Origin of the sequence: Veillonella sp. 20925_1_51, from assembly GCF_041431445.1 — a bacterium.
Taxonomy (GTDB): domain Bacteria; phylum Bacillota; class Negativicutes; order Veillonellales; family Veillonellaceae; genus Veillonella; species Veillonella nakazawae.
In genome coordinates this window covers 1-57,671 of the sequence record NZ_JAPVXT010000009.1, presented here as the reverse complement: position 1 = coordinate 57,671, position 57,671 = coordinate 1, and the positions used below count along the sequence as shown (strand labels likewise).

Annotated in this window: 47 protein-coding genes (1 of these 47 running past the window's edge); 21 read left to right on the top strand and 26 right to left on the bottom strand. The window is 38.2% G+C overall.

The genetic code is table 11. The annotated features are described in order from the left end of the window. The 14 genes from O3607_RS09030 to O3607_RS08965 all read right to left on the bottom strand — a co-directional run. Positions 1 to 446, bottom strand: the start of a protein-coding gene (locus tag O3607_RS09030; protein ID WP_371443734.1) for a glycosyltransferase family 9 protein. It extends 625 nt beyond the left edge of the window; only the first 446 of its 1,071 coding nucleotides appear in the window; its start codon is at positions 444 to 446; the stop codon falls past the left edge of the window. Beyond that, the gene (locus tag O3607_RS09025; RefSeq protein ID WP_371443733.1) at positions 427 to 1,563 is read right to left on the bottom strand and encodes a glycosyltransferase family 1 protein; all 1,137 of its coding nucleotides are present in this window, start codon (positions 1,561 to 1,563) and stop codon (positions 427 to 429) included. The genes O3607_RS09030 and O3607_RS09025 overlap by 20 nt, the downstream gene beginning before the upstream one ends. A gap of 3 nt (positions 1,564 to 1,566) precedes the next feature. After that, on the bottom strand, positions 1,567 to 2,967 hold the full coding sequence (wzx, locus tag O3607_RS09020) for an O-unit flippase-like protein (protein WP_371443732.1): 1,401 nt from the start codon (positions 2,965 to 2,967) through the stop codon (positions 1,567 to 1,569). Positions 2,968 to 2,970: 3 nt separating this feature from the next. Continuing rightward, complete coding sequence (locus O3607_RS09015) at positions 2,971 to 4,299, bottom strand: O-antigen polymerase (protein WP_371443731.1); 1,329 nt, start codon at positions 4,297 to 4,299, stop codon at positions 2,971 to 2,973. 10 nt (positions 4,300 to 4,309) lie between these two features. Continuing rightward, positions 4,310 to 5,359 (bottom strand): glycosyltransferase family 9 protein, encoded by a 1,050-nt coding sequence (locus O3607_RS09010; protein WP_371443730.1) that lies wholly within the window; start codon positions 5,357 to 5,359, stop codon positions 4,310 to 4,312. Positions 5,360 to 5,399: 40 nt separating this feature from the next. Beyond that, positions 5,400 to 6,836 (bottom strand): undecaprenyl-phosphate galactose phosphotransferase WbaP, encoded by a 1,437-nt coding sequence (wbaP, locus tag O3607_RS09005; RefSeq protein WP_371443729.1) that lies wholly within the window; start codon positions 6,834 to 6,836, stop codon positions 5,400 to 5,402. A 231-nt stretch (positions 6,837 to 7,067) separates the two neighbouring features. Then, positions 7,068 to 8,279, bottom strand: a complete 1,212-nt coding sequence (locus O3607_RS09000) for an O-antigen ligase family protein (protein ID WP_371443728.1) — start codon at positions 8,277 to 8,279, stop codon at positions 7,068 to 7,070. 71 nt (positions 8,280 to 8,350) lie between these two features. Then, entirely contained in the window at positions 8,351 to 9,295 is a 945-nt protein-coding gene (locus O3607_RS08995; RefSeq protein WP_371443727.1) for a VirK/YbjX family protein, read from the bottom strand. Positions 9,296 to 9,334: 39 nt separating this feature from the next. Beyond that, on the bottom strand, positions 9,335 to 10,420 hold the full coding sequence (locus O3607_RS08990; RefSeq protein WP_295201071.1) for a glycosyltransferase family 4 protein: 1,086 nt from the start codon (positions 10,418 to 10,420) through the stop codon (positions 9,335 to 9,337). 106 nt (positions 10,421 to 10,526) lie between these two features. Next, positions 10,527 to 12,548: an LTA synthase family protein gene (locus tag O3607_RS08985; RefSeq protein ID WP_371443726.1), complete on the bottom strand. Its 2,022-nt coding sequence runs from the start codon at positions 12,546 to 12,548 to the stop codon at positions 10,527 to 10,529. A gap of 66 nt (positions 12,549 to 12,614) precedes the next feature. Then, entirely contained in the window at positions 12,615 to 13,370 is a 756-nt protein-coding gene (locus O3607_RS08980) for a glycosyltransferase family 2 protein (protein WP_371443725.1), read from the bottom strand. Positions 13,371 to 13,465: 95 nt separating this feature from the next. Next, positions 13,466 to 15,445 (bottom strand): LTA synthase family protein, encoded by a 1,980-nt coding sequence (locus tag O3607_RS08975; protein ID WP_371443724.1) that lies wholly within the window; start codon positions 15,443 to 15,445, stop codon positions 13,466 to 13,468. A 195-nt stretch (positions 15,446 to 15,640) separates the two neighbouring features. After that, positions 15,641 to 16,876, bottom strand: a complete 1,236-nt coding sequence (locus O3607_RS08970) for a transcriptional regulator (RefSeq protein WP_371443723.1) — start codon at positions 16,874 to 16,876, stop codon at positions 15,641 to 15,643. Between the two features lie 159 nt (positions 16,877 to 17,035). Then, positions 17,036 to 17,638, bottom strand: coding sequence for a bifunctional 2-polyprenyl-6-hydroxyphenol methylase/3-demethylubiquinol 3-O-methyltransferase UbiG (locus O3607_RS08965; RefSeq protein ID WP_024065875.1), 603 nt, complete (start codon positions 17,636 to 17,638; stop codon positions 17,036 to 17,038). Between the two features lie 483 nt (positions 17,639 to 18,121). Here O3607_RS08965 and O3607_RS08960 point away from each other — a divergent pair, with 483 nt between their 5' ends. From O3607_RS08960 to O3607_RS08950, 3 genes are all read left to right on the top strand, one after another. Beyond that, entirely contained in the window at positions 18,122 to 19,486 is a 1,365-nt protein-coding gene (locus O3607_RS08960) for a hemolysin family protein (protein WP_371443722.1), read from the top strand. A gap of 273 nt (positions 19,487 to 19,759) precedes the next feature. Further along, complete coding sequence (locus tag O3607_RS08955) at positions 19,760 to 20,824, top strand: efflux RND transporter periplasmic adaptor subunit (protein WP_119209020.1); 1,065 nt, start codon at positions 19,760 to 19,762, stop codon at positions 20,822 to 20,824. Beyond that, entirely contained in the window at positions 20,821 to 23,883 is a 3,063-nt protein-coding gene (locus O3607_RS08950) for an efflux RND transporter permease subunit (RefSeq protein WP_371443721.1), read from the top strand. The genes O3607_RS08955 and O3607_RS08950 overlap by 4 nt, the downstream gene beginning before the upstream one ends. Positions 23,884 to 24,123: 240 nt before the next feature. Here the strand turns inward: O3607_RS08950 and O3607_RS08945 are convergent, their stop codons facing one another. The 9 genes from O3607_RS08945 to dnaA all read right to left on the bottom strand — a co-directional run bounded on the left by O3607_RS08945 (position 24,124) and on the right by dnaA (position 33,752). Beyond that, entirely contained in the window at positions 24,124 to 24,441 is a 318-nt protein-coding gene (locus tag O3607_RS08945; protein ID WP_024066084.1) for a YbjQ family protein, read from the bottom strand. A gap of 125 nt (positions 24,442 to 24,566) precedes the next feature. Then, complete coding sequence (locus O3607_RS08940; RefSeq protein WP_314363872.1) at positions 24,567 to 26,048, bottom strand: amino acid permease; 1,482 nt, start codon at positions 26,046 to 26,048, stop codon at positions 24,567 to 24,569. A gap of 10 nt (positions 26,049 to 26,058) precedes the next feature. Then, entirely contained in the window at positions 26,059 to 27,960 is a 1,902-nt protein-coding gene (gene gyrB / locus O3607_RS08935) for a DNA topoisomerase (ATP-hydrolyzing) subunit B (protein WP_371443720.1), read from the bottom strand. A gap of 75 nt (positions 27,961 to 28,035) precedes the next feature. Beyond that, positions 28,036 to 28,284, bottom strand: a complete 249-nt coding sequence (locus O3607_RS08930; RefSeq protein ID WP_105086251.1) for a DUF370 domain-containing protein — start codon at positions 28,282 to 28,284, stop codon at positions 28,036 to 28,038. Between the two features lie 13 nt (positions 28,285 to 28,297). Further along, positions 28,298 to 29,200, bottom strand: a complete 903-nt coding sequence (locus tag O3607_RS08925) for a DUF721 domain-containing protein (protein WP_295819524.1) — start codon at positions 29,198 to 29,200, stop codon at positions 28,298 to 28,300. Continuing rightward, positions 29,187 to 30,287, bottom strand: a complete 1,101-nt coding sequence (gene recF / locus O3607_RS08920) for a DNA replication/repair protein RecF (RefSeq protein ID WP_005384817.1) — start codon at positions 30,285 to 30,287, stop codon at positions 29,187 to 29,189. The genes O3607_RS08925 and recF overlap by 14 nt, the downstream gene beginning before the upstream one ends. A 3-nt stretch (positions 30,288 to 30,290) precedes the next feature. Next, entirely contained in the window at positions 30,291 to 30,524 is a 234-nt protein-coding gene (locus O3607_RS08915) for an RNA-binding S4 domain-containing protein (RefSeq protein ID WP_119206598.1), read from the bottom strand. A gap of 130 nt (positions 30,525 to 30,654) precedes the next feature. Continuing rightward, positions 30,655 to 31,767, bottom strand: coding sequence for a DNA polymerase III subunit beta (gene dnaN, locus O3607_RS08910; RefSeq protein ID WP_054747902.1), 1,113 nt, complete (start codon positions 31,765 to 31,767; stop codon positions 30,655 to 30,657). Between the two features lie 407 nt (positions 31,768 to 32,174). Next, a complete protein-coding gene (gene dnaA / locus O3607_RS08905) occupies positions 32,175 to 33,752 on the bottom strand; it encodes a chromosomal replication initiator protein DnaA (protein WP_371443719.1) in 1,578 nt (525 codons plus the stop codon). 1,550 nt (positions 33,753 to 35,302) lie between these two features. Between dnaA and rpmH the strand changes: the two genes are divergently transcribed. The 8 genes from rpmH (at position 35,303) to rsmG (ending at position 43,411) form a co-directional block, all read left to right on the top strand. Next, a complete protein-coding gene (gene rpmH / locus O3607_RS08900) occupies positions 35,303 to 35,437 on the top strand; it encodes a 50S ribosomal protein L34 (RefSeq protein WP_004692946.1) in 135 nt (44 codons plus the stop codon). A gap of 79 nt (positions 35,438 to 35,516) precedes the next feature. Further along, on the top strand, positions 35,517 to 35,876 hold the full coding sequence (rnpA, locus tag O3607_RS08895) for a ribonuclease P protein component (protein WP_195186128.1): 360 nt from the start codon (positions 35,517 to 35,519) through the stop codon (positions 35,874 to 35,876). A gap of 48 nt (positions 35,877 to 35,924) precedes the next feature. Continuing rightward, a complete protein-coding gene (yidD, locus tag O3607_RS08890) occupies positions 35,925 to 36,146 on the top strand; it encodes a membrane protein insertion efficiency factor YidD (RefSeq protein WP_012865047.1) in 222 nt (73 codons plus the stop codon). Positions 36,147 to 36,314: 168 nt separating this feature from the next. Further along, positions 36,315 to 36,983: a YidC/Oxa1 family membrane protein insertase gene (locus O3607_RS08885; RefSeq protein ID WP_296007870.1), complete on the top strand. Its 669-nt coding sequence runs from the start codon at positions 36,315 to 36,317 to the stop codon at positions 36,981 to 36,983. Positions 36,984 to 36,991: 8 nt separating this feature from the next. Further along, positions 36,992 to 37,789, top strand: coding sequence for an RNA-binding cell elongation regulator Jag/EloR (jag, locus tag O3607_RS08880; RefSeq protein ID WP_371443718.1), 798 nt, complete (start codon positions 36,992 to 36,994; stop codon positions 37,787 to 37,789). 187 nt (positions 37,790 to 37,976) lie between these two features. Beyond that, positions 37,977 to 39,362 carry a tRNA uridine-5-carboxymethylaminomethyl(34) synthesis GTPase MnmE gene (gene mnmE, locus O3607_RS08875; protein WP_371443717.1) on the top strand — a complete coding sequence of 462 codons (1,386 nt, stop codon included), beginning with the start codon at positions 37,977 to 37,979 and terminating at the stop codon, positions 39,360 to 39,362. Between the two features lie 422 nt (positions 39,363 to 39,784). Then, positions 39,785 to 41,656, top strand: a complete 1,872-nt coding sequence (gene mnmG, locus O3607_RS08870) for a tRNA uridine-5-carboxymethylaminomethyl(34) synthesis enzyme MnmG (RefSeq protein ID WP_316119738.1) — start codon at positions 39,785 to 39,787, stop codon at positions 41,654 to 41,656. A 1,002-nt stretch (positions 41,657 to 42,658) separates the two neighbouring features. After that, positions 42,659 to 43,411 (top strand): 16S rRNA (guanine(527)-N(7))-methyltransferase RsmG, encoded by a 753-nt coding sequence (rsmG, locus tag O3607_RS08865; RefSeq protein WP_371443716.1) that lies wholly within the window; start codon positions 42,659 to 42,661, stop codon positions 43,409 to 43,411. Positions 43,412 to 43,602: 191 nt separating this feature from the next. On the opposite strand, the gene O3607_RS08860 is transcribed toward rsmG, so the two are convergent. The 3 genes from O3607_RS08860 to O3607_RS08850 form a co-directional block, all read right to left on the bottom strand. After that, the gene (locus O3607_RS08860; protein WP_227283535.1) at positions 43,603 to 44,460 is read right to left on the bottom strand and encodes a methylenetetrahydrofolate reductase; all 858 of its coding nucleotides are present in this window, start codon (positions 44,458 to 44,460) and stop codon (positions 43,603 to 43,605) included. Positions 44,461 to 44,585: 125 nt separating this feature from the next. Next, complete coding sequence (locus O3607_RS08855) at positions 44,586 to 47,021, bottom strand: homocysteine S-methyltransferase family protein (RefSeq protein WP_371443715.1); 2,436 nt, start codon at positions 47,019 to 47,021, stop codon at positions 44,586 to 44,588. A 49-nt stretch (positions 47,022 to 47,070) separates the two neighbouring features. Continuing rightward, positions 47,071 to 47,838: a methionine synthase gene (locus O3607_RS08850; protein ID WP_316119742.1), complete on the bottom strand. Its 768-nt coding sequence runs from the start codon at positions 47,836 to 47,838 to the stop codon at positions 47,071 to 47,073. A gap of 949 nt (positions 47,839 to 48,787) precedes the next feature. Between O3607_RS08850 and O3607_RS08845 the strand changes: the two genes are divergently transcribed. From O3607_RS08845 to O3607_RS08800, 10 genes are all read left to right on the top strand, one after another. Next, the gene (locus tag O3607_RS08845; RefSeq protein WP_060924859.1) at positions 48,788 to 49,558 is read left to right on the top strand and encodes a ParA family protein; all 771 of its coding nucleotides are present in this window, start codon (positions 48,788 to 48,790) and stop codon (positions 49,556 to 49,558) included. A gap of 59 nt (positions 49,559 to 49,617) precedes the next feature. Continuing rightward, entirely contained in the window at positions 49,618 to 50,547 is a 930-nt protein-coding gene (locus O3607_RS08840; RefSeq protein ID WP_371443714.1) for a ParB/RepB/Spo0J family partition protein, read from the top strand. 348 nt (positions 50,548 to 50,895) lie between these two features. Next, a complete protein-coding gene (hydF, locus tag O3607_RS08835) occupies positions 50,896 to 52,161 on the top strand; it encodes a [FeFe] hydrogenase H-cluster maturation GTPase HydF (RefSeq protein WP_371443713.1) in 1,266 nt (421 codons plus the stop codon). Between the two features lie 119 nt (positions 52,162 to 52,280). Continuing rightward, positions 52,281 to 52,802 (top strand): DUF4446 family protein, encoded by a 522-nt coding sequence (locus O3607_RS08830; protein WP_371443712.1) that lies wholly within the window; start codon positions 52,281 to 52,283, stop codon positions 52,800 to 52,802. A 12-nt stretch (positions 52,803 to 52,814) separates the two neighbouring features. Beyond that, positions 52,815 to 53,768, top strand: a complete 954-nt coding sequence (locus O3607_RS08825) for a peptidoglycan DD-metalloendopeptidase family protein (RefSeq protein WP_371443711.1) — start codon at positions 52,815 to 52,817, stop codon at positions 53,766 to 53,768. 123 nt (positions 53,769 to 53,891) lie between these two features. Then, complete coding sequence (locus tag O3607_RS08820; RefSeq protein WP_060924854.1) at positions 53,892 to 54,470, top strand: cob(I)yrinic acid a,c-diamide adenosyltransferase; 579 nt, start codon at positions 53,892 to 53,894, stop codon at positions 54,468 to 54,470. Positions 54,471 to 54,499: 29 nt separating this feature from the next. Beyond that, a complete protein-coding gene (locus O3607_RS08815; protein ID WP_371443710.1) occupies positions 54,500 to 55,639 on the top strand; it encodes a hypothetical protein in 1,140 nt (379 codons plus the stop codon). Between the two features lie 155 nt (positions 55,640 to 55,794). Beyond that, on the top strand, positions 55,795 to 56,172 hold the full coding sequence (locus O3607_RS08810) for a GerW family sporulation protein (RefSeq protein WP_005384862.1): 378 nt from the start codon (positions 55,795 to 55,797) through the stop codon (positions 56,170 to 56,172). Between the two features lie 259 nt (positions 56,173 to 56,431). Next, on the top strand, positions 56,432 to 56,890 hold the full coding sequence (locus O3607_RS08805; protein ID WP_119207078.1) for an OmpH family outer membrane protein: 459 nt from the start codon (positions 56,432 to 56,434) through the stop codon (positions 56,888 to 56,890). A gap of 196 nt (positions 56,891 to 57,086) precedes the next feature. Next, positions 57,087 to 57,608: a nitroreductase family protein gene (locus tag O3607_RS08800; RefSeq protein WP_371443709.1), complete on the top strand. Its 522-nt coding sequence runs from the start codon at positions 57,087 to 57,089 to the stop codon at positions 57,606 to 57,608. The last annotated feature ends 63 nt before the right edge of the window (positions 57,609 to 57,671 follow it).

The window sequence follows — 57,671 nt, the reverse complement described above, 5'->3', positions numbered from 1 at the left end:
AATTTATCACTAAATTCTAAACCTAAAGTTTTCACATTAGCTTCTACAAAATGTATATCATAGTCATATTTATTAGTACCTGAAGCTTGAAACCCTATATGTTTCTTTACTCCACAAAGTTTCATAAAAAGTTTTGATTTTTTTACTGGAGTAATGCCTGCACTAATTCCAATATCAAAATCATGTTTTCTAAGATTCAGTATTGTTTTATAAGTTATATATATATCTTTATATACATCTAGAACAATAATTTCATCTACTGGAATACGTGAACTTTCAATAATGTCACGGCCTGCATTCATCTTACAAAGTACAGTCAGCCTTGCATTAGGATACAAATATCGTACACCTTTTAGTAATGATAAAGCACATACTGTATCTCCTAAACCATGCATAATTTCGACTAAAATATTTAATTGTTTAGTACTAAATTTTACTGTATTCACAATAGAGTTCCTCTAAACGTTTTGCTTCTAATTGAATATTATAACCCTCAGTATTTATACAATTATTTATACCAATACGACTATTTACACCATTACAAAGATGGTTTATATTACTATAAATACGCTTAGTTTCATTAATCCAAATAGCTATATCTTCATCAGTAATGCCTATTTTTTTTGCTAATGAAGGATCAATAATAGCTTCATCTGGTACAAAATTACTCATCAATATTGGTAATTTCGCTGCTTGAGATTCAATAGCCACTACCCCTAACCCTTCATACCAAGACGGAAAATAAAATATATCAAAGAGACTATACAAATTATGAACGTCATCACGTAAACCTAAATAAGTCACTCGCTCAAGTAGTCCTAATGATTTCAGTTGATTTAATACACTTTCTCGCAATGGTCCATCTCCAACAAGCACAAGATGTGCAGATGGCAATTGTTGAGCTACTTGATGAAAGAGTCGTATTATATACGCATGATTTTTCTGATATACAAATCGTCCTATATGACCAATAATAAACTTATCCTCTAAACCTAATTCACTTCGCAATTCTTCGCGCATCTCTTCGTTATATTGAAAACATTCTACATCAATTGCATTATTTATAATTTGTGAAGCTTTATTAGAACCATATAGCCAATATGCTGCCACCTTACTACATGCAAAGTATCTATTAGCTACAAATACAGATAGAGGTCGTAAAGCCATTTTCATAATATTACGCTTAGTTTCACTTTTAACTGTTGTATTATGTCCATGCAATATACGTACTTTAGTACCTGCCATCCATGCAGGCCCTAGTGAAAAGACGCCCAATGTCGTCATATGGCAATGAACAATATTATACTTATGTTCTTTCACTATATGATAAACACCTTGCATAAAACCAAATATATTTTTAGAGTACGATGGTACTTTATAAACTTTACCACCCATAGATTCAACTGTATCTGTAATATCTACGATATTGTCATCATGTACAACAAAATCAAATTGTACCTTTGAACGATCTATATGTTTATAATAATTCATCACAACGGATTCTACTCCGCCACCAGCTACGATACCAATGACTTGCAAAACCCGTATTGGTTCTGTATTCATAATTTACCTCTTAACTTTACTAAGAGCACTTTCAATACCTTTCACAATAGATTCTATCCAACTCATCTCCATTTCCTTATGCGTCTTATAGAGCCAGTACCAACTGTTATACATCAATTGAGATAAAATTATCCCACCAAGTAACCCCAAAATACCAAAATCGAAAAATTCCATAAATACAAGAGATAGCAAAAGACCTATTGCAGAAGATAAAATGAAGCTTTTTACATATATAATACGATTAGTACAAGAGAAATAAGATGTATAGCAATTTCTATAGTAAATGACAAATTGCATAATACCTGCGCCCCAAAGAACTGTATCAGAAATAACAAAATTAGACTTAATCATATTTAATAGTGGCAATCCAACAAGCCATAATCCAAATATCCCTATCCAGTAAATCACAATAAATAGCGTCACCGAAAAAGAAAATAATTCTCTCAAACGAGGTTGATTCTTAGTTATATATGCATTTTGAAAGGCCGGTTGGTATGTATTATATAGTGTACTAGCAACAACAGATACTGCAGTAGTCAGTTGAATAGCAATGGAATACATACCAGTTTGTGCCAAACTTAAATAGAATGATGAAATAATAATAGTTGCTTGAGTTGATATATAATTAGATATAGATACAATCCCATCTCGCCACGCATTATACCAAATAGTTCGGAATATATCTGCTGTAGATGCAGCAACAAGATTTGTAGCAGCTCTCAATTTCTCACCAATATGCTCATATTTATAAAAATATCTATGCCCAAAGATTTTAAATCCAAGACCATATATAAGGTAACCTATACTCGCCCCAATAATACCAAAGCCCAATAAAAGTAAAATAATCGTAAATACCATTTGCAATAAACGAGCATAAACAATACTTTTATTAGCCAATGTAATAGCGCCTACACCTCGAAGAAATGAGATATAGTAGCTGTAATAAAGATTTAAAAAAATTCCAAATCCATATGCAGCCCATGCGATATAGGCTTCCCAGTGAGAATTCGGACCAACTAAGCTACCTATATAGTACATTCCTAAAGTGTACATTAACACTAAAGCACTACCACCTAAGATAGCATAAATCGATTGACAAGCTTTAAGGATAGCTTTTAATAATGAAAAATTAACCTCTTTTGATTCAGAAAAAACAACATGATTTGCTTTAAGTTCTTGAGCTCCACTCCAGCAATACGTGATATTACGAGCAAAGGTAATAGAAAAGCCAAAATCAAATAGTAAGGCAATAGATCCTATACTAATAAATACATACCATAGTCCCACCATATCAGGTGTAAAGAAATAGATATAAAGTGGCAATAATAAGAGATTTACTGCCATCGTAAGAGCCATACTTCCATAAGACCATAGAATATCTCTTTTTTTGATGGAAATATTCATAATCTACCTCTTTGGTTGCTTTATCTTTACTCGATAACCTACGTAAATAAATAGACCTATTAACCCAACAATAACAAATTGAGAAAATGCTAATAATGCACGGATGCGATCATCATAGCCCGCCCATACAAGCGATACTAGTTCAGTAAGAAAAATAGCTGTCCAAACATGAGTCCAAATATTGCCATTAGAGCGACGTTGTAGATATTCATAGGCTAATGAAAATAAAGCAGTCACTATAATACTCATAATAATAACACCCAAAATACCAAAATCTTCATACCAACGCCCAAATAAAGATAATGTATTGCCAAATTTATCAAATTCATGATAAGCCATTCGTGCTCTTTCTGGTAACAAGCCAAAATTAATCAATTTATCATATATATCAGCAAAGCTAGATTGTCCAAAATATATAGTACGTGCTGGCTCCCATATATGAGCATTCAATGCATAAATACCGCCTGCTAATAACTCCGCTATACGTTCTAGTGTAATATTATTTCCATCTTGCCTACCTACTAAAATGCCATAAAGAATATATACAAACGGACTAACTATAGTAATAGGAATAAGCTTAAATAAAAATCTCTTACTTTGATTAACATATCCCTCTTTTACCATAAAAAATAAATAAGTCAAAATCATAAATATAAATATCTCAATAGCTGGTTGACGTGCACCCATAGCAATCGAACTACCTATACAAAAAAGGCCCACAATTATAATAAGACCAGTTCCCTTAAAAATAGGTTTATCAAGGATAACGCCATTATAGATTGCTACATAAGCTGATATATATGTTAGTATTAAAGCAATCTTATAGAATTGTGAATTAATAAAAATCAAAGTCTTCGTATGATAATATTGTTGAGGATATAAAAGAATATTTCTATATTGAGTCATACGACTAACATCACTATCACCAGTCGTATTAATGAATACACAGAACAAAGAAAACAAAATAAAAAATATCATATACATAGATATGTATTTATATCGTACAGGAAGTTTTACTATTCCCACTAAAGGGTAGCGATTACTATCAAAATTATACTCAATAGATGTTTGGTCTCCCCAATTAAGTTTAGCCCATCTATGTACAACATAACCAGTGCCTAAAATAGCCCCTCCACCAAGAGCTATTACTATAAAAGTATAAAAGTAAAGGTCTGTTCCCATTTCATGTCTATACCAGTATCCCAAAGCAATAACAATCGTTAAAGATACCAATGTAATCATTGTAGGGGATATGATAGGCAGTTCAAATTTCTTATAGCCTAATACTACAAATATCACATAAGATATTAATAGTAATAAATAACTATCCATGAATCTACCTCTATCTCTCAAAAATTTGTAATATAGAATCTAATACAAGATCTGCTGAAATTCCTTGCATACATTTGTTATTAGTACATGTGTAGGAATGATCATAACCTAAACATGGTGAGCATTCTACAGTATTATGAATAATCTCACTATATGGACCAAATGGTTTTACAATAGTTGGGTCTGTAGGACCAAAAAGTGTTAATGTAGCTGTTCCCTGTATAGATGCCGCATGAATAAGTCCTGTATCTACACCGACAACAAGATCTGCTTCTCGTACCACTTGAAAACTCTCTTTAATAGAATGTTTTCCTATAAAACTAACAATACGTGAATCTAATTCATCGTAATAAGGTTCAATCATACCTTGTTCCATTGAGCCACCAATAAAGATAACCTCATAACCCCTTTCAACTAGTTTATTTCCAAGCTCTACCCAATTTTTAGTGGGCCATGATTTAAGACTTAATGCATAAGGATAATGTAACTTTTCATTTGCTACATGACCAGAACCTATACAGAATACAATAGAAGGATGATTAATAATGATAGGTTCTGATACAGGATTTTTATCAAGAAAATATGATTCACGCTTCATAATAGTTGGCTCAAAACCTAACTGTTTCAAGATATCATTTTCTAGGTCATATATATAATAACTATCTGGCCGATTAATGGACTTTTTATAAGTCGCACCATTATATGGATTATATGCACCTATTGTTGTTTTACAACAGAAATCAATAATTTTGCTCGGCCACGATGACATATACTTAGAATTCAAATGCTCAAGTACAATACCATAATCATAACTATGATAACCGGCTTTCAACAAAAACATTAAGGAATGTAATGGTTCTTCCTTTGTATAGTAGTAACAATGACGAATATCCCCTTGCAAGTCCACCATCTTTTTGTTTAGACCTATACGTCGTTTATCACTACACGTAAATATATCAACGGTAGCTGATGGATCTTGTGACTTAATGCTTTGAATAAGCGGCATAGCAATAACAAAATCACCAATGCCCTGCGCAATATAAATAAGATATGTACTCATATGACTTCCTATTAATTATAAGGTTATGGTAAAAAGCTATTTAATAAGCTCCTTTTGATTTCACCACAGCCAATACTGTTTTTAACAAATAAACTATATCGATCCATACGGACCAGTTATGAACGTACCAAGAGTCCATTAACACCCGTTCTTCATAGGTAGTATCGCTACGACCACTAACTTGCCATACACCAGTAATCCCTGGTGGTACAAGGTAAAAGTCGTTGATATAGTCGCCGTATTTTACGATTTCATCACGCACGATAGGACGAGGACCTACAAGGCTCATATCGCCAACGAGAACATTCCACAATTGTGGCAATTCATCAAGGCTTGTTTTGCGAAGGAATTTACCAATACGAGTAACACGAGGATCATCCTTCAATTTGAAATCTCGTTCCCATTCCTCACGGGCTGCAGGGTTTTCTTTCAAATATACCTCTAATGCCTCTTGTGCATTCGGCACCATGGAGCGGAATTTATAGCACGGGAACTCTTTACCACCTTGGCCAACGCGCTTATGACCAAATACGATAGGCCCTGGAGAATCTAGATAAATCAGTACGGCTACAATGGCTAAAATTGGCAAAATCAAGAGACCCCCACATACGGTAGCTACAATATCAAATATGCGCTTCATAATGCGGTTAGACTTGCGAGCCAAGTTATTTTGTACTCGCAATACAACGGCTTGCTCTTCCATCATGCCACGAGCTGTAATATTACTCGTGGGCAAACCAAATAATTCAGGCACAAAGGCTACTCGTTTTACCAATAATTGCAATCGATTGATCAAAGATACTAACTTTTTAGGTTCTAACCCTGGTGCACAAATAAGAACTGTTTGTACGCCTGTATCTTTGATAACATGTTCAACATCGGAAAAAGCACCTAAACATGGATATTCTTTAGCAATGGTAGAGGATTTTGGCTTATCATCTACATAACCAATAATCTTGTAAGTAGCAATAGGCATGCGATCTAACGATTTCTTTACGAGCTCTGCTGTTTTACCTGCACCAACTAATAAAACTGGTATCGTTAAATATCCGGCCTTAGAAAGAATCTTCCCTACAATAAAACGGGAACTAAAGATAAAGAGCAACATGAATAAGTAAGCAAAGACAACAAATAAACGGGATACATCGTTGATTACGTGCCCTGTATACATAAGCACAATAGATACAACTACGCCGATAGTGATGCTACGGAATAAGTTCTTCATAGTATCCCAATAAGGAGATACTACAGAGTATGCATTATTAAGAAGTAATATGGCTAAAAACACAAGAGGTATAATGCCATATACATAGATTTCATCTACCTTAAAATGTGGACTAACTGGTAAAAATGGCAAGTTTAACCGCAAATAATAAGCTGCTAATGTCCCCAAAACAATAGAAACATAATCGGCTATAAGCACTATTATTTTACTAACAAGCAACTTGTTGTGATTATTATATCCATAACTATTCATACTAATACCCCAAACTATAAAAAAAGGTTGTTTTCTCAATACAATTTTCAAGAAAACAACCTCTAAAACATACGAATACAATGTACCAATAATTACTTATATTGTATCATATTCAAAAGTTTAAAACTATGAAAAACCATAGATTTTAGCTATCTTTTATGTAGTTTTTTGGAGATTCTCAGTCTATTTAAATTGGGCATAAAAACCAATTAAATAATGCGTAAATATTTCCTAAATAATCTTGTGATTCTCATTTATTTTCAATTGAATCATGATGCCCATAACAATCCAAAATATGCGAATGCCCGAAGAATTTCCCCACGTATAATCTATAGATCCAAACAAAAACAAATAGCTAATAAAGCCTACCATTATTGATAAATCATAAGGATTTCTTGATTTAACATAATGTATCAAAGATTTACAGAATATAAAGAATGAAAATCCTAAGAATCCAATGAGCCCTAATATGCCAGATTCAGAGGCTATTTGCAATAGATTATTATGAGAATGGCCTAGATCTTGAGTTTCTTGTTTTAATTTATAGTGTTCTCGATATGTTTTTTGCCATAATCCAGGACCAACACCTGTTACAGGATGATCCATAATCATTTGCTTATCTGCTTCCCATACATAGATACGACCTAAATTGGAACCATTCGTAGTCGTATTAAAGGTACTTTCAAAACGAGCCATATAGGCAGGATTACTAGTAAATGCATATCCTATACCTACAACGGCTACAAGTAGTACCAACATATAGCGAATATTAACAAAGCTATAGCGCAATGTTATGAGTATACCGTTAATACCATTAAATAACCAGGAACCACGACTTTGGTTCCCCCACATTCCTAAAAGCATGCCAAACAAAGAAAATACAGCTGATTTTCTTACATACGAAGGAAATCTCTTATAATAGGCAGCAATTAATGCCAATGGAAAGGCCAATGTTAATAACATGGCTAGTCCCATCACAGAGCCATTAATAACACCGCCTGCACGACCTTCTAGTCCTACATTATAGCCCAGTAAATATTGTGCAAAGGCCGATACAGCATCAACGCCCATATACACAAAATATACTGATAAAATAGCATATAATTTGCGAGAACTCTTAATACATAGCAGAATGGGTACGATAACTAATACCTTCCAAACCCAAATATTGAAGAAATATTTAGTAGTCACCGCTATATCAGTGCTAATTAATGCGGAAGGCAATACACATAGTAACATGCCTACATAAGCCCATCCATATTGGCGTATGGACTGTGGTACAGAGATTTCATGTCGTCTATACCAACAAGTTACTAAGGTCATCAATATAATAAGGCTATATATTAAATTCCCTAATGCCATAGATGACCGCGTCGTACATATCATGAGTGAAATGAGTACGGTCAGGACCATTTCAGAATTCTTAATTATCCAAGATTGCATACTAACCCCTTTTTCCCAACATAGTTATAATCTACTATTTATCATAGTGGTATCTATTCCCTTTATAGATATTATTTTACTCGTAACAATGGTCGTACATGATCTTGAATCTCTTGCTCATATTGATCGAGTAATTCATAGCGTTTTCTGTATTGGCTACGTTTTTGTGATTTAATTTCTTCAATAGGTTTACGATATTCCTCTAATGGAATGTTGAAGAAACGGTCATCACTACATACAACACCACCAGATTCCTCCCACAATGGATCTAGCTCAGCTACCTTAGCACGGTGCCCCCGAACTAAGTGGGTATTCGCGTAAAAGCCTTCATCAGATACGGCATAAATGGATTCGACCTTACAAAGGACCGCAATATGGCGTAATAGGAACATAATAAAGTTTTTTGGTCGATACCCAAACATCTTTTTAGTAACTGTTTTAGCATTATCAAGGCCATCTTTATATCCTTGAATCGTGCCAATCCACATAGCCGGCTCTCCATTAAAACCTTTACCAAAGCGGAAGTTAGCATGGTATACGCCTTGTTTACCCAAGGTTAACAACAAGGTTAAAAAACCTTCTTTTCGTTGACCCGGTCCATAATATAAACGGGCCACCATATCAAGGTCTTCTGATTCCCATACGATAAAACCACGATTCATACGGCTTACATCGTCATAAATATTATCTGGATCTACAGAGTACATTTCGCGAATGGCTTCATCTGTAAACACATCTTTCAAATAATCAAAATGATTAACAATAGCCTCTAATCGTTCCTGTGGTGTTGAGCTTTTAAACAAGAAATATCGCGTCATTAACTCAAATAGACCAACTTGAAGGTCTAACAATGTTGGATCTGGCGTATAGCTTGCAAAATAGCTCTCTAGTGCCTCTATTTCTCGTTTATTGCGGATAGAGCGCATTGTATGAAGGAAAGTGCGTCGTGTTTCCCTCCAACTACGTTTGCCGTAAATCTTACGACCTCGCTGCCATTGTGTTTCTAAATATCCCATCTCAAACTCCTATCCACTAAAAACTACCAAACCTTATCATTACTTATCAGTGGAGTGTAAATTATCTATAATCGCAACTAATTCATCTGCCACACGATTAACAATGAATCGCTGTTCCACAACTTGTCGTGCCTTTGTGATGATATTTGGCAAGTCTACAGCATCACTCATCACATGTTCCATAGCTTGTTGTAAGCTGTGTTCGTTCAAAGGATCTACAATAAATCCAGATTCACCATCGTCTATGATTTCTCGTTGAGCCCCAGAGCCACTTGTAATGACTGGTACACCGCAATACATAGCCTCACAAATAACGAGACCAAAGGCTTCACGCGTTATCGTTGGCAATAGTAAGCAATCTATGGATCTATATAAACCTTCAATATCTCGTGTAAATCCTATAAATTCAACGTAAGAATGCATTTGATGAGCATGTATATAATCTTTTAATTTCTTAATTTGATCCTCTGTACCAGCCCCCGATATAATCAATCGAACATCGGGATTGTTTTGATGAATCTGTTCCAGAGCGCTTAAAATCAGATACAAACCTTTCCGTTCTGTTATACGCGCACTATATCCAAAGGTTCTAACCTTATACTTCATGGGAACAGCATCTGAAAAAGACTGGAATCGGTTCGGGTCGATACCATTATATACAACATGGTATTTGCTAGTATCCTTAATAGCAGGCGTCATAAGATCGTCATAAACAAGTTTAGACACACAAACGAAGGCATCTACTTGTGCATTGATCCATCTATGATATATATCTGTTTTACCAGGTACAAGATTATGCTTTATAAACACCAATTTAGCACCTGTTAACTGCTTAAGAGCAATACAGAATAAGATATATTTACCGGAGTGGCATACAATCGTATTAATCCCCTGTTCTTTCATCTGTTTAGCCACGGCATTAACAGATAGAAAACCCTTCAAGGTATAGAGATTGGCAGTCATCACATGGCCCACTTGGGCATACCGAGATTGCATATCTTCATTCGATTGGTCCACTAAGATATACGCAGTCCTATGTCGTTGTTGTAATTGCTTACAAATATCATATACATATTGTTCACCGCCACCCCAAATTTTGGCGCCTACAACATTGATTATAGACATAGGTTCCTCCTATCATACACATATCAATACACATATAGTAACATCTATTGATGTATACGAAATAGTGATTACATATACATCAATAGACTATTATCATTTAATTATACTACGACTTATTCATGCTGTCCTCATGATTAATAAGCCACATGGTCAACATTGTCCAATCTCGCGCATCGTCCCAATGATTATTAATAGGGCGAATTGGCTCAACCGGTTTATAGGATGGTATATTGCTTTCACCATAATCCATACGAACATCGCCCATCATATGAGGCGTAATCCATTGATACGGTGTAACTAATGTATCTGGCTGTTCATCAAACAAGGACGGTACGATGGAATAATATTCAAAACCCTTTGGTGCAATAGCTTCAATAATGGTAGGCATGAGGCTCATATGCGTGCCAATTGGCGCAGTAATCGTGTCTTTAGTGAAAGCAGGATGTTGCAACAATCCTACGGTACAGAATGTGTCGCGCAAGGTATAGTCTCGTTGAATTAAGGATGTATTATTCAAAGAGCCAAATAGATTAGAGTGGTCACCAGTGACAACGAATAAACTATCTGGAAAGGCCTCTTTCATAGCATTAATAAAGTTAAAAATAGCCTTATCACTATAGCGATACGTAGCCAATTCCTTATTGCGTTTCTTGTTGAATTTTAAATCATCTCCAAGGTTTGGCATCACCTGTTCAGGATCATAATCTAATAAGGAATCCTCCATTTTATAAGGACCATGATTGGATGTAGTGTAAATAAAATGGAATGTAGGATGTTCTAAAGATTTGATTTTCTCTTCAATATGTTCTAAAAATACATGGTCATAAACGCCTACCCAAGTCTTAGGTGCATGGGGACCACAAAAAACGGAAGCACTTTCTACGCGGTCAAATCCTTGAGCCTTGCCAAAGTGATTAAAGTTACCATACGAGGCATTACCACCATACCAATAAATCGTATCATAACCTAAACGCTTCATTTGAGATGCCAAAGAAGTCGGCAATGGTTCATGCCAGAAGGCTTCCCGTTCATTGATTTCCATGCCCGCATCATAGACACCAGATAATAGACTCACAATGGATGGACGAGATACATTACCAGCAGGCAAGAAATTAGGTACTTGCGCCGTATATGGATTATCTTTAAAATCCCATAAACCAGGACATATATTAAGTTCCTTATAAGGTTTATCAAGAGACCATTGTGGGATACTTTCACCAACAATAAAGAATATATGTTGTGGTTTATCAATACGAGGACCTGATGCAACGCGCTTGAATGCATGAAGCGGTGTATTCAAATCCTGCCAAGAATCTTTATATTCCTTAGGAATAATACGGTGAATCGCGTCATCAATGTCCTCAGCAGATGCGGTATATTCATCACGAAGGGGATGTTTTAGCACCGTTTCTAAGGCACATAGATCCGGCACTGTAGCACGAGCAAAGAATATATCCTCTTTTACCACTGTAGGAATCGTATCCCATTCTGGTTTATCATCATGAGATAAGGTTCCACCATAGCGGAACCAATAAAACCCCAAAACGGAGGCAGCTACAAGACCTATATTCCAAGCTACAGTAGGCCAAGTTCCTTCAATAGTTGGATAGGGTATAGATGGCAAGGATAAGAAGAAATCTCCCATATACCAGGATATAAACGTAATAGGAATCAATCCTAAAATGACGAGAATTCCTCGATCTTGATTAAAGAATACATCAATCAAATTACGTTTCTCTGCATGATTTCCATAATGAACCATATAGTTATACGTATCATGGAAATGCTTATAAAAAATCATTTTTCCTGCAAAAGCTGCGTAAAGTATGCAGGAATAAATGGTTAATCCCACTAACCGTACAGTATCTTCCATTTGGTGATACCCATCAAATAATAATGCAGGGAGCGTCACCAATATTAAGGGTAGTAAGAATACATAAGCATCAAAATCCATGCCCCACCAAAAGCCGTAACGAAATGAACCTAATACAGATTTCCAGCGTCCCTTCCATGTAGGGTAAGGATTATACACAATCATGAATATGATTCGAAAGATGGTGCTCAATATAGGAGCCCAAAGCATTAGTTTTATATTTTGTTGTAGGGATAGAAAAAATTGTTCACTCATTCATACTTCCATATCTACTTCAAGAACAATAATTCCCCATAGTAATCTACTATACTAAATTACTGATTATAATTGCCCATTAGATTTGTTTAAATAATATAATTTTACATATTTCGTCATGGTGTACATCATATGGTAGATAGATAATAAAAAACCTATTTTTCCATCTAATATGCCACCTTGCAAAATATATATCTTAAAAAATGCCCATGTTGGACGCAATATAATATCCCCTAAAAAACTACAAGATTTCCCTTGTTTCTTGTACTTGTTGGCCGCTGCTGTAGTGTATTTATTGAACTTTTCAAAGAACTGATGCCAGTTATCATAAGTATAATGATACAATTTGCCTTCTAATGTATCTTGTGGATACGGACTGATAAAGGCTTCATGAACAGCACCTTCTACAGTGGCTCCCTCTCGAGGCATCAATCGTAACACCTTATCAGGTCTCACCACACCATGAGTAGCTGGATTGTGATGGAACAAATTATATCTTCGTAGCCAATAAGCCTTTGGTTCACCTTGGATAGCTCGTTGAATAGACTTTGCTAACTCTGGTGATACACGCTCATCAGAGTCAACAAATAAAATCCATTCACTCTGGGCTTGTGAAATACCAAAGCGTCGTTGTTGTGACCAATCTCCATTCAGAGGATGTGGTATAACTTTAGCCCCCAAGTTAGTAGCAAGAGGTACCGTTTGATCTGTACTTCCATCATCAATAACTAATATTTCATCAGCAAATTGAATACTTTTAATACAATCTACAATATGTTTTTCTTCGTTGCGAGCTAAGATAATAGCCGTCACAGTGCTCATAGATCATCCTTTAACTTACAAATCCCTTTAATTTACTATGTAGATAATATGGTAGATACAAATATGATATCTACCATATGTATCGTATACAAAAATTATTGAATACTATCCCCATGTTTGATACGCCATGCTGCGAGTTCGCGCATGTTTTTAATCATATCCCCATAGGATTGAGGCATATTTGTGCCTTGTTCCATAACTTTTCCACTGTTATCGAGATATAGTCTATGGTTAAAGACGAATTCCTCTTGTGTAAACAAGCTTGGCACCATCGCTTCATAGGTTTGACCAGGTCGCCCCGCTAGTTCTGCCAAGGTTGGAATAATTTGAATGCTCATGCCAAACGCATTAGGAGCAAGCCAGTCTTTATGAATACCGCGACCGTAGAAGATAATCGGAATCGTAGATGCCACATTAGGCCCTACTTCACGGGCAAAGGTAAATCGTTCACTATGGTCCCCAGTGATAACAAAGAGTGCAGAAGGATCTGCTTTTTCTTCACTGGCGATGAACTCGCCCATCACATGGTCCGCATACCAAATATGACCCATTTCGTTCAATTGCTTGTCAGTTTCTGCAATTGTATCAGGCAAATGGCCTTTTACCTTGTTCACATCATACCCTTCCTTAGCTACATTGATGCTATACGGCGGGTGATTAGAGGTGGTCATGATGACATTGAGGATTTTTTCCCCTCTATGTTGATCCATATACGCAGAAATCGCTTTAAACAAGTCTTTATCGCCTACACCCCACGCATTGCCGTCTTCGCTAGGCATTTCAGACGCATCGTGGAATTCGTCAAAGCCTTGAGACAAGGTGAAGTTCTTCACGTTTTGCCATGTACTAAATCCGCCGTACCAGAATACAGTTTTATAGCCTAGCTTTTTCATAACAGAACCAATTCCTAAGCCATACGGTTGTTTGAAACTTTCACCTTCGTAATTAGGATATAGACCTGTGTCAGGCATACCTGTGAGTAAACCATTGATAGCAGGCATCGTGCCTGTACCTTGGGCAAGAGCGAGTTGCGTGCTCATCGCTTGAGGACTGGCAGCATATTTACGACCTTGTTCAACAAGGTACGCACCAGGTTCATTATATTCGCTGAGGAATGGCCACAAACCATAGGATTCACCGAGAACGATATTGATAGACTGTGGTTGCTCCGCTAAACGCTCTGTCGTAATAGTTCTTGTGAAAGAACCATCAAAATCCTTACCATTAAATGTTCCACCAATGGCACTGATTTTCTCACTCAATTCTTGAGGGGTTAAGTTGATAACCTCTAACTCCTCCGCGCGTTTTGCAATGCTTTTAACACGATAAAGAGCCTGCACATCGTCGAGGATGGTCTCGTTTAACAAATTAGAACTGAGGCGTGCCGCACTTTCCCAGTTGATAGAATTTGTATAATTAAAAGCACCACCAAATCTAAAGAATAGACCTAGTATACCGATAACAACGGTGAGCCCAATGCCCGTCATCCACTGCGTTTTCTTTGTCTTTGGATACCAAGTAGGACAAACTAATTGAGTATCAGCGTAATCACTATATTTCTTTGTACCCCACGCCAAGAATTTAACGAGGAAATAACATAGGGCTGCGCTCAATACTACTGCCCCAACGATGTACATGAGGGCGTTATATTCATTAATCGCCGTATTTACAATGGCGCTGATATCATCGTTTTTACCATTGATGAGCATCGCATTATAAGAGGAATTGAATATTTTGTAGAATGGAATGCGGCCTAAAAATAGGAATGTCAACAGTACCGTTGCAATGGAATACACAACCTGTTTAATGCGTAAGGACGGCCATTTAGGTACAAAGGTATGCACCAATGTGCCTCCTAAGAAGCCTAGTAAACACAAAGAACCGACTGTCTTGAGACTCAATCTAAAGCCTAGCCATAAGGACGTAAGGATATTCTCCATCGTCACAGATGCTAGCTGTGATTGAAATACTGCAAGAAACACGATTCTAAATGCAGTCAACAAAGCAGAGAAAAAGATAAACACCTTAATCTCTGTTCGTATGCCTTCAAATAATCGTTGCCATCGGTTCATCATTAACCCCTACTGTTCTCATATAACGTAACTACTCTATATTACCTAACTATAATTATGTTGGATATTTCTTACATTTAGGTCCCTTACATCGCTTGCATTTACCGCATCCACGGTCGATAGTTCCAGTACTTGCCGATTTCTCAGCACTAGTACTCTCCTGAGCCTTCTTATGGGCCTTACTATTCCATACGGAAACTATCGTTTTTGCTTTTTTTCGGAACCATCCTTTTCGGACTTTTTATCCTTTTTCTTGTCTTTCTTCTTATCTTTTTTCTTGAAAGTATCCGCCAAAAATACTGTTTTTAACTTGTCATTTAAGACTTTAAGCTTCTTTTCAGCCTTGTCTTTCTTTTTCTTTAACTTATCTTCGGATTTAGAATGTTTGTCTTCCTTAGACTTTTTATGTTTTTTGTCCTTTTTATCCTCTTTAGACTTTTTACCATCTTTGGACTTTTTATCCTCTTTGGATTTCTTGTCACCCTTAGATTTCTTATCTTCTTTAAATTTCTTATCTTCTTTAAATTTCTTATCTTCTTTTAATTTTTTATAATCCTTAGATTTTTTAGATGTATCGTCAGTTCCATTGATACGCGCCCATTCATCATCAACGCGTTTCAATTGTTTTTTAAGAAGCTTTTCCATCTTCTTATTGGCTTTATCTGACTCCAAACCAGCTTTTCCAAATAACAATGCATTTACCGCTGTATATGGATCAATAGAGGACATATCATTTTCATTTATATCATCTTTTTTACTAGATGCATCCTCATTTGTATGGGATGTTTCTGTATCTTTAAATTTTGAAAGTAATACCGAGTTTTCCACATCAAATGGATTTTCTTCATCTAAGTGATGGACTTCTAAGCTTTCCACACCTTCTAATGGATTTACATCCATATGCTCTACAATGTCTTCATCAAGGTCCGATATCTCATGTTGGGAGCTTTCACCAGATCCTGTAAAAAGACCGCCCATAGAATGCAATTCGTTCAATTTAATATGGTTCATGCCCACTGTAGAATCATGCTGCACAGGAATATCCGATAATTGGACCTGTTCCATAGCGTATACATCATTATTATGACTAGCACCCTTGCCAAGATAAGATCCATCAGAAATGATGATATTCTCTTTATCGTCGCCTAACACATTGCCGAACAAATCCTCCTCAAGAGAATCATAGGTATGCAACATAGACATCCGTTTTTGAACCTCTTCAATTTGATTCCACAAATCAACGAGAGAGGATGTATAGTATATGCGTTCCTTAACCTCTAAATAAGCTTGGTAAACAATAGCCAATTCAGTTTCATTGAGTCCCTCTTCGGCACCAATTTCTTCAATCATTTGTTGAATTTGTTGATCTCGATCATAACGTTTAATTAAGGCCTTGCGAATACGTTCAATCAATGCTGTATCGATGATTTCCACGGGTACCTCCAGTCTTCAATACACTCAGCCCTATCCACTCCATTAGCGCATACGAATCAATGTATAGAACCATAAAAAATAATTTGATTTTATAATCTCTAATATATTATTATATCAGAATTTATCTGCTTTTTCCTTAATAATCTAGGTGAAAGTGCCTTAAAAATAGAATAAAACCTCATATACTAAAATTCGTTCCTTTTCATCGCTTTCTTCAAATAAATCGCTACAATCGATAGGTTCTTCCTGTTCCAATCGCACATGGTTATTTAAGAAGTTTTCTACCTCTTCGTTAACATAGTAGAAAAATAGTTTAATTTCACGCGGATGATGATACAGGGAATCAAAAATATTTCCTAGAACGCGCTTAATCGTATGGAGTGCAAAGGGATTAAAGAAAAAGCAACAATCTGCTTGATCTGGCAATTCATAAAGCGCCGCATCACCTAGCACAAAACTTACACGATTGCGAGCTGCTGGGCTTTCACCATTGGTAAGAGCCTTTTCATACAATCGTTCATCGTATTCGATGCCGATAGAGTGACAGCCCGTTTGGTAAGCCATAAAAATGCTAACACGGCCCTTGCCACTGCCATAATCGATGAGAGTATGTTTCTTGCGAATATGACCGCTGTTCGCCAACCGCTCTAAGACGCAATAATCTGTCGGCTCATAAGGATGATGCTCCGTATCGGACCGACTATCATCACGACCGGCTGTTTTTATTTGTAAAACCTGTTCCCATTCCTGTTCACTTGTCATATATCTAATCCCATCATGAGTTCCCAATTGTATGACCTATTTTTAATACTAAATTGATATTTATATATACTATACCCTTATTAGAGCAATATTTACAAATTAAAGGTAATCATGTATCATAATATATGACAAAGGAAGTCAATGTGAGACACGTTTTCACGCAAACAAAAAAGGAGGGTGGCGGCCCTCCTTTTTTTGTGCTAGTTACTGACGAAAGTATCTATCTAGCCACTTGCAGATGTAGTGACAGGTTACACCTGCTACGATGGATACTATTAAGGAAATCAAAGTGTCAAACACGTTTTCACCCCCTTTCTGTTACCAGTCTGGGGCAGTAACACCTATAGTATACAATAAAAGCACCCTTTTGGGTGCTTTTATTGTGTCAAACATTTATTGATGCTAATATGGTATACTAAAGAGTAATATTTCAATATTCTCATGTGCAGAATGATATGTCATTAAAAAGGAGTGTCTACTTACATGGACAGTGATCTGACCTTAGATTTTATAATTATCGTCGTATTAATCATAGCAAACGGCTTATTTTCTATGACGGAATTGGCTATCGTCAATGCTAAAAAACGTAAACTCGAAGAAATGGCAGAGGCAGGCAATGAGCGTGCTAAAAAAGCCTTTGAATTAGCAGAGAATCCAAATAACATGTTTTCTACTATTCAAATTGGTATTACTCTCGTTGGTATTTTAACTGGTTTATATTCTGGTGCGACCTTCTCTGGTCCATTAGAAGAGATTTTAGTAGCTAATATTCCAAGTATTGAGCCTTATGCAGCATCCATTAGTTCCTTACTCATCGTTGCTATCATCACCTATTTATCCCTCGTTATTGGCGAGCTCGTGCCAAAACGATTGGCTTTAAATAGTCCTGAAAGCATTGCTGTTGTTGTATCTAAACCGATTTATTGGTTATCTGTAGCATTGAAACCTATCGTTAGCTTCCTCGGTGTTTCCACAGAATTCCTCTTAAAATTACTAGGTGTGACTGTGAAAGAAGAGGCGCCTGTTACAGAATCCGAAATTAACAAGATGCTTACCGAAGGCGTTGCTATGGGTGCGTATGAAGAAGAGGAACCTATCCTCGTGGAAAATATCTTCCACCTAGCAGATATGAACGCTGGTGACATCATGACACCTCGTACGCAGCTAAAATGGATCGACCTTAATGGCACAGAGGACGAAATTATGGAAGTCCTCAAAAATGCCAATCATTACCGCATCCCTGTAGGTACCGATTCCTTGGACGAACTAAAAGGTCTCATTACCGTATCTGATGTATTGGTACAAATCATGCAACGTCCTAGCGAACGCTCTATTCATGATATTATTGAATCTTGTTTGAAAGAACCATTACTCATTCCAGAATCCATTACGCTTATGAAATTATTGAATGTACTCCGTACAGAAGGCGTTCACGAAACGATCGTTCTCGACGAGTACGGTGGTTTCAGCGGTCTTGTAACCTTACATGACATCATGGAAGAAATCGTAGGTCTCATGCCTTCCGGTGAAGAAGAAATTAAGGAAGAAGAAAATAAAATCATCGAACGTGAAGACGGCTCCTGGCTTGTAGATGGACTTCTCGACGTAGACGAATTCAAAGAATTCTTCCACATCGATGAAGAATTACCAGGCGAGGAAAAAGACTTGTACAAAACAATGGGCGGTCTATTAAACGTTCTCTTTGGTCGCATTCCAAAAGAATTAGACAAAGCAAAATGGAATGGCTATACCTTTGAAGTAGTAGATATGGATAACACCCGTATCGACAAGATTCTTGTAACCTATGAAGAACCTATCGTAGTACAAGAAATAGAAGAAAAAGATTAATACCTACTAACTTATAGATTTATGAGCATTGTAGATATATAAAGAGTGAGTTCTCCTATGGAGGACTCACTTTTTTGTATACCCCCTAGCCGTTTACATATAAATATAGTATTATTAAATTGTATAAAATATATAATTAGACCTAATAGAGCTATTATCTAAAATAACTCTAATGGCTAAAATAGAGTTACTTTCATAAAATATATAGTCCTATGATTACTAATGTGTAGTTCTGCGTCATAGGGCTTATGTGTGGTATAAAGGAGAGATTCTATGAATCAAAAAGTCATAGCAACCATAGGAGCCCTTTTAATAGGAACTGCTATAATCAGTGGTTGCGGATCTGAAAAGCAATCTGAGGATACTAGCCTCAAGGTGCGCACCATCACCATCGGTGAAGAATCTGGTACTACTAGTGCTGGCTATGCAGGCACTATCCATAATAAAACGGAAACAAACTTAGCCTTTCAAATTGGGGGTCGCGTCATCAACAAATTTGTCAATGTCGGTGATACTGTACAAGCAGGCCAAGTAATTGCTCAAATTAATGGTTCAGATACATCAGCTCAAGTACAAAATGCTGAGGGTGCTGTGAAAGCTGCTCAATCGGCCTATGAATTAGCAGAAACCAATGCGAAACGATATCGCGAGCTCTATGCTCAACAAGCGATTAGTAAGTTGCAATTAGATCAAGCAGAAAACCAATTGAATGCCACATCTGCTCAATTACAACAAGCACAGGCCAGCCTCAACTTGAGTAGCAATCAAAATAGCTATACCAATTTGACGGCCCCTGATACAGGTATTATTACTGCTTTCAATATTGAAGCAGGCCAAGTCGTAGCTGCCGGTCAAAGCGTTGGCACCTTAGCGGCCGGTCACGACCCAGAAGCAGTCATTGCCCTTCCCGAACAAGAAATGACCAAGGTTCATGTGGGCAGCCCTGCCAATATTACATTCTGGGCTCTACCAGATGTAACTGTACAAGGTGTGGTGCGAGAAATTTCACCAGTTCCTGACCCTGTGGCCAGAACATATACTGTAAAAATTACATTACAAAATCCACCTAAAGAGGTACAGCTAGGCATGACGGTCAATGCAAATCTATCTACCACAGATAGCACCAATATTTCTATTCCATTGACGGCTCTTGTAAAAGATTCTAATGGCAATAATGCAGTGTATATTATCCGCGATAAGAAGGCTCATCTCGTTCCTATTAAGACTGGTGAGTTCGGTAAAAACTCCGTCATCGTTACATCTGGTTTAGCTAAGGGTGACATTGTCATCACCGCAGGTACCCAACAATTACAAGAAGGGACGGCGGTTAGTCAATGAAACAATTTAACTTAGCCGAATGGGCCCTCAAACATAAGTCCATTATCTACTACTTCATGGCTGTGCTCCTCACCTTTGGTATCTTCTCATACAACCACATGGGGCGTATGGAAGACCCAGACTTTACAATGCGCACTATGGTGGTCGGCGTTGCTTGGCCGGGGGCTTCCCCACAAGAAATGTCGGATCAAGTAACGGACAAATTAGAAGAAAAACTGCGCGATCTTCCGGGCGTGGATTATACAAAATCTTTCACAGATGGCAGCAAATCAGTTATTTATATTAATCTGAAAGAAAACCTACCATCTGATAAAATCCGTCCCGCTTGGGAAGAAGCGCGGAACATGATTAACGACGAATGGAAATCACTGCCGCAAGGCGTTCAAGGCCCTACCATCAACGATAGATTCGATGATGTATACGGCATTATCTACGCCATTAGCGGCGATGAATTCTCCTATGAAGAAAAGCGTCAACAAGCAGAAGACTTAAAACGTCAGCTTTTATCTGTTCCAAACGTTAAGAAAATCAGCCTTATTGGGGTTCAACAACAAACCCTTAATGTAACGATTAATAAGGATAAATTAGCATCCTATAAAATCAGTACACAACAGCTGTTAACAGCTATCAAACAGCAAAGTATGATGGTGCCAGCTGGTATGATTACGACGGATACAAATAATGTATATCTTCGAGTAAACGGTCTATTCGATAGTCCGCAAGCCGTACAAGATATGCCAATTCGCATTAATAATCAAACCTTGCGCCTCGGCGACATGGCTGATGTAACCATGTCCTACCAAGATCCTAGTGCTCCTCAATTCTACTATGAAGGCAAGCCAGCTATAGGTATTGCCATCTCCATGGATGCAGGGGCTAACAATGTAGAATTTGGTGAAGCTATCGATAAAAAGCTAGTAGAGTTGAAGAAAACCATACCTGCAGGCCTCGAACTCAATCAAGTATCTAATCAGCCTCATATTGTTAAGGAATCTATCGGCGATTTCTCTCAATCTCTATTTGAAGCCATCGCCATAGTATTGCTTGTAAGCTTTGCATCTCTTGGCTTACGTACAGGTGTAGTCGTAGCCCTCACCATTCCAGTTGTTGTGTCTACAACGTTCATTTTGATGTATGAAGCGGGTATTTACTTGCACAAGGTTAGCCTTGGGGCTCTTATCTTATCGCTAGGCCTTCTCGTAGATGATGCCATTATCGTTGTAGAAATGATGAGCGTTAAGCTCGAAGAAGGTTGGGGTCACTTTAGATCTGCTACCTTTGCTTACCAATCAACAGCATTCCCTATGCTATCTGGTACGCTCATTACCTGTGCTGGCTTCTTGCCATTAGCATTAGCACAAGGTATGGTAGCAGAGTTTACAAAATCTCTATCCATCGTTGTATTTATGGCTCTCATCCTATCTTGGTTCGCCTCTGTTCTCGTCAGCCCTGTTCTCGGCTATAAAATCATAGAAAACAAGGCTCCAAAACCTGAATCCGAATGGACCAAACGAGACCATATCATGCACAATCTCAGTGTTACATTCTATGATAAGTTTGAAAGACTGTTACATTGGGCTCTAGGTCATCATAAGGTAGTATTACTCATCACCTTAGGTGCCTTTGTGTTGTCTCTACTTTCACTACCATTAATCAAGCAGGAATTTTTCCCATCATCAACGCGTAATGAAATCATCGTATCCATGCAATTTCCTCAAAGTTCATCCATTGAATACACTGCAAATCAAGCAAAAATCATCGATGAACATTTACAAGGTAACGAACACATTTCGACCTTTACATCCTATATAGGACAAGGTTCTCCTCGTTTCGTTCTCACCTTGGAACCGGAATTGCAACGGAACAATTTCTTGCAGTACGTTATCGTTACTAAATCCTTAGAGGATCGCGATAAACTATACAATGAATTGACGCCATACTTAAATGAAGAATTCCCATCTGCCCTCGTAAATACGCAGTTCTTACAAATTGGTCCACCATCCAAATATCCAGTTATGCTCCGCGTTTCTGGACCTGATCAAAAGGTGGTAAAAGAAATTGCCAACAAGGTAAAAGATAAGATGCAAGGCGATAAGGATTTGCATAACATAGCCTTTGACTGGCCAGATACGGAACCAGTAGCCAATATTCATATCGATCCTAACAAAGCTCGCTTACTCGGTATCGATAGCTATGCCGTATCCTTACACTTGCAAAGTTTATTATCCGGTACAAAATCTGGAGAATACTACGAAGGTAACCAAACAATTCCTGTGACATTCCGCTTAGGAGATAATGAACAACACAACTTAAGTGCTCTGTCCTCCTTACCAATTCAAACAGGCAATGGTTCCTATGTACCGCTTAGCCAAATTGCAACCATCACCATGACCCAAGAGGATGGTATCATCTGGCATCGCAACATGATGCCAACCATCAGCATTCACGCTAATGTAAATGCTGGCGTCCTAGGCAATGCGAAAACAAAAGAGGTATATAAATCCTTACAAGACATTCGCGATTCCTTGCCTACAGGATATACCATTGAACTTGATGGGGCAGCTGAAAAGAGCGTAACAGCTGTACAAAATCTGTTAACACCAATGCCGATTATGCTCTTTGTGATCATGACAATCCTCATGTTCCAATTAAAGCGTATCGCCCTCATGTTTATGGCCTTGCTCACAGCGCCTCTCGGATTAATCGGCGTCGTATTAGCTCTGAATATTACGAGAACGCCATTGGGCTTTATGGCTATTCTAGGTATCATCGCCCTTTCGGGTATGATCATCCGTAACTCCATTATCTTGTTAGACCAAATTGAAATCCACAAAGCAGAAGGACAAAAACCACTTGAAGCGATTATCAACTCCGCTACACTTCGTTTCCGTTCGATCATGCTCACCGCTATCGCAGCGATTTTGGGCATGATTCCTCTTATGGGATCTGTATTCTGGAGCCCACTTGCTATCGCCTTTAGCGGCGGCTTACTAGTGGCAACAGTTCTAACACTTATCGTACTACCAGTCATGTATGCAACATGGTATAAGATAAAATAGGTACAATCGCCCAATAAAAGCTACGATTCATTAGTACCTTTATTTTCTAAATAAAAATCCCCTATTCTTTGTGAAAGCTATCTCGCTTACACATTGATTAGGGGATTTCTTTATAAATAAATAACATAAAAAAACAGCAGGACTAAAGCCTGCTGTTTTTTAGTCACAAGAATACATTGCAACTTACTTATTTCCCTTAGGATTATATTAATAATTATATCTGACATAGTCAATTAATTATTAAACTACAACAGCTGTACCATTGCATGTAATCATGAGCATGCCGTTTTGTGCACCTACAGTGCTATATTGGAAGGATACGCCAATAATAGCATTAGCACCCAATTTAGAAGCGCGTTGAGACATTTCATCAAGAGCTGCTTGACGGGCACTCATCAAAGAATCTTCATAGCTGCCGCTACGGCCACCAACGATATCTCGAATACCAGACATAAAGTCTTTCACAAAGTTACGACCTTCTACTACTTCACCAAATACAATACCTTTGTACTCTTGTACAGGTTTGTTTTCAATATGCATAGTTGTGGTAATAATCATAATTGTATCCTCTCTAATTGACTACAATACATTTTGATTAATTATAGCAAGGCTTTCACAAAAATACAATTACAAAAAAAGACCTGCTCACTACATTCATAATGAACAGGTCTAATTATATGTTTTTATCGATCAAAATCGCGGTCTAGGTTAACTTCTTTCAATGGAACAAGTTTTGTTTTCTTGATATATTTGTAACCTAAGTATACTGCGAAGAAGATTGGCAATCCGATGTACGCAACGGATACGCCGTACCAGTCGATTGTATCGCCTGTGAAAGCGGAGTAGTTTTGACCAGCAATGATGATGACGCAAAGGATGAACGCCAAGATTGGGCCAATTGGGAACAACCACGCTTTGTAAGGTAATTCTTTAAGATCTCTACCTTGTGCAATGAAGGCACGACGGAAGCGATAGTGAGATACAGCGATACCAACCCATGCGATAAAGCCGCAAAGACCGGAGATATTAACAATCCAAGTATATGCAGTACCTTCGCCGATGAAGCTTGTAAGGAATGCAAATAAACCGATTGCTGTAGTTAAAATTAACGCTGGCACTGGAACACCACGTTTATTAAGCTTACCAAAGATTTTTGGTGCTTGTCCTTCTTTAGCAAGTGCATACAGCATACGCGTAGAAGAATAGAGACCAGAGTTACCAGCACTGAGTACTGCCGTTAAGATGATAGCATTGATAAAGCTAGCAGCAAAGGCAAAACCAAAGCGGTCGAATACGAGTGTAAATGGAGAAATAGATACATTCTCTACACTAGAATTCAATAGATTTGGATCAGTATACGGAATTAAGAAACCGATAACTATGAAAGCACCGATATAGAACAATAGAATACGCCAGAAGATTGTATTAATCGCTTTTGGCACGTTCTTTTCAGGGTCTTCTGCTTCACCAGCGGCTACGCCGATAAGCTCAGTACCTTGGAAGGAGAAACCAGCCACCATGAAGATAGCGAGGATAGATTCCCAACCACCTACGAATGGTGCTTCCCCTACTGTCCAGTTCGCAAATCCTGGAGATGTGCCGCCAATGCCAAAGATAAGCATAAAACCACAGAACAGGAATACGAATACAGTAATAACCTTGATGCTAGAGAATACATATTCACTTTCACCAAAGGAACGTGTGGATAAATAGTTCAATCCGAATAAAACGAGCAAGAACAGAGCAGACCATACAATGGCAGGCACATCAGGGAACCAATATTTCATGATGAGCGCCCCTGCTAAAACTTCAGCAGCCAATGTAATAGCCCAGTTAAACCAGTAGTTCCAACCTAAAGCAAAACCAAAGGCTGGGTCTACATAGCGTTTTGCATAAGTCCCGAAGGAACCAGGAATCGGCAAGTACGTCGCCATTTCACCAAGAGATGTCATGAGGAAGTACACCATGATACCGATGAGACCGTAAGCTACAAGCGCACCACCAGGGCCTGCTGTACTTACAACTTCACCACCAGCTACGAATAAGCCGGTACCGATAGCGCCACCTAAAGCGATCATATTCATATGACGCGCCTTTAGGGAACGTTTTAAATGTTGATCTTTATTAGAGGTAAACTCTACGTTATTATTTTGATTTTCAGCCATGGGTCACCTCTTACAAATCTAGATTACGCACGTATTTTGCGTTATCTTCAATAAATTTACGACGAGGTTCTACTTTATCGCCCATGAGAACGGTAAATATTTTATCAGCTTCGATGGAATCTTCCAAACTAACTTGTAAAATCGTACGGTTTTCAGGGTTCATTGTAGTTTCCCATAATTGTTCAGGATTCATTTCACCTAAACCTTTGTAACGTTGAATTGTAATACCATCGCGGCCTACTTCATCAAGTTTAGCTGTAAGCTCTGCATCAGAGTATACATACCAGTGGGATTTACCCTTCTTGATTTGGTACAACGGTGGTTGTGCAATGTAAATATGGCCTTCCTCTACCAATGGTTTCATATAGCGGTAGAAGAATGTTAATAACAAGGTACGGATATGAGCACCATCAACGTCCGCATCTGTCATGATAATAATCTTGTTATAACGAGATTTTGTAATATCGAATTCTTCACCAATGCCAGTACCGAAAGCGGTAATCATGGAACGAATTTCGTTATTCGCTAAAATCTTATCAAGGCGCGCTTTTTCTACGTTAAGAATCTTACCACGCAATGGCAAAATCGCTTGGTAACGACGGTCACGACCTTGTTTTGCAGAACCGCCCGCAGAGTCACCTTCGACTAGATAAATTTCAGTCATAGATGTATCTTTTTCGGAGCAATCTGCCAATTTACCAGGAAGGCTAGATACTTCCAACGCATTTTTACGGCGAGTTAAATCGCGGGCTTTACGAGCGGCCTCACGAGCACGGCTTGCCATTGTTGCTTTTTCGATGATTTTCTTCGCATCTTGAGGATGTTCTTCGAAGAATGTTCTAAGACCTTCAGATACGATAACATCTGTAATACCTTTAACTTCGCTATTACCAAGTTTAGTTTTTGTTTGGCCTTCAAATTGAGGTTCCAATACTTTTACAGATACAACAGCTGTCAAACCTTCACGTACGTCTTCACCGGAAAGGTTGGACTCATTTTCCTTGATTAAGCCAGATTTACGACCATAATCATTGAGGGTACGAGTCAAGGCAGCACGGAAACCAGAAAGGTGAGTACCACCGTCAACAGTGTTGATGTTATTTACGAAGGACAACAAGTTTTCGCTGTAGCTATCGTTATATTGCAACGCTACGTCTACAACTACGTCATCTTTTGTATTTTCAATATAAATTACAGTTGGATTTACTACTTCTTTATTTTCGTTTAAGAAGGCAATGAAAGAACTCAAACCACCTTCGTAATGGAAGCTTTCAACACGAGGTTCCTCTTGGCGCAAATCGCTCAATGTAATGCGAAGACCTTTATTAAGGAATGCCAATTCTTGTAAACGAATTTTCAATGTATCAAAGTTGAATACTGTAGTTTCAAAGATTTCAGCATCTGGCTTGAAGATAACTGTAGTACCAGTACCTTCTGCCTTGCCGATTTCATGTAACTCAGAAGTCTTATGACCACGAGCGAATGTAATCTCTTGAATGATACCGTTTTGAGCTACTTGAACCTTAGTCCATTCACTCAACGCATTTACTACGGAAATACCTACGCCGTGAAGACCACCAGATACCTTGTAGCCGCCACCGCCGAATTTACCGCCAGCATGCAATTTTGTTAATACTAACTCTACCGCAGACATACCGGATTCATGCATCCCTGTAGGGATACCACGACCATCATCAACAACAGTGATGCTGTTATCTTCATTAATGGATACTTCGATATGTGTAGCGTAACCTGCAAGCGCTTCGTCTACAGAGTTATCTACTACTTCATAAACGAGGTGATGTAAACCGCGAATGGACGTACTACCAATGTACATACCAGGACGTTTACGTACCGCGTCAAGACCCTCAAGAACCTGTATATTCTGAGCGCCATAATTTTCTTCAGGCATGAAACAAACTCCTCCTAACAATCTATCACACTGTACTGGATTGAAATTTGGTACAACACATGTACAGAATAAATCTTATCTCTTTATTATACTATAAAACTCATCAATTCGTCTCATTAAAGTCTTAATGCTAATACCAGATCCATAAACGCAATCATCAGTGACTACATAAGTCTTGATTTGCTCCTCTGGTACCATGGCGATATACTCTAGCGTTTCATAGTGATGAATAGGACTTTTATGGGACTTTCCGCCCTTGGCGTGCACCATGGTAATGATGGATTCAATAGGCACGGAAACGGTATCCCCAATATGAACGTACATAGGAATGCCCCCTCTACTTTTCTAATGTCCCATTAAGGGCATCAATTTTGCGCTGTTCTTCTTCAGCAAGGAACTTAGACCGATATTTATTGCACAAATTGATAACATGTTGATCCGTTAGCTCATCAGGTTTCTTATGGGTGATGAGCATGGCCACCATATACATATGACGGCGATTGATAGATCCTTTGTAAATTTTATCTAGGTAAAAGTATATGGATTCCCGCATCGCTTCTGCAAAGTCTGGGAAGGTACATTGTATGAATTGCTGACAGTCGCTGTATTTAAAGTACGGATATTTTCGAATGACAGACTTAATGTCCTTAATATGTTTTCGATGCAATTCATATTCGCAAGTAGGACAGATGTCCCGTTTAGATTCCATATGCATGCCACATCGACCACAACGATGATAACCATGCTGCTCTAAATAGATTTCACGCTTTCGAGCCGTAATTTGCACTTTTCTGAAAGCAGCTCGTAATTCTTCGTTATCCGTTTGTTCTAACGACTTATCGATGGCATCTACGTCTTCTTTTGAAAGCACAATATCTGCGAAATTAATACGTTTTGTAATAATCTGTTCATCAGGCAATGAAATCGATGTATCAGTATTAGCTTTCACATAGCTCTGACGTTTCATAATAAAGCGAATATCTTTGATTACCTCTTGATGGTAATACTTGTTAACAGACTCAATGATACGACGTTTTTGCATCTGTAGTTCTTGCATCCACATGGAGTTATCTGCACTAATAACCATGTCTGGAGGCTTGATAGATACAATTTTCGTATGATCTGCAATGACATCGCCCACTACATCACGCCACTTGTGAACGAGGGTATTTAATTTATATTGTTCCAGTAAATTCAGTTTTGATAAGGCCTTTGGTAAACAAAGATCAAGGCTGTCCATACTGAACCTTTCCCCCTTCACAAGAAATAAATTGAACAGATTTCAAATCTTTAAAATCGTGAATATCTGTAGTAGTAATAAATGTTTGAATACGTTTATGAATAAACTGCAATAAATTCGCTCGTCTCGACTCATCAAGTTCGCTCAATACATCATCCAATAACAAAACTGGATATTCCCCAACCTCGGACTTGATAAACTCAAGCTCACTCAACTTTAAGGATAATACAGCAGTTCGTTGCTGTCCTTGGGATCCAAATTTCTTTAAATCCATCGCATCAGAGAAGAATCGTAAATCATCGCGGTGAGGACCTACGCTGGTGGTCATCCGATGACGATCCTGCGGCAATGCTGCCTTGATGCGCTCGTAAAATCCTTCCTTTGTATATTCTAATGAACCATTGTCCATATACGGCTGTTCATAACCGATGGTTAAATTCTCGAGACCACCAGTCAATTTACGGTTCATCAAGTCGATGAGAAGGTTAATTTTCTTCAAGCTCTCTAACCGTTTCTTTACGATAAAGCTCGCCATATCGGCTAATTGCAAATCCCATTCTTCAAGAGGAATATTTTGCTTTCCTCTATATTCTTTAAGAATCGCATTGCGCTGCTGTAATAACCGATTATACTGCATCAACTGATGATAATAGGTGGCGCTAGTCTGAGAGATTTCCATATCGAGAAAACGTCTACGTCCCGACGGAGTCCCCTTGATAAGTTGTAAATCTTCAGGACAGAATATAACTGTATTTAATGTACCAATCAATTCTTTTTGAGATATTTTAGTATCGTTTAATCGAATATCCTTAGGGCCTTGGCGGAATAACTTGATATTTACCTTTTGTGGCGTATCCTTTTTCTCGAATTTGACTACAATGCCAGCTTCCTCAGCATTAAACATGAGCATATCTGACGTATCGTTGGTCCGATGGCTTTTACCAATGGTACCCACATAAATGGACTCGAGGATATTCGTCTTACCAGCCCCATTAGTGCCATGCAAAACGATAATCTCAGGATTAAACTGAATCGTTACATCCTTGTAATTACGAAACTGGAATAATTGCAGTGAGTCAATTCTCACCGATTAAGCCTCCTCTTGAGTAATTACTAGATCTACATCAAGACCTTCGCAAGAAATCACATCGCCAACGCGGCATTTCTTGCGCTTTTCTGTGACAACTTGACCATTCAAAGTAAGGATACCTTCTTCGATAAAGGATTTAATTTGACCACCTGTTTCAATGATGCCTTCTAACTTCAACAACTGATCAATTTGAATGTACTCCGTATGAATGGGTACCTGCTGTTGCTCTTTCATAACGTCCTCCTATAGTGGACAATTTATAACTATATGGGAATTAGGTAACGATGACTTTTAATCATCATTACCTAATAAAAATATGTATATTAATTCAGTAAAATATACAGAATTCTGATATTTTTATCAGTTATGCATTCGTACGAACTGGTGTTACTACGTATGTATAGTTCGGATTATTGTCTTGGCGAATAACAACAGGACCGTTTTGTTTTAAGAACAAGTGGATGTTGTCGCCTGTGCTGTGTCGCAAGATGTCGGAGATGTAGCGACCATTGAAGGAGATTGTGAAAGGTGTGCCTTTAAATTCAACAGCTACGTCTTCTTTAGCCATACCAATTTCAGTATTTTGAGTAGATAATGTTACATTGCTTTCAGCCCAATCATAACGAATTACGTTATAACTGATATCTTTAGCCAATAAGGATACACGGTCAACGGCACCAGCGAATTCGCGACGGTCGATAACAGCGCTAGAGTCGAATTGGGAAGGAATTACCTTTTCATATTCAGGGTAAGTACCTTCGATCAAACGAGAAATAATATAAATAGATTCAAAGTTGAACACGATTTGTGTGCGATTCCAAATGATGTTGATCATCGCTGGATTATCTGTTGGTAACAAACGAGATACTTCAGCTAAAGTTTTTGTAGGAATGATAGCGCGCATTGGTGTAGTTGCTGGTTCATCGATAGTAATTTTTTTAACAGCCATGCGGTGTGTATCAGTAGCAACCATTGTTACTTCATTTTCTTTGATTTCAAGAAGAGCACCAGTAAATACAGGACGATCTTCGTCTGTAGCAGCTGCGTAGTTTGTTAAATCGATGAGTTCTTTCATTGCAAAGCTATCGATGTTTACATGATCTTGGTCGTGAATTTGTTCAACTAAGGAGAAATCATCTGGATGCAATGTTACCAAGTTGAATTCGGAAGAGCCAGATGTGATGGTTAAAGAATTGCCATCTTCTGGTTTGTAAAGTTCGATGGTATCGCCTGGTAATTTGCGAATTAATTCTTGGAAGTAGCGGGAACCTACAACTAATGTGCCAGGTTCTTTAATGTCGCCGTCGATGGTTAAACGAATGCCGAGTTCAAAGTCGTTACCTTGTAATTCTACTTGACCATTTTTTGTTGTCATGTAGATAGCACCTGGTAAGTTGGAACTTGTTTTATTTTGAGATACCTTTTGCAATACGTTGATTGCTTTTTGGAGATTTGCTTTTGGGAATGTAATATGCATATGTTACTCCTTTATAATTGATATGTTTGTTATTAGTATTATTAGATTTGTAGATTACTATTTTGCTCTACTAATTTATATATTGTTTGTATGTACTGTTTCCATATAATGTAGAAGCACTAATAATTACTTATTTTGTTTGTAATATTCTATATTTGCTATCGTAGATGCTCTATAGATATTCTGCGATAGATCTGTTTCTACTGGTTTTTTGATTGTTTGTTAGTTTTAGTAGTAGTAATAGTAGGGGCCTGTTCATATGTGTAAAAGTGAATTGGCGCTACTATTTGTGCGATTTCTCGGTTGTGTATAACTATGTTGATAGTTTGTAACCACTTATCCACATACTCACAGCAGAGTGCGGTTTTTAGGATATCCACAAAGTTACGCACAATATATCCACAGAGTTATCCACAGGTTGTTAATTTCTGTTTAATTTCAGAAATCATGTTCTTAGTTTCTTCGTTTCGTTCAATTTCCTTCGTAATTTTATCGTACGCATGGAGAATTGTTGTATGATCACGAGAGAAGGCTGCTGCGATTTGAGGATAACTTTCATTGATCATATCGCGGCATAGATACATGGCCACTTGGCGTGGGAATGCGAACTGTGCCTTACGCTTCTTGCCGAGCAAGTCTTGCTTTTTAATACTGAAATAAGAACTTACAAAATTCTGGATACTTTCAATAGTGACCATGTTCACCTCTTCGGTATGAACGAGGCCAGCCAAGGCTTGTTTAGTGTATTCTAGGTCGATAGATTCAAGACGTTGATCGATGGATGCGGTGCCGATTAATTTGGTGAAAGCACCTTGCAACACGCGGACATTTTCACTAAATTGTAACGCCACATAGTTGATGGAGTCATTATCGATACGGATAACGCGATTTTTCTTATATTCTCGTTCCAGCAAAGATCTAAAGATGGCAATGCGTGTTTCTAAATCTGGGTTTTCCATGGTAGCAATGTAGCCAGCTTGGAAACGAGAACGAAGACGGTCTTCGAACTGCTCCATATCGTTTGGCATCGTATCAGAAGTGAGGACGATTTGCTTGTTGTTATTTAATAACTCATTGAACGTATTAAATAGCTCAGTTTTCGTACTTTCACGACTTTCAAGGAACTGAATATCGTCAATCATGAGCACATCGATATTGCGAAACGTGTTGCGGAACAATTTACCTTGGTTACGTTGCAATGTTTCCACGAAAATGTTCATAAAGTTTTCGCTCGTAATGGACATAACCTTCATGTGTGGATGATTTTCCTTGATAGCGTTGCCGATGGCGTGCATCAAATGCGTTTTACCTAGACCTGAAGGACCATAGATAAAGAGCGGATTATAGTCGCCGCCTGGGAACTCAGCTACATTTTGAGCGGCCCCAAATGGAATGCGGTTCGCGTTGCCTGTAACGTAATTGTCAAAACGGTACGCTGGATTAAGGTTAGATAAGGATAAATCTACAGGCACATTATCAGATTGTAATGTAGGTGTTGTAGTTTCAACTGTTTTACTAGGCGCTACCATTGGCTCATCTGGAATATTCACAGGAGCTGGTGTGCGGTCGATATAGACAGGCTCTTGATAGATTGGTTTATAGAACTCATCTTGTTGAGCTTTTTCCTCTACCACAGGCGGTAATGGCATCGGTGGAGCCACTACAGGTGCATCATCGATGAGACTTTCATCAACAAAGGTAGTATCTACACTCTCTTGATTGAAATCGAATAACACCATATCCCGATGGGAACCGATAACCGTAGTAATAGCATCCTGTAAAGCCTTGCTAATCTGCGGCTGCTGATCGATTAAGTTTTTAACAAATGTTTGCATGACCCCTATATGGATCGAATGACTGTCGAGAGACATGGGAATCAACGATGACGTGACGCGCAAGTACAACGCGTCAGGCAAATGTTGCATGTTCTTTTTCGCCTCTTGCAATATATGTTCCCATATATTATTCAAATCAAATGACTGCATGACGTGCCTCTTGTGTATAACTATTGCGATAAATGTGTATAACTTTAGGAATAATGTATATAACTCTTGTGAAAGCTGTGGAAAAACCTGTTATTCCTGTGAATAACCTGTGCACAACCTGTGAATAAGTGAAAATAAAATTCTCTTCCAACCAGATAATAACTGACTTTATAGATTACACAGGTTAAAAGAGAAAAAATGTGGATAACCTCGAAAGTTATCCAACAAAAACTTATAAAAATATATACTTTTTCCTAATTTCAGTTATGATTGTACCAAAAAATCACTAGTTTGTCATTTATTCTGTGGATAACTTTTGATTATCTGAAGGAGAAATGTTAATAACTCAGTAATTATCTCATCTTTTGTTCATCAATTACTTTTGGGGGAGGAATGAATGGAATTACAATTTGTATATGAACTATTTTTAACTAAGTAACGATGATCTATAAATCTAATCTTTATCCACTTATATTTATCTTTGTTTCTAGATTACTTTTAGGAAGGAATTGATACTAATTTTCTCGCTCCATTCTGACGCAAGTCGCTTAAAAATTAGTATCAATCCCCTTTCTAACAAAGATAGATAACTTTGTTAATAAATAATAACTATGGAAAAGTAATCTAGAAACTATCTAATCATCGTTACTAAACAATAAACTTCTGTTCATAAAACAAATTGTAATTTCATATTGAGTAGAGGGAAAAGGGAGAAAACCACATCTATTTCTCCCCTCTCTATGAATAGAGATCAAAAGGTAAATTTGTCTTATATAAAAAGATTAGAATGTGAGTTCTTGTATTGCTGTAAAATGATGTTACGTTTACATCGTGTAGTGGTGTGTAAGTTGACATTAGGATTTACTTAGGGAGGGAATATAGGGTCCTTTTGAGCGACTTTACGCGTCGTATGGAGCGATGAAGGAGTCCTCTTTTGGAAACATAACATCAATTTTTCCCTTTCCCTTCAAGAGGTTAAAAGGTAAGATTTGTTAAATATTAGATTCGTATTCTGAAAGACTTTTAGATTTGCTATAAAAACTGATACTACTTTTTATACTGGTAGTAGGTGTTATAGTAGTCATTAGAATGTGTTAGGAGCAGGAATAGATGTGGATTTTTGACCGAAACATGTCGTATGGAGGGAGAAAACCAGATTTATTCCTCCCCTCTTTCTAACTAGAGATCAAAACATAAATTTGTCTTATATAAAAAGATTAGAATGTGAGTTCTTGTGTTGCTATAGATTGATGTTACGTTTACATCGTGTAGTGGTGTGTAAGTTGACATTAGGATTTACTTAGGGAGGGAATATAGAGTCCTTTTGAGCGACTTTACGGTTAGTATGGAGCGATGAAGGAGCCCTATATTCCTCCCCCTGGAAACGTAACATCAATTACAGGATGAAATGTGTGATAGAATTATTACAGAAATACAAGAACTCACAAGCAGAATGCCTTTATTATATTGACAAATTTACGTTTTAACTCTATAATTACCCTGTTATGGTATAAGTAAAACAATACAAATGACGAGGAGGTGTTTTACTAATGAAACGTACTTACCAACCAAATACTCTTTGGAGAAAACGTACCCATGGTTTCCGTGAACGCATGAAAACTATCGGTGGCCGTCTCGTTTTAAAAAGAAGACGTGCAAAAGGCAGAAAACGCTTATCTGCATAATATAATAGCTGTTAGGCAGGAGAAAAAACTTGGCGCTGCTGCCAAGTTTTTCTATTCTTAGGACTTAAGGACAATGCATATGAATTTTTGCCTCGATAAAGCAAGACGACTGACGCACAATAATGAATATCGCCTTGTGTATAAGCACGGTAAATACGAAGTAGGCCGTATGTGTGTACTGTATCGTATGCCCGTGGCGAAGCAATCTACTCGCATTGGTTTTGTAACAGGCAAAAAGGTTGGTTGTGCAGTGGAGCGCAACCGAGCTAGACGCCTTATGAAAGAGGTGTATCGCCTCAATCAACATTCCATTCGCGAAGGATATCATATCGTAATTGTTGGACGTGGCCCTCTGAAAAACGCTACCTACGAAAAAGCGGAAAAGGAGATTTTGTATCTCTTGCGAAAAAGCAAATTATTGGTACAAAATGATAAATAGGACCACAAGTTAGAGGCTTTGGTCCTTTTTGTGTATATGGAGATTTCTATGAAACGCTGTATAACAATGCTTTTACGACTTTTAATTAGGTTCTATCAGCTTGCCATATCTCCCTTAAAACCTGGATGTTGCCGTTATTATCCGACATGTTCCACATATACTCTGCAGGCCATCGAAAAATATGGTCCTTTGAAAGGTAGCTGGATGGGTTTAAAACGCATTCTTCGCTGCCATCCTTTTCACAAGGGTGGCTACGATCCAGTTCCCTAACCTATTTGGGCTTAGGCTGGATGCGTTCTGTGAAAGTAACTTTCACAAAAACCATCGAGCACAATTTTGGAAATACCTGAGCATCTGTATGGATGAAATTTAGACCATACCATAACGATATATAGATGCGCAAAGGACGGTTTCGGACTGTAAGAAAAAGGAGAAACAATGGAATTCTTAAGTAGTATATTCCACCCTATCGTTGAATTGATGACTACATTGGTAACCTATGCGTTCCAATTAACTCAAATGGTAGGCTATCCAAGCTACGGTGTGGCTATTATCCTTTTAACAATCGTTATCAAAGCGATTTTGGCACCACTTACTGTTAAACAAATCAAATCCATGAAGGCTATGCAAGAGTTACAGCCTCGCATGAAAGAATTGCAAGACAAATACAAAAACGATCCTGCAAAACTTCAAGCTGAAATGGGTGCATTGTACAAAGAAATGGGCGTTAACCCATTGGCTGGTTGTTTGCCTCTATTGGTGCAAATGCCATTCTTGATCGCTATCTTCTATGCTTTACAAGGCTATCCATACGATCAAAACTATGTACAATTCTTATGGCTCCCTAGCCTTGGCGAACCAGATCCAATGTACATTTTGCCAGTATTGAGTGCATTATCTACATGGATTATGTCCAAGCAAACTAGTAGCGGTGCAACTGGTGCTGCTGCGCAACAACAAAAGATTATGACAATCTTTATGCCTTTATTCATTGGTTACATCTCCCTTAACTTCCCATCTGGCTTAGTTATTTACTGGATCGTATCCAATGTATTCCAATTTGTGCAACAACATTTCATTTACAAAAGCTTAGAAGCTAAGAAATAGGAGACACTATGGAATTTATCGATGTATCTGCTAAAACCATTGAAGATGCCATTGCCAAAGGCGTAGCTCAATTGGCTGAAGATGGCCAAGAATTGGTAGAAACTAAAGTCTTGGAACAACCTTCTAATGGCTTCTTGGGCATTGGTCGTAAACCAGCAGTTGTTCGCTTATTCTTCACATCTGTAGCTAAAACTGCTACGCAAGAAGAAGTAGCTCATGTAGAAGAACAATCTGTAGCTGTTGCTTCCAAGCCAGTAGCAACAAGTGAAACAGAAGTACAAGATACAGCAGTTGAAACTTCTGAAGGTGATATTGTAGAAAAACCTTCTAAAAAGGAACTTTCAAAAGAAGATCAACAAGAAATTGCTGAAAAAGGTAAACAATTCCTCGATGATATGTTTACACAAATGGGCCTCACTGTAGTTATCGAAAAAATGATGACTAAAGATAAGATTACATTCCAAGTACACGGCGAAGATTTAGGTATTTTGATCGGTAAACATGGTCAAACATTGGATGCTATTCAATACTTAACAAATCTCGTGGCACACAAGGATGTATCTGGCCACTGCTACATCGTTGTAGATGTGGAAAATTACCGTTCTCGTCGAGAAGAAACATTGGTGAATCTCGCGAAACGCTTGGCTTCTAAGGTGAAACGCAACCGTCAAAAGGTTTCCTTAGAACCGATGAATGCTTTTGAACGTAAAATCATTCACACTGCCCTTCAAGGGGATAAAAACGTTGTTACTAACAGTGAAGGGGACGAACCATTCCGTCACGTTGTGATTACGTATAAAAAATAATATAGTGGTGCAGCTTTCAAGTGACTGATATTCTCGGTTGCTTGAGGGCTGCCCCCTTTATTCTTTAGGTTATGGTGAAAGCTAACCTAAGTTAATCTTCGCATGCAAAGATTAGTTTAGTTTAACTTTCACAGGCGAAGAACATATACAAAAGCAAATACTAGATAATCGAAATACGGAGATATGTATGTATATAGATGATACAATAGCGGCCATTGCGACGCCGCCCGGCATCGGCGGGGTTGGTATTATTCGGGTCAGCGGCAAGGATAGTTTTCCTATTGTAAATAGCCTGTTCAAGAGCGCTGGCACCGTTCCATTGATGGACCGCCAAAACAGAACGATACAATACGGGACCATTGTGGACCCTGTAAAGAACAAGACTATCGACGAGGTTCTTGTATTATTAATGAAAGGCCCTCATTCTTACACCGCAGAAGACGTGGTAGAAATTCAGTGTCACGGCGGTATTGTGCCGGTTCGACAAATCTTGAAATTGCTCGTAAATCACGATGTGCGCATGGCTGAAGCTGGCGAATTTACGAAGCGTGCCTTTATGAACGGACGTATCGACCTCACCCAAGCGGAGGCGATTATTGATATTATTGAAGCGAAAACGGAGGACTCCCTCTCTCTCGCTGTATCGCAGCTGGACGGCACAGTTTCGTCCTTTGTAAAAGATGTGCGTGAACAGCTCATAGCCATGATTGCTCATTTAGAGGTAACCATTGATTATCCTGAGGAGGATATTGAGGACGTAACGAGCCAAGAGGTTCGCGATCAATTGCAGCCTATTTTGAAAGCCATGGATGATTTGTTATCCACAGCGAATACGGGACGCCTCATTCGCGACGGTATTACAACGGTTATTGTAGGCCGCCCAAATGCAGGTAAATCGAGCCTTATGAACGCTCTCTTGCGTGAAAACCGCGCTATTGTAACGGATATTCCAGGGACGACGCGGGATAGTATTGAAGAATATATGACCGTAGAAGGCATCTCTCTACGCCTCATCGATACGGCAGGTATTCGCGATACTCAAGATACGGTAGAAGCCCTCGGCGTGGAGCGTGCTCGCGATTATATCAACAAAGCAGATATCGTGCTCTGTGTTATCGACGGGTCTACTCCATTAACCCCTGAAGAAATCGAAATTTTGACCTCTGTCAGCGGTTTGAACACCATTGTACTCCTCAATAAGTCCGATATGGCACAAGTCGTTACAGACGAAAATATTAAAGAACACGGAACCTTTACGGCCATCGAGCGCATCAGTGCTAAAGAAGGTGAAGGCTCTGCAGTTCTCTCCAAATGGGTGCAAGAACTCGTCTACGGCGGTCGCGTAAAACAAGACAACAGCGCCATGATCAGTAACGTGCGCCACATTAGCCTCATGGAACAAGCAAAAACTCAAGTCGAACAAGCCCTCTCCTCCATCGACATGGGCATGCCAGTAGACTTTGTAGCTACCGACCTGCGCAGCGCCTGGGAACTACTAGGCGACATCACAGGCGACACCATCCGTGAAAGCATGATCGACGAACTATTCAGTCGCTTTTGTTTAGGTAAATAAAAGTAGGGTGTGAGCTAACAGAGGAGCGCTAGCGACGATGGGAGCCACACATCACTTTGGTCGGAGCGTGCAATTTTTCGAAGAAAAATGCCCAGCGAGCGACCTGGACCCTGGGAACGACACTGCATCGCTTTGTTCCGAACGTAAAATTTTCTAGGCTACAACGTAGCTTAAAGAAAATTCACAGTGAGGAACTGGACTCTGAGGTAGCCACACATCACTTTGGTCGGAGCGTGCAATTTTTCGAAGAAAAATGCTCAGCGAGCGACCTGGACACTGGGTCAAAATATCCACAGTGAAGTTAAAGTCGTTTTTTGAAAGCCCTCATTGCCACTCTATGGAGAATAGGGGGAACTCGGCCTATGGCCTCGTGATTTAAATAAAATAAGCTTTCAATATAAGTAATATATAAGGAAATTCATATGTACACAGTAGATAATTATGATGTCATCGTCATCGGTGGTGGTCATGCTGGTTGTGAGGCAGCTCTTGCCGCTGCCCGCATGGGTCATCGCACGTTGATGGCGACCATCAGTTTAGATAACATTGCGCTTATGCCATGTAATCCTGCCGTTGGAGGTCCTGGTAAAAGCCATCTTGTTTATGAGCTTGACGCTTTAGGTGGTCAAATGGGTATTAACGCAGATGCTACGGCTATTCAAATGCGTATGCTCAACATGGGTAAAGGCCCTGCAGTACATTCCTTGCGCTGTCAATCTGATAAAATCAAATACCAACATTTGATGAAACAAACCATTGAAAATACAGAGAACCTCAATGTTAAGCAAATCATGGTAACAGAGCTTAAGGTTGAGGACGGCAAGGTAACAGGTATTGTTACAGAACTTGGCGAATTCTATGGCGCTAAGGCTGTTATTCTTTGTACAGGTACCTACTTGAAAGGTAAAATCCTCATCGGCGATATCGATTATGTAGGTGGCCCAAATGGTCAACGCGTAGCAGAACATTTCTCTCAATCTTTGCTCGACAATGGCATTGAGTTGATGCGCTTTAAGACTGGTACGCCAGCTCGTGTAGATAAACGCACGCTTAACCTTGAAAATATGGAGGTTCAAGAAGGCGATACACATCATCATTCCTTCTCCTTTATGGATGAATGGATCAATCGCAATGAAGACGTATGTTGGTTGACCTATACTAACAAAGAAACGCACGAGATCATTACGAGCAATATTCACCGTGCCCCTATGTATAGCGGTAAAATCGAAGGTGTAGGCCCTCGTTACTGCCCTTCTATTGAAGATAAAGTAGTGCGCTTTGCCGATAAAGAACGCCATCAATTATTCGTAGAACCAGAAGGTACTAGCACAAACGAAATGTACGTACAAGGCATGAGTACTTCCCTTCCTATGGATGTACAATATGCATTCCTTCGCACCATTCCAGGCCTTGAAAATGTAGAAATCATGCGCCCTGCGTATGCTATTGAATACGATTGCTTGAACCCAACACAATTGACGCCAGCCCTTCAAGTGAAACATATTGAAGGCCTCTACTCTGCTGGTCAAGCAAATGGTACATCTGGCTATGAAGAAGCCGCTGCACAAGGCTTAATGGCTGGTATTAACGCAGCGTTGTGGCTTGAAGGTAAAGAACCGTTTATCCTTGCTCGCTCCGAAGCATATATCGGTGTTCTCATCGATGATCTCGTAACAAAAGGTACAAATGAACCATACCGTATGATGACAAGTCGCAGTGAATATCGTTTATTGCTTCGCCAAGACAATGCAGACATGCGCCTTACTGAAAAAGGTCGTGCTATTGGTCTTGTAAAAGACGATCGTTGGGCTAAATTTATTGCTAAGAAAGCTGCTATCGACGAAGCAATAGATATGTTACGAAATACACCTGTAAATCCATCTAAGGAAACTCAAGCTTTGCTTGAAAGCTTAGGTACAGCACCTATTAGAACAGGTATTCACGCTTATGATTTAGTAAAACGTAACGAACTTTCCTATGCTATCGTAGCCGATGCATTTGGTTTAAAACGCTATACTCCTGATGTAGAAGAAGCTGTTGATATCTCCATTACTTATGAAGGTTATATCAAAAAGCAAATGGACCAAGTCGACAAGGTTCGTAAACTAGAAGAAAAAATTCTTCCAAAAGAATGGGATTACACACAAATTAAGGGTATCTCCCTTGAAGCTCAACAAAAGCTCAATAAAATCCGCCCTCACTCTATTGGCCAAGCAAGCCGTATCTCTGGCGTATCTCCGGCGGATGTATCTGTACTGTTGATCCAACTAGAACAATACAATAGAAGTAAATAATTGTGATAAGCAATCATATAATCGAAAAAGCTAGCTAATCGATACGATTAACTAGCTTTTTGTGTTATAAGGCTTCTCTTTCTTGATGTTCATCGATTTCTCGACCTTCGTTCATATAGTCTGGAGTAAATAATGATAAGCCCATTTTAAATAATAGCCACATACATTTCTGTTTCATGGGTATCACCTCCCTATTAATGGTAGTGTATCTATAAATAGGATGATTAGCAAGTTTTTTATCTATATAAAAGAGAGCGACATTAGTAAGGGTTTGTATATTGACGTGAATATTTATAATATACATATTGTTCTACGACTAAAATATGTACACTAGAGAAGTACATCGAGTGTACATTCAGAATAGACAAAATATTCTATAAGTGAAGAAAAGTTCATGGTGATAAATTAGAAATAAACTGTGAAATTTGGTTGATAAAAAGTTGTATAAGGAAACTGAAAGTAGATGTGGTAAAAGGTTAACAAAATAAGTTTACAATTATTGATCGATTTGATGGTAAAGAAATTTTGATTTGCATTGAAATAGAATAAGGATTTGGAAATTTAACAAAAGGTTGAAAATCAGGTTAAAAAGATGGACCAATTTCTCAATTAATTGTTTTAAATGATAATAAAGGTATAACATTTCTCGCCTACCCTATTTTGTGTTACACAGGTCCTATATTTTTATTTATAAATGAGAATGAGTTGAGAATATGCTATAATATAAAGAAAAATGACTTAAATATTTCGCTTATATGGTTGTTTTATTAGTTTTCGTATATAAACTTATATAAAATAGATTAAAAACGCTGTATAACGCAAATTTTTGATTTTTATAGCATTTGAAATTAGAAATACTATTTTGATATCTCATATATTATTAATTACATTGTTAATTACGTAGATTTATTTATATGATGAGCTATATGACATGAGTTGTATTAAATAAATGTGGATAGCTTTTACTTTATATAAATATCGAATAATTTATTAGGAGTACTTATGAAAGAGAAATACGATGTGCCTATCGCACCTGAGTCTGAATTTGTTTCATACATGATGGAGCAAATGAGCCAATTTGGTTTGCCTTGTACGGAAGAGCAGGCGAAGGACTTTTACGTGTACTATGCGCGCATGATTGAAACAAATAAATATCTCAACCTCACTGGTATTACAGATATGAAAGAGGTTGTAGTGAAGCACATGATCGACTCCCTCTCCTGCTATGACCCATATATTATTAAATCTGGCATGTCCATCATCGATGTCGGTACTGGCGCTGGTTTCCCTGGCATTCCATTGGCTATCTATGATCGTAGTCTCAAGGTCACTTTGTTTGATTCTTTGAAAAAACGTCTTACCTTCCTTGAATCCGTTATGGATGAGCTTAAATTGACGAACTGTACTACTTTACATGGTCGTGCAGAGGATCTTAGTCATCAAGATTATCGTGAAAGCTTCGATATTGCTACGAGCCGTGCTGTGGCACGTTTACCCATTCTTTTAGAATGGACTGTGCCCTACGTAAAAGAAGGTGGCTACGTGGTGGCTTTAAAAGGCGCTATTTACGAAGAAGAAGTGGGAGAATCCAATAAAGCTCTCAGCATATTAAAAGCTAATATTGAAGAAGTACATATCGTTACTCTGCCAACCTTGGATGATAAACGAGCAATCCTGTACATCAAGAAAACAGGTAAAACACCGAAACAATACCCACGTAAGCCAAAAGAAATTAAAGATAAACCGTTAGTGTAATCTTTAAAGGGGAATATAGTTGCTTGTAAGCACAATATAAACAAATTCTACCTTATATAAACAACAAGAGGATGCAAATCTCTGATTTGTATCCTCTTTCTTTTTCCCTATAGTTATAAAAAAAAGAAAACCTTTCCCCTACTCACTATGGAGTCTGTGGGAAAGGTGTTCTTTTATAATTTTACAATGATTTATACATGGTCAATGATATGTAATGTTGTATCGATATCGTTTAAAGGCATAATATGTACGCCTGCAGCGATTTTTTTGATTTGTTCCAATGTTTCGATAGCGATTTCTGTACCCGCTTCTTTTCCGCCCTTTTCTACACGGTCTAGGATTTCTTGTGTAAGGTTAATCCCAGGTACTTTTTCATGTAAATAAGTAGCCATTTTGAAGCTTTTAAGTGGAATTAAACCGAGCATAATAGGTACATCAAACTCAGACATTTTATCGATGTAACGTTTTGCTTGTTCTAAATCGTAAATTGGTTGTGTTTGTACGAAGTGCGCACCGTTTTTAATTTTAGCTGCCAATTTTTGACGTTCAATTTCTAAGTCTGGCGCACCAGGATTGCCAGTAGCGCCGATGTAGAAGTTTGTAGGCTCATCTAAATCATTACCTGCCAAGTCCTTACCAGCATTTAATGTTTTAGCGATATTGAGCAAGCCCATACAGTCTACTTCAAATACGGATTGGGCAAATGGGTGGTCCCCATTATCTGGTTTGTCACCAGTAAGGGTTAAGATATTATTTACGCCAAGTGCTGCAGCACCAAGTAATTCGGATTGTAAGCCGATGATGTTACGGTCACGGCATGTAAGGTGGAAGATAGTTTCAATGCCTTCATTATGTTGTAACAAATAGGACAAGGAAATTGGGCTCATACGCATCTTAGACATAGGGCTGTCAGCGATGTTAATTGCATCTACTTTCCCTTTCAAACGCGCTGCTTGGTCAAATACCTTTTGAGCAGAACTGCTCTTTGGTGGGTCTAATTCAACAGTGATAGTGAATTTCCCTTGTTGATGTTTCTCTCTTAATGTCATCATGTACCTCTTGATCTATACATAAGGTGAAAGCTTATCTTGTTTAATCTCTTAAGTGGTTTTCACCATCAAAATAAGTTTTTAAGATGAGCTTTCACCTTGTTTTGTGTCATGTAAATCAGAAATTATTTTTCTAATGTTTCAAAATAATCGTTTGCGTGGTTAACAGCAGCGATACCGTCTTTAGCATAGATGTCTGCGCCCGCTTGGTCTGCGTAGTCTTGAGATACTACGGCACCACCAACCATGACCTTAGTTTTAAGTCCTGCAGCGCGGATAGCAGCGATAGTATTGTCAATTTGAGGCATTGTTGTAGTCATCAAGGAACAGATACCAACGAGAGCGGCTTTGTTGTCCTTAATAGCTTGAACGATGACCTCTGGATCAACGTCTTTGCCAAGGTCAACGATTTTGTAACCATTGTTTTCGAGTAAAGCTGCTACGATATTTTTACCTAAATCGTGGATGTCGCCTTTAACAGTAGCTACAACAACTGTACCTTTATCTAAACTTTCACTAGCAGGAATAATTTCTTTAATCGTATTGAAAGCAGCTTGCATTGTTTCAGCAGCAAGCATTACTTGTGGTAAGAATAATTTACCAGAACCAAACTTGTCCCCTACTACGTTCATCGCTTCAGATAAGCCTTTTTTCGTAATATCCAATGGGTCCATGCCATCTGCTAAGGCTTTTTTAACAAGCTCGACGATGGCTTCCTTCTCCCCTTGTTCTACACAAGCGCGAATATTCGCCAATGGATCATTGCTATCGAAGGATTTTTTCTCTGGACCTTTCGGAGCGGAGTTACCAGGAGCGCTTGATTCGTCTTCGTAGCCGTATTCTTTAATGAACTGAGCAGAACCTGGGTCCCAACCTAATAATGTAGTGCTAGAAACAAACGCTTTTTTAGCTGGATAATTTAATGGGTTCATAATTGGTGTTGTTAAGCCACATGCCAGAGCCATTGTTAAGAATTGGCCGTTCAAGTAAGGACGTTGTGGCATACCGAAGGAAATATTGGATAATCCCATTACTGTTGGGAAGCCAAATTTCTCTTTATATAACTGTAATGTACGCAATGTTTGGCGTGCACTATCTTCACCACTAGCAAGTGTTAATACCAATGGGTCAAGTAATAAGTCGTGTGGTTGAAGCCCATAGCCATAGGCACGATTTACGATGCTTTCAGCTAAAGCAACGCGGTCCTCTGCTTTTTCAGGTAAGTCACCACTGCAGATTGGCAAGCAAAGTAAAGCTGCACCATAGCGTTTAGCCAATGGCATAACGTGAGTGATGGACTCCTCTTCCCCATTTACGGAGTTGATTAGTGCGCGGCCTGGGTAGTTTTTAAGAGCTACTTCCATAGCTGCTGGATCCAATGTGTCGATGGATAATGGAGTTTCAACGAGCATGGATAATTCAAAGATAGCACGTTCCATCAATGGAGTTTGGTCCATGCCTGCTATGCCCATGTTTACGTCGAGGATGTCGGCACCTGCTTCTACTTGGTCTAACGCATCGCGTTTTACGCGGATGAAAGAGCCATCACGTAACTCTTGAGCAAGAATTTTACGGCCTGTAGGATTGATACGTTCACCAATGATAAGTGGTTTTGTATTGTGACCTAATTCTAACAATCTAGTACGGCTTGTAATGATTGTTTTAGGTTCTACGTGAGCACGTTCTTTAGGTGTATGTGCTTTCACAGCATCAGAAATAGATTGGATATGAGCTGGTGTTGTACCACAGCAACCACCTACATAGGTTGCACCTGCATCTACGATTGGAAGCATTAATGGGCCCATTTCTTCTGCTGTAAGTGGGAATACAGTTTGTTTGTTAATTAATTGAGGCATGCCTGCATTCGGTTGACAGCTAATTGGCAAGTTTGTAACGCTAGCGATTTCCTCGATAAGAGGTGTAATTTGTTCAGGTCCAAGGGAACAGTTAATACCGATAATATCTGCACCCATTGCCTCTACGATAGTAGTTGCAACTGCTGGTGGTGTACCTGTAATAGTACGGCCGTCTTCACTGAAAGAAAATTGACAGATGATTTGTACATCTTCTTTTGTCTTTCCTGCTGCTTCACGTGCATCAAGTGATGCTAATAAAGCGGCACGCATTTCTTGTACGTCGATGATGGTTTCAATGATAATGAAATCAACACCGCCTTCGATCAATGCTTCAGCTTGTTCGCGGTATGTGTCATAAATAGAGTCAAAGCTCATGTTGCCCAATGGTTGTAAGAAACGACCTGTAGGACCCATAGAACCAGCTACACGAGCAGATGGTTTAACCTCTGCAATAGCCTCTTTTGCTACCTTTACAGCGGCAATATTAATTTCTCTTACGCGATCTTGTAAGTCGTAATCTTCTAATTTAAGACCACAAGCACCGAATGTATTTGTAGTGATAACATCACTGCCGTGTTGTAAGTATTGAGCGTGAATATTCTTTACTACTTCTGGTTTTTCTACGTTAAATAATTCTGGACAATAGCCCTCTTCTAAGCCTGCAGCTTGAAGCATTGTGCCCATAGCACCGTCAAATATATACATAAACATCTTCCTTTATCATCCTAAAATTTACAATGTTTCACGTGAAACATTATTCTGTTGGTTGGCCTTTCATAGTGATACCAGAGGCTTCATCTGTTGTTTTGTTACATCCCTTTTCGCCTTCGTTATTAGACGTTACAGTCGCTTTTTCTGGTAGTTTACGAGATGCACAATCCTTTTGGGAACAAGATGTGCAACCACGTTTTGTTTTGATGTCTTCGTTAGCTGGCATCAAACCAATGATAGCTGTTACAGACTTACGTGGGAACAATAAATAGTTCTCTGTTACTTGTAAGCCAATCATCTCTGTTTTGATGATTTTAGCTAGTTGTGGCTGAATTTCTAGTGGCCAGTTACCATAGCCAGGGCTAAAGCGCCATGTTGGTTTATAGCCTTGTTTTTTAGCGATGGTATTGATAACTTCATTTACTTGATCTGCTACTTGTTCTACTGCTGTTGTAGCCGCTGCATCAAGTAACAAACCAACAGTGTAGTTACCTTGTTTGAATAACTGTTCACTGCGGACTTCTACATCTTCGCCTACTGTCACGCCTAATACATAGACTTTTGTAGACTTTTCTAAGTGTTTTTCAATGATGGAACCTTCAATTTTAAGCGGTGGATTGCTCAAAATTGTCTTTGTTTCTGCATCATAATCGTATTCTTGATATACACCTTTAGGTGTAGCTAATAATTGAATTTCTTTACATGCTTCGTCCACATATTGTTGCGGAAAATCCTCTGCATGACGAAGTCCTGCGTATCGTTTTACTTCTGCTTTATCGATGGCAGGAAGCATTCCGTTATAAATTGGCATGGAAACGCCTCCTATTCAAAATAAAAAGCTCTGCGTATCCGTAGAGCGTGTACTTAATCTTTAGTATATTGTATATAGATCAGTTAAAACTTAAAATTTACTGATTTTACGCCTATAAATATAATTACTATCTAATTAATAGTATATAGATATCGATAATGCCTGTCAAAGCATATAGGGCCTGTATTCTCATATAATTTAATAGTGTATTGATATAACTTAAAGCTATATCAAATTGTATTTTAATCCTAAAAGTTATTAATGATAATGTTATAGAGACTTTGCGCTGTTATATTTACTTAATAATCTTACTACTTTATATTAGATTGTTTCACGTGAAACAATTTAATCGTTTTGTTTGTAAATTTTACTCAGTATATTAAATTTTGTTTTGGTGTTGATTTTTAATTATTAGTTGAAATGTTTAATTAAATTTTGCAATCAGTTGTTTTGCTAGCTTAGATATTTTATTGGCTTACTTAATTTAATAAGTTTAATTACATTTTTTAGTTGTTTTTAAAGCAAAATATGCGTGAAAAAATTTTGTGTAATTTTAATTAGTTGGGATATATTTATATACCAAGCTTAATTTTTTAACATAATTTTTTTGCTAGAATTATATACGGAGCAAGTTGTTAATTTTTGATTATACATAAATGTTTCACGTGAAACATTTATGTACATATTTAACTTAAAATCGTTTTAAAAAATTAAAAGTAAATTGTTTCACGTGAAATAATTAGGGTTTTTATTAAGAATTTTGAGAATACAGAATGAGGTTATATTATGTTATTTGCTAATATTTGATTATGTATATTATTAAATGATGTGTTTAATAGATAAAATTATAGATATTTTTCGAGAATTTGATTTGTAATTACCGTAATTATCGTTGTTTTATGTTATAATTAAAAAGAAATATTTTGAACGAACATGTGAGGTGAATTAAGTGGGCAAAGTTATAGCTATTACTAATCAAAAAGGCGGTGTTGGTAAAACAACAACATCCGTGAATTTGAGCGCTTGTTTGGCTGATGCTGGTAAGAAAGTATTGCTTGTTGATTTAGATCCACAAGGTAATGCTAGCTCTGGTTTAGGTATTGAAAAAGATGATTTAGAACTCTGTGTACACGATGTTCTAATCGATGGTGAACCTATTACTGATATTGTTCAGCCTACAATGCTTAAAAAGCTATTTGTAGCGCCTGCAACAATTCAATTAGCTGGTGCAGAAGTGGAACTCGTTTCCGTTGTTTCACGTGAAACAATGTTGAAAAAAGCATTGGCACCAGTACGTGACGAATACGATTTTATTATTATTGATTGCCCGCCATCCCTTGGTTTGCTAACATTAAACGCTTTTACAGCAGCAGATAGCGTTTTAATTCCAATTCAAAGTGAATTTTACGCACTAGAAGGGGTTAGTCAACTAGTAAAAACCATAACAATTGTACAACAAACATCTAATAAAGACCTTGAAATTGAAGGTGTCTTGTTAACTATGTTTGATGGTCGTACAAATTTATCTATTCAGGTTGCTGATGAAGTGAAAAAATTCTTTGGCAATAAAGTATATAAGACTATTATCCCTCGCAATGTACGTCTTAGCGAAGCTCCAAGCTATGGTGAACCAATTATTGTATATGATCCAAAATCTAAGGGTGCTGACGTGTATACTAAATTAGCTAAAGAAGTAATTAAAGCCTCAAAAGCTAAATAATTAAATAATAGAGTGTTACAAATTGATATAGTCACTATGTAAGGTGAGAGAGGTTAGTTATGCCTAGAGAAGTTAAAAGTAAGAAAAGCAAATCATCTGGCTTGGGGAAGGGCCTTGGAAACTTAATGAAGGTGGATACTGTAGAATCTGTACTACCTGAAAAGGAGATTCATGAACTACCAATTTCCGAATTAGTTCCCAATGCAGAGCAACCTCGTAAAAGCTTTGATGAGGATAGTTTAGCTACATTAGCTGAATCTATTAAAAATCTTGGTATTTTTCAACCGATTGTAGTACGAAAACAAAAGAATAAATACCAAATTGTAGCTGGTGAACGTCGTTACCGTGCGGCTATTATTGCGGGTTTAGAGACAGTACCAGTTATTGTAAAGAAATATAATACAGAAGAAATGACAGAGGTAGCCCTCGTTGAAAATCTACAACGTGAAGGCTTAGATCCTATTGAAGAAGCTATGGCATACCAAGGTTTAATGGATACTTATAAACAAACGCAAGAAATGATTTCTGCTCGTTTAGGTCGCAGTCGTTCTTATATTGCAAATATGGTTCGTTTGTTAAAGTTGTGCGATTCTGTACAAAAAGATCTTATTGAAGGTGACTTAACAGTAGGTCAAGCACGTCCATTATTGGCGTTGCGTAGTGCTGCACAACAAATTGAAGCTGCTGAACGTATTAAAGAGGGCGAATTAAGTGCACGTCAAGCAGAGGCTCTTGTAAAGTCTATGCAAAATAAAACTCCTAAAACAAAGGCTGCTAAGCCGCAAAGTACTGCAGAGGTACGTGCTCTTATGGACCGTTTAAAACTAAGCTTGGGATCTCCTGTAAACATTAAGCTCCGTGCTGGTAAGAAGGTTCAAGGTAAGATTGAAATTGCCTTCTCCTCTGAAACAGAATTAGAACGACTCATTGCTTATATGGATGGTCAAAACCATACAGATGATACTGAAACTGTAGAATTTAGAGTATAATTGCTCAGCAAAAGCACTAGTAATATATAATCTTGTACTCTTTATTACTACGTAATAACTATATATAGTGGATTTTTTATTAAATATCATAATCGGTATACTAAATTTGATATCGAATTATGTAAATTAAGTAATGACAAATTAATAACAATTCTGTATAATATAAATACAATTTACAATCCACGGTGAAAGCGTAGTCTACGGACTGCGCTTTTACTGTATTTAAGGGTTATAATTATATAAAGTGATATATTATATATAAGCGATATATTATATATAATAAGTTATATTATTAGAAACATTAGTTAGATATTTAATAATATATATGTTAAGTAACAAGGATAGACTATGGAACAAACACCTAAAGCAAACCGCGTGCATATCGGCTTCTTCGGCCGCTGTAATGCTGGTAAGTCTACATTGATCAATATGTTAACAGATCAGCCTGTATCCCTTGTATCTGAAGTAGCAGGGACAACGACAGACCCTGTGAGCAAATCTATGGAGATTTTACCACTAGGACCTGTGGTGATTACCGATACAGCTGGTATAGACGATACAACTGAATTAGGTACATTGCGGATGGAGAAAACAGAAGAGGTTGTGAAGAAAATTAACCTCGCTGTTTATGTACTTCGTACCGATGAAGAACCAACTGCTGATGATATGCATTGGTTAGGGCTATTAAAACAAAATAATGTGCCTATTGCATTATTTATAAATGAAATCAATGCAGAAATTGACAAAGAAAATGACAAAGAAAACAACATAAAAAATAAAACAGATGCATCTATTTATGTAGAAACTCATAAGGGATTATCTGAATTAGCTACTGTCATTGGTTCTGCTGATTTTACATCTAAGGTTAAACGTTTAGAGTTACTCGATCTTCTGGGCGGATTAACACCACTTGATGTAGAAGGTGATCAAACTCTATTACAAGGCCTAGTAGAAGAGGGAGATACTATAATTCTTGTATGTCCTATCGATAGTGCAGCGCCAAAGGGTCGCCTTATTTTGCCACAAGTACAAACTATTCGTGAAATATTGGATTATAAAGGTTTAGCGTTAGTGTGCCAAACAGAAGAGTTACCAGCTATGATTAATTCTCTTAAATATCCACCCAAGATGGTTATCTGTGACTCTCAAGCCTTTGATCGAGTTGATGAGTTAACACCTGATACAATTCCGTTGACATCATTCTCTATTTTGATGGCCCGATTTAAGGGTAAATTACAAGATTTAGTAGCTGGTGTAGAAGCGGTTAAGAATTTGAAAGCAGGCTCTAAGGTGCTTATTAGTGAAGGCTGTACACATCGCCGCCAATGTGATGATATTGGTACTGTAAAGATTCCTAATCTTCTTAAGAAGCAAGGTCATACAGATTTACAGCTAGAATTTACTAGTGGAGGCGCCTTCCCAAAAGACGTATCCCAGTATGATTTAATCATTCATTGTGGTGCTTGTATGCTCACACGCCGTGAGGTGTTACGACGTATTGAATGTGCCGTTGTACAAGGCACACCAATCGTAAATTACGGTGTACTCATAGCGGCTCTACATGGTATACTAGAACGAGCGATAAGCCCATTTATTGATGAAATAAAAGGGTAAGTATAATTAATCTATAATTACACATATTAAATTAAATTGTATGCAGTCATTTAACTTTCACAATAAGAATAGTATAATTAAGTGTTGGAGTTTGAATGATTGTATAGGAAGGAATATACATGTTCGAATCGATTCAATCGTGGATTGGCATGGCGACCATCGTCCTTGTAATAGCGTTGTTAGTGTATTGTGTAATCTTGCACATTCGCTTAGGGAGCCTTAAAAAGAAATATGATTTCTTTATGCAAGGGGACAATGGTGCGAGCCTAGAACGTAAATTATCTGTAGAGGTTAGCGAAATTCGCGATGCTGCAAAGGGTCTTGAGACTATGATGACCGAGCAAGCGGCAATCCGCAATATTCAAAGCAATACGATACAAAAAATTGGATTTATTAAATATAATGCCTTTGAAAATATCGGTAATGATTTGTCTTTTGCGCTTACATTACTGGATGGCAACAATAACGGTATTTGTATCTCCAGTATTTACGGTCGTAGCGAATCCCGTATTTTTAGTAAACCTATTGTGAAAGGTAAAAGTCTCGTAAGTCTTTCACAAGAAGAATTAGAGAGTTTGAACGAAGCGTTGGGCGAGCGCACCAATGAGGAAGCGTTAACGAGCGCCATCGTTTCTAAATAAGGAAGGTTTGTATTGAAAGTACCGGCATTTATTTCAAACAAAGTTGAAAGAAATGGTGACAACTGCATATTGACATTAACAACCAAGCAAGCGAAGGTTGCAGCTATTGTAAGCTCTATTATAATTATCGCCGCATTGGTTCTCGGCATTTGGGGCATCGTGCGCCAAGCTGAGGTTGTGCAATTACGTCAACAGACACAATTACAATCTGAACAGCTAAAATTGTTACAACAAAAGACAGATGTTTTAGATAAGAAAATTCAAAACTTAAATCAAATTAGCGAAGAAAACAAGCAAATGCTGAAGGGCGCTGAATCTGGCACACCATCTCAAGGTGGCGGGGACGGTAGCGACCCAAAGCAGCCAGCCGCTGATGAAAGCGAAGTAAAGACGCTAACAGCGGCACAATTATCAGCTCGTCTGTCCAAAATGGACAAGGACGCACAAAAATTGCTAGTTAGCTTCTATACAATGCGTAATATCCTTCGTGATGGTGGGGCGCAAGACCTTATGGCTATGCAATCCATTAACTTCTCTGCTGGCTCTGGTGGTGTTACGAATAACACTACACCAAGTATCTGGCCGAGCAAGGGCGTTATTACCTCTCCATTTGGTAGCCGTGTGGACCCTGTAACGGGCGCTATCGGTGCATTCCACGATGGGGTAGATATTGCGGATGATTATGGTACACCAATTGTGGCGACTGCTGCGGGCGTTGTAACCTTTGCAGGTTATACAGAAGGCGGTTATGGTAACCTCGTTGAAATCGACCATGGCAATGGCTTCGTAACCCGTTATGGCCATAATAGTGCTGTATTGGTAACTGTAGGTATGAGCGTAAAACAAGGTCAAACAATCGCCTTGATGGGCAGTACTGGTAAAAGTACAGGCGCTCACGTTCACTACGAGGTACGACTCAATGGATCTCCTACAGACCCTATGATCTTCTTACCAATTAGCAACTAAAATAAAACATAATTCATAGAAAAAGAACTTGTTATGCGTGCAAATGCACTAATAGCAAGTTCTTTTTCTTTATTTTTGCATATATATATTGTAAAATAAAAGTATATGAACGGAGGTATATCTATGAAGGCCTATGTACAAGTTTATACCGGCGAAGGCAAGGGCAAAACGACCGCTGCTATCGGTTTAGCAATCCGTGCCATCGGTGCTGGCAAGAAAGTCCTCTTTTTGCAATTTATGAAATCTAAAGTATATAGTGAACATACTATTTTACCTACCTTACAGAATTTAACCTTAGAAACCGTGGGTAAGCCATTCTTTATCATCAAAGAAGGGATGAAGAGCAAGGATGAACTCGCTAAATGGGGCGATGAAGTCGTTGTCTTTGAATCCGGTAATCCGCCGAAGGACTATGTAGCGCTCATTGAAAAAGGATACGAACGTGCACTGGCTGCTATCAGCAGTGGGGAGTACGATCTCGTTGTTCTTGATGAATACAACATGGCACTCTTCTTTGAACTCATTACATGGGATAAAACAAAGGCTTTGCTCGATGCTCGTCATCCAGAAACGGAACTCGTATTCACAGGCCGTGGGGCTCCTCAAGAATTAATCGACGAGGCAGACCTTGTAACGGAAATGAAAGAGGTTAAACATTACTACCTTCAAGGCGTAATGGCTCGAAAAGGTATTGAAAACTAATCATAGGTACACCTAAGGAGGTGATGTGGTTGAGTACAGTGGCTATTGTGGCCCTCGTTATTGTGGCCATCATTGCAGCACTCATCTTGATTATCCTACTGACACCAATCACATATAGCATCGAAATTAACGGACGCTCGCCATATCGTGGCGAGGTGCGCGTCAAATGGCTGTGGCGTGTATTTTCACTGCATCTAGCGTATTTGCAGGACAAACCATTTTTTAAGGAATTATACATTTTGGGCATGCTCAAGATTGGTCCTGTGAAAGACTATGAAGAATGGCTTGAAAATCGCGTTGACGAAGAATACCAAAAAGTTGTGGATGAAGACGATGATATGTCACAAGCAGAGGCCTTTGCTAAGGCGATGCAAGGGGGCGGACAAGGTCCTTCTGTAAGCTCTAGTGGCACTAGCTTTGAAGATTTGAAAAGCTCTCAACGTTCTGACACTACCTTTGGTGATGAAGAATCACCAGGGGCTGGTAGATCTGAAAATCCAAATGAACGCATTGAACGTCCTGAACAAGCTTCTAAGGATATGGATGCACAGGCTCGAGCTGATCGGTATGACTCAATTCAGCAAGATCCAACATCCCATATTAAAAGCGATGACGAAACAGTGAGCCGCGTTACTTTCAACAGTGACGGTTCCATCAAGGAAAAGGTATTTACGAAGGTGAAAGACCTCAAAACGACGGTTAAACATCGTTTTGAAAAACCAGATCCAAACGATCCGGTAGCATCATTTAAGTCTAAAATTCCTACATTCTGGTTCATGAAACATGTACAAAATACAGAATTATGGCACCAGCTATTCCTTGTTTCGAAGCGATGCTATGACCACTCTAAACCACGCGATGTGGCCATAGAAGGTCGATTTGGTATCGGTGACCCATATCGTATGGGGATTATCGCATCTATGCTGTACAGCATTTGGCCTGAACAAGCTGAGAACATCGAGCTCGATTATGTAAATTGGGCCGGTGAAGGTAGCGGACATATTAAAGGGCGCATCATTTTAGCTGTCATGGCTTGGCATGGTACAAGATTCTTGCTATCTAAACCAATGCGTTCCCTATTGGGTGAAAGCGCTCGCGTCTTCTGGGTTAAACGGAAGGAAGCTAAGCAGTTAGAAAAGCTGAAAGCCGAACAAGGTCAAACAGCGTAAGGATATATTAAGTCAACTAAGTAAATGAGCTGTATTAAGACAATATATAAGGTCTACAAATAATGTATATGTCATATAGAAGTAAATACATAGTATAAAAACCTAAGTATTGAACGTACAGCAATGATACTTTCACAAAAAGCGGAGGTACTGTGATGGAAAACAGTAATGTAAAAGAGAATTTGGAAGTCCTATTCGAGAAATTCAAAAATATGATTAAGGTGGAAACTGTAGTAGGCGAAGCTGTGCAAATCGGCGATACTACACTTGTTCCATTCGTAGACGTAACATTTGGTTTTGGTACTGGTACAAACCACAACACTGCTAACAAAAACCACGAATGTGGCGGCGGTGGTGGCGGTGCCAAAATGGAACCAAGCGCTATCCTCGTTATTAAAGGCGAACGCATTGAGTTGTTTAACATTAAAGGTAACCCTTACAGCAGCAGCTTCGATCGTCTTATCGGTTTGGTGCCTGACCTCGTGTCCAAATTGAAATCCGATAAATACATTTATTTAAACGATGAACAATAATTCGGTGTCGAATTATAAATAATAGGTGAAAGCCGTAATACCCACATGTGTGCTCTGAATATGTCCGTAGCGACTGCTATTATAGCTTCAGAGTATACTTGTGGGTATTATTTTAACTTCTATAGACTTTCATAAGCATTTCATAGGGCTTTATTATGCTATGTAACATAGTCTTGTGAAAGTTAGCGAGATTTGTTATAGTAAAAATAGTACACTATTGGATTGTATAGTGACACTTTTATTTCGAGGAGGATTTCAGATGAAATTATCTAAAAAATTAACTACCTTAGCTATCGTTGGTGCTATGTCTGCTACTGCTGCAGTAGCAAGTGCTGCTAACATTGGCTTAGTAAATATGAGCCAAGTAGTAAATAGCTACCCTGGCTATGGTGCATTAGATATGAAAATGCAACAAGTAGACGCTCAATACCGTCCACAAATTGAGAAAAAAGTACAAGAAATTGAAAAAATTCAAGATCAAACTCAAGCAGAAGCTGAATTCAATAAATCCGTAGCTCCATTGCTTCAAAAAGAAAACGATGAAATCAACAAAATTGCTCAACCTATGATGCAAGCAATTCACAATGCAGTTGAATCTATTCGCGTTGAGAAAAAAATGGATGTAGTATTGGATGATCCATACACAATCCGTGCGGCTGACGCTAACAGCAAAATCGAAAATATTACTAACGAAGTAATTAGCCGTCTTAAAAAATAATACCGGCTAAAAAAATAATATGAAATGGCCCCTTGTCTGCTTTCAGATAAGGGGCTTTTGGATTTAAAGGACTTTTATAGTAATATAGAGAAATATATTAACAGAAGTAGTCTGTATAGAGGCAAGATATTGTAAGCATTATATAGGTGTTTTCTTTAAAATAGGTAAGTTTATTTCAACTAAGGAGTGAGGTCTAATGAAAGATTTCAAAGCATTAGCCACAGAGCGGTATTCAGTACGAAAATTTGATACGAAGCCCGTTGAGCAAGAGAAATTAGATATCTTGTTAGAGGCAGCGAGATTAGCACCTACGGCTCATAATTATCAGCCACAACGCTTACTTGTGCTGAATACGACAGATAGTCTTAATAAACTAAAAGACTGCACTAATGGTCACTTCAATGCGCCGTTGGCAATTATTGTTTGTTATGATAATACAGTGAGTTGGAAACGGGAATACGATGATGCGGATATGGGCGTTGTAGACGCCAGTATTGTAGGTTCTCATCTTATGTTTACCGTGGCGGATATAGGCTTAGGAACAACGTGGATTGCTCATTTTGATCCAGTTAAAGTACGAGACGCCTATAATTTACCAAATAATATCATTCCTGTAGCGATATTCCCAATCGGTTATCCTCATCCAGGTTGTGTACCTGCTCCAGGCCATACAAAACGCTTTGATGTAAGTGACTTTACAATCTATAACTCCTTTTAATTTCTTCAAAATGTAAGCTCTATAAAATGTAAGCACTACAGAATTTAAGTAATACAAAAAAGG

What these genes read in the sequence shown, in the direction of transcription:
- mnmE (WP_371443717.1), top strand. Translation starts at nt 37,977, where the DNA reads ATGTATATAGATGATACAATAGCGGCCATTGCGACGCCGCCCGGCATC.
- O3607_RS08830 (WP_371443712.1), top strand. Translation starts at nt 52,281, where the DNA reads ATGTTCGAATCGATTCAATCGTGGATTGGCATGGCGACCATCGTCCTT.
- dnaN (WP_054747902.1), bottom strand. Translation starts at nt 31,767, where the DNA reads ATGCATATTACATTCCCAAAAGCAAATCTCCAAAAAGCAATCAACGTA.
- O3607_RS08960 (WP_371443722.1), top strand. Translation starts at nt 18,122, where the DNA reads ATGGACAGTGATCTGACCTTAGATTTTATAATTATCGTCGTATTAATC.
- hydF (WP_371443713.1), top strand. Translation starts at nt 50,896, where the DNA reads ATGGAACAAACACCTAAAGCAAACCGCGTGCATATCGGCTTCTTCGGC.
- gyrB (WP_371443720.1), bottom strand. Translation starts at nt 27,960, where the DNA reads ATGCCTGAAGAAAATTATGGCGCTCAGAATATACAGGTTCTTGAGGGT.
- O3607_RS08855 (WP_371443715.1), bottom strand. Translation starts at nt 47,021, where the DNA reads ATGTATATATTTGACGGTGCTATGGGCACAATGCTTCAAGCTGCAGGC.
- dnaA (WP_371443719.1), bottom strand. Translation starts at nt 33,752, where the DNA reads ATGCAGTCATTTGATTTGAATAATATATGGGAACATATATTGCAAGAG.
- O3607_RS08820 (WP_060924854.1), top strand. Translation starts at nt 53,892, where the DNA reads ATGAAGGCCTATGTACAAGTTTATACCGGCGAAGGCAAGGGCAAAACG.
- O3607_RS08840 (WP_371443714.1), top strand. Translation starts at nt 49,618, where the DNA reads ATGCCTAGAGAAGTTAAAAGTAAGAAAAGCAAATCATCTGGCTTGGGG.
- O3607_RS08975 (WP_371443724.1), bottom strand. Translation starts at nt 15,445, where the DNA reads ATGATGAACCGATGGCAACGATTATTTGAAGGCATACGAACAGAGATT.
- O3607_RS09025 (WP_371443733.1), bottom strand. Translation starts at nt 1,563, where the DNA reads ATGAATACAGAACCAATACGGGTTTTGCAAGTCATTGGTATCGTAGCT.
- jag (WP_371443718.1), top strand. Translation starts at nt 36,992, where the DNA reads ATGGAATTTATCGATGTATCTGCTAAAACCATTGAAGATGCCATTGCC.
- O3607_RS08805 (WP_119207078.1), top strand. Translation starts at nt 56,432, where the DNA reads ATGAAATTATCTAAAAAATTAACTACCTTAGCTATCGTTGGTGCTATG.
- O3607_RS09015 (WP_371443731.1), bottom strand. Translation starts at nt 4,299, where the DNA reads ATGGATAGTTATTTATTACTATTAATATCTTATGTGATATTTGTAGTA.
- O3607_RS08800 (WP_371443709.1), top strand. Translation starts at nt 57,087, where the DNA reads ATGAAAGATTTCAAAGCATTAGCCACAGAGCGGTATTCAGTACGAAAA.
- O3607_RS08950 (WP_371443721.1), top strand. Translation starts at nt 20,821, where the DNA reads ATGAAACAATTTAACTTAGCCGAATGGGCCCTCAAACATAAGTCCATT.
- O3607_RS08990 (WP_295201071.1), bottom strand. Translation starts at nt 10,420, where the DNA reads ATGTCTATAATCAATGTTGTAGGCGCCAAAATTTGGGGTGGCGGTGAA.
- O3607_RS08995 (WP_371443727.1), bottom strand. Translation starts at nt 9,295, where the DNA reads ATGGGATATTTAGAAACACAATGGCAGCGAGGTCGTAAGATTTACGGC.
- rnpA (WP_195186128.1), top strand. Translation starts at nt 35,517, where the DNA reads ATGAATTTTTGCCTCGATAAAGCAAGACGACTGACGCACAATAATGAA.
- O3607_RS08925 (WP_295819524.1), bottom strand. Translation starts at nt 29,200, where the DNA reads ATGGACAGCCTTGATCTTTGTTTACCAAAGGCCTTATCAAAACTGAAT.
- yidD (WP_012865047.1), top strand. Translation starts at nt 35,925, where the DNA reads ATGAAACGCTGTATAACAATGCTTTTACGACTTTTAATTAGGTTCTAT.
- O3607_RS08965 (WP_024065875.1), bottom strand. Translation starts at nt 17,638, where the DNA reads ATGACAAGTGAACAGGAATGGGAACAGGTTTTACAAATAAAAACAGCC.
- O3607_RS09000 (WP_371443728.1), bottom strand. Translation starts at nt 8,279, where the DNA reads ATGCAATCTTGGATAATTAAGAATTCTGAAATGGTCCTGACCGTACTC.
- O3607_RS08940 (WP_314363872.1), bottom strand. Translation starts at nt 26,048, where the DNA reads ATGGCTGAAAATCAAAATAATAACGTAGAGTTTACCTCTAATAAAGAT.
- rsmG (WP_371443716.1), top strand. Translation starts at nt 42,659, where the DNA reads ATGAAAGAGAAATACGATGTGCCTATCGCACCTGAGTCTGAATTTGTT.
- mnmG (WP_316119738.1), top strand. Translation starts at nt 39,785, where the DNA reads ATGTACACAGTAGATAATTATGATGTCATCGTCATCGGTGGTGGTCAT.
- O3607_RS08945 (WP_024066084.1), bottom strand. Translation starts at nt 24,441, where the DNA reads ATGATTATTACCACAACTATGCATATTGAAAACAAACCTGTACAAGAG.
- O3607_RS08955 (WP_119209020.1), top strand. Translation starts at nt 19,760, where the DNA reads ATGAATCAAAAAGTCATAGCAACCATAGGAGCCCTTTTAATAGGAACT.
- rpmH (WP_004692946.1), top strand. Translation starts at nt 35,303, where the DNA reads ATGAAACGTACTTACCAACCAAATACTCTTTGGAGAAAACGTACCCAT.
- O3607_RS09010 (WP_371443730.1), bottom strand. Translation starts at nt 5,359, where the DNA reads ATGAGTACATATCTTATTTATATTGCGCAGGGCATTGGTGATTTTGTT.
- O3607_RS08860 (WP_227283535.1), bottom strand. Translation starts at nt 44,460, where the DNA reads ATGACATTAAGAGAGAAACATCAACAAGGGAAATTCACTATCACTGTT.
- wbaP (WP_371443729.1), bottom strand. Translation starts at nt 6,836, where the DNA reads ATGAATAGTTATGGATATAATAATCACAACAAGTTGCTTGTTAGTAAA.
- wzx (WP_371443732.1), bottom strand. Translation starts at nt 2,967, where the DNA reads ATGAATATTTCCATCAAAAAAAGAGATATTCTATGGTCTTATGGAAGT.
- O3607_RS08985 (WP_371443726.1), bottom strand. Translation starts at nt 12,548, where the DNA reads ATGAGTGAACAATTTTTTCTATCCCTACAACAAAATATAAAACTAATG.
- O3607_RS08930 (WP_105086251.1), bottom strand. Translation starts at nt 28,284, where the DNA reads ATGTACGTTCATATTGGGGATACCGTTTCCGTGCCTATTGAATCCATC.
- O3607_RS08810 (WP_005384862.1), top strand. Translation starts at nt 55,795, where the DNA reads ATGGAAAACAGTAATGTAAAAGAGAATTTGGAAGTCCTATTCGAGAAA.
- O3607_RS08915 (WP_119206598.1), bottom strand. Translation starts at nt 30,524, where the DNA reads ATGAAAGAGCAACAGCAGGTACCCATTCATACGGAGTACATTCAAATT.
- O3607_RS08980 (WP_371443725.1), bottom strand. Translation starts at nt 13,370, where the DNA reads ATGAGCACTGTGACGGCTATTATCTTAGCTCGCAACGAAGAAAAACAT.
- O3607_RS08885 (WP_296007870.1), top strand. Translation starts at nt 36,315, where the DNA reads ATGGAATTCTTAAGTAGTATATTCCACCCTATCGTTGAATTGATGACT.
- O3607_RS08850 (WP_316119742.1), bottom strand. Translation starts at nt 47,838, where the DNA reads ATGCCAATTTATAACGGAATGCTTCCTGCCATCGATAAAGCAGAAGTA.